At 35.8% G+C, this 57,671-nt stretch carries 60 protein-coding genes, 1 other RNA gene and 1 pseudogene (2 of these 62 running past the window's edge); 37 read left to right on the plus strand and 25 right to left on the minus strand.

What is annotated here, in order from left to right:
- The 4 genes from rpsA to pyrF form a co-directional block, all read left to right on the plus strand.
- Nucleotides 1-1,471, plus strand: partial view of a 30S ribosomal protein S1 gene (gene rpsA / locus HX005_RS08835; protein ID WP_107009704.1) — the 3' portion only. Its footprint begins 206 nt before the window's first position; only the last 1,471 of its 1,677 coding nucleotides appear in the window; its start codon lies off the left edge, out of view; it ends in the stop codon at nucleotides 1,469-1,471.
- A 162-nt stretch (nucleotides 1,472-1,633) separates the two neighbouring features.
- Nucleotides 1,634-1,939 carry an integration host factor subunit beta gene (locus HX005_RS08840; protein WP_107009705.1) on the plus strand — a complete coding sequence of 102 codons (306 nt, stop codon included), beginning with the start codon at nucleotides 1,634-1,636 and terminating at the stop codon, nucleotides 1,937-1,939.
- A 21-nt stretch (nucleotides 1,940-1,960) separates the two neighbouring features.
- A complete protein-coding gene (locus HX005_RS08845; RefSeq protein WP_107009706.1) occupies nucleotides 1,961-2,317 on the plus strand; it encodes a lipopolysaccharide assembly protein LapA domain-containing protein in 357 nt (118 codons plus the stop codon).
- A 165-nt stretch (nucleotides 2,318-2,482) separates the two neighbouring features.
- Nucleotides 2,483-3,163 (plus strand): orotidine-5'-phosphate decarboxylase, encoded by a 681-nt coding sequence (pyrF, locus tag HX005_RS08850; protein ID WP_286377072.1) that lies wholly within the window; start codon nucleotides 2,483-2,485, stop codon nucleotides 3,161-3,163.
- Nucleotides 3,164-3,220: 57 nt separating this feature from the next.
- Here the strand turns inward: pyrF and HX005_RS08855 are convergent, their stop codons facing one another.
- Entirely contained in the window at nucleotides 3,221-4,987 is a 1,767-nt protein-coding gene (locus tag HX005_RS08855) for a TerD family protein (protein WP_286377073.1), read from the minus strand.
- A gap of 160 nt (nucleotides 4,988-5,147) precedes the next feature.
- On the opposite strand from HX005_RS08855, the gene HX005_RS08860 reads away from it, so the two are divergent.
- Nucleotides 5,148-5,417 carry a hypothetical protein gene (locus HX005_RS08860; protein WP_286377074.1) on the plus strand — a complete coding sequence of 90 codons (270 nt, stop codon included), beginning with the start codon at nucleotides 5,148-5,150 and terminating at the stop codon, nucleotides 5,415-5,417.
- A 51-nt stretch (nucleotides 5,418-5,468) separates the two neighbouring features.
- Here the strand turns inward: HX005_RS08860 and HX005_RS08865 are convergent, their stop codons facing one another.
- Nucleotides 5,469-6,377, minus strand: a complete 909-nt coding sequence (locus HX005_RS08865) for a LysO family transporter (protein ID WP_107009710.1) — start codon at nucleotides 6,375-6,377, stop codon at nucleotides 5,469-5,471.
- A 44-nt stretch (nucleotides 6,378-6,421) separates the two neighbouring features.
- A complete protein-coding gene (locus HX005_RS08870; protein WP_286377075.1) occupies nucleotides 6,422-7,945 on the minus strand; it encodes a flavin-containing monooxygenase in 1,524 nt (507 codons plus the stop codon).
- 153 nt (nucleotides 7,946-8,098) lie between these two features.
- Here HX005_RS08870 and HX005_RS08875 point away from each other — a divergent pair, with 153 nt between their 5' ends.
- The 3 genes from HX005_RS08875 to HX005_RS08885 all read left to right on the plus strand — a co-directional run bounded on the left by HX005_RS08875 (nucleotide 8,099) and on the right by HX005_RS08885 (nucleotide 12,899).
- Nucleotides 8,099-9,109, plus strand: a complete 1,011-nt coding sequence (locus tag HX005_RS08875) for a helix-turn-helix domain-containing protein (protein ID WP_286377076.1) — start codon at nucleotides 8,099-8,101, stop codon at nucleotides 9,107-9,109.
- A 102-nt stretch (nucleotides 9,110-9,211) separates the two neighbouring features.
- Complete coding sequence (gene zapE, locus HX005_RS08880; RefSeq protein ID WP_286377077.1) at nucleotides 9,212-10,360, plus strand: cell division protein ZapE; 1,149 nt, start codon at nucleotides 9,212-9,214, stop codon at nucleotides 10,358-10,360.
- Between the two features lie 376 nt (nucleotides 10,361-10,736).
- Entirely contained in the window at nucleotides 10,737-12,899 is a 2,163-nt protein-coding gene (locus HX005_RS08885; RefSeq protein ID WP_286377078.1) for a malate synthase G, read from the plus strand.
- A gap of 116 nt (nucleotides 12,900-13,015) precedes the next feature.
- On the opposite strand, the gene HX005_RS08890 is transcribed toward HX005_RS08885, so the two are convergent.
- The 5 genes from HX005_RS08890 to HX005_RS08910 all read right to left on the minus strand — a co-directional run bounded on the left by HX005_RS08890 (nucleotide 13,016) and on the right by HX005_RS08910 (nucleotide 16,516).
- Nucleotides 13,016-13,264, minus strand: coding sequence for a putative periplasmic lipoprotein (locus HX005_RS08890; RefSeq protein WP_107009715.1), 249 nt, complete (start codon nucleotides 13,262-13,264; stop codon nucleotides 13,016-13,018).
- Between the two features lie 148 nt (nucleotides 13,265-13,412).
- Nucleotides 13,413-13,640 carry a hypothetical protein gene (locus HX005_RS08895; protein ID WP_107009716.1) on the minus strand — a complete coding sequence of 76 codons (228 nt, stop codon included), beginning with the start codon at nucleotides 13,638-13,640 and terminating at the stop codon, nucleotides 13,413-13,415.
- Nucleotides 13,641-13,883: 243 nt separating this feature from the next.
- Nucleotides 13,884-14,966, minus strand: a complete 1,083-nt coding sequence (gene trmA / locus HX005_RS08900; RefSeq protein ID WP_286377079.1) for a tRNA (uridine(54)-C5)-methyltransferase TrmA — start codon at nucleotides 14,964-14,966, stop codon at nucleotides 13,884-13,886.
- Nucleotides 14,967-15,057: 91 nt separating this feature from the next.
- A complete protein-coding gene (locus tag HX005_RS08905) occupies nucleotides 15,058-15,957 on the minus strand; it encodes a LysR family transcriptional regulator (protein WP_286377080.1) in 900 nt (299 codons plus the stop codon).
- Nucleotides 15,958-16,093: 136 nt separating this feature from the next.
- Nucleotides 16,094-16,516 (minus strand): guanosine-3',5'-bis(diphosphate) 3'-pyrophosphohydrolase, encoded by a 423-nt coding sequence (locus HX005_RS08910; RefSeq protein WP_107009719.1) that lies wholly within the window; start codon nucleotides 16,514-16,516, stop codon nucleotides 16,094-16,096.
- 100 nt (nucleotides 16,517-16,616) lie between these two features.
- On the opposite strand from HX005_RS08910, the gene HX005_RS08915 reads away from it, so the two are divergent.
- Entirely contained in the window at nucleotides 16,617-16,952 is a 336-nt protein-coding gene (locus HX005_RS08915; protein WP_107009720.1) for a hypothetical protein, read from the plus strand.
- A gap of 169 nt (nucleotides 16,953-17,121) precedes the next feature.
- A complete protein-coding gene (locus HX005_RS08920) occupies nucleotides 17,122-17,787 on the plus strand; it encodes an SOS response-associated peptidase (RefSeq protein ID WP_286377081.1) in 666 nt (221 codons plus the stop codon).
- 18 nt (nucleotides 17,788-17,805) lie between these two features.
- Here the strand turns inward: HX005_RS08920 and HX005_RS08925 are convergent, their stop codons facing one another.
- The gene (locus tag HX005_RS08925) at nucleotides 17,806-18,270 is read right to left on the minus strand and encodes a MarR family winged helix-turn-helix transcriptional regulator (RefSeq protein ID WP_107009239.1); all 465 of its coding nucleotides are present in this window, start codon (nucleotides 18,268-18,270) and stop codon (nucleotides 17,806-17,808) included.
- Nucleotides 18,271-19,218: 948 nt separating this feature from the next.
- Between HX005_RS08925 and HX005_RS08930 the strand changes: the two genes are divergently transcribed.
- A complete protein-coding gene (locus tag HX005_RS08930) occupies nucleotides 19,219-20,751 on the plus strand; it encodes a TerC family protein (protein WP_286377082.1) in 1,533 nt (510 codons plus the stop codon).
- 99 nt (nucleotides 20,752-20,850) lie between these two features.
- On the opposite strand, the gene HX005_RS08935 is transcribed toward HX005_RS08930, so the two are convergent.
- Complete coding sequence (locus HX005_RS08935; protein WP_286377083.1) at nucleotides 20,851-21,708, minus strand: alpha/beta hydrolase family protein; 858 nt, start codon at nucleotides 21,706-21,708, stop codon at nucleotides 20,851-20,853.
- Between the two features lie 145 nt (nucleotides 21,709-21,853).
- Between HX005_RS08935 and HX005_RS08940 the strand changes: the two genes are divergently transcribed.
- A complete protein-coding gene (locus HX005_RS08940) occupies nucleotides 21,854-22,315 on the plus strand; it encodes a hypothetical protein (RefSeq protein WP_286377084.1) in 462 nt (153 codons plus the stop codon).
- Between the two features lie 62 nt (nucleotides 22,316-22,377).
- Here the strand turns inward: HX005_RS08940 and HX005_RS08945 are convergent, their stop codons facing one another.
- Nucleotides 22,378-22,620, minus strand: coding sequence for a hypothetical protein (locus tag HX005_RS08945; protein WP_107009243.1), 243 nt, complete (start codon nucleotides 22,618-22,620; stop codon nucleotides 22,378-22,380).
- Nucleotides 22,621-23,075: 455 nt separating this feature from the next.
- Nucleotides 23,076-24,368, minus strand: a complete 1,293-nt coding sequence (gene brnQ / locus HX005_RS08950) for a branched-chain amino acid transport system II carrier protein (RefSeq protein WP_286377085.1) — start codon at nucleotides 24,366-24,368, stop codon at nucleotides 23,076-23,078.
- Nucleotides 24,369-24,706: 338 nt separating this feature from the next.
- Between brnQ and map the strand changes: the two genes are divergently transcribed.
- Nucleotides 24,707-25,501, plus strand: a complete 795-nt coding sequence (map, locus tag HX005_RS08955; RefSeq protein ID WP_286377086.1) for a type I methionyl aminopeptidase — start codon at nucleotides 24,707-24,709, stop codon at nucleotides 25,499-25,501.
- Between the two features lie 294 nt (nucleotides 25,502-25,795).
- Nucleotides 25,796-26,344 (plus strand): DUF4274 domain-containing protein, encoded by a 549-nt coding sequence (locus HX005_RS08960; protein WP_286377087.1) that lies wholly within the window; start codon nucleotides 25,796-25,798, stop codon nucleotides 26,342-26,344.
- 50 nt (nucleotides 26,345-26,394) lie between these two features.
- Here the strand turns inward: HX005_RS08960 and HX005_RS08965 are convergent, their stop codons facing one another.
- From HX005_RS08965 to aceR, 4 genes are all read right to left on the minus strand, one after another.
- Complete coding sequence (locus tag HX005_RS08965) at nucleotides 26,395-27,567, minus strand: benzoate/H(+) symporter BenE family transporter (RefSeq protein ID WP_107009247.1); 1,173 nt, start codon at nucleotides 27,565-27,567, stop codon at nucleotides 26,395-26,397.
- Between the two features lie 123 nt (nucleotides 27,568-27,690).
- Complete coding sequence (leuE, locus tag HX005_RS08970; protein WP_286377088.1) at nucleotides 27,691-28,341, minus strand: leucine efflux protein LeuE; 651 nt, start codon at nucleotides 28,339-28,341, stop codon at nucleotides 27,691-27,693.
- Nucleotides 28,342-28,439: 98 nt separating this feature from the next.
- Complete coding sequence (tal, locus tag HX005_RS08975; RefSeq protein ID WP_286377089.1) at nucleotides 28,440-29,429, minus strand: transaldolase; 990 nt, start codon at nucleotides 29,427-29,429, stop codon at nucleotides 28,440-28,442.
- An 89-nt stretch (nucleotides 29,430-29,518) separates the two neighbouring features.
- Nucleotides 29,519-30,409 (minus strand): HTH-type transcriptional regulator AceR, encoded by an 891-nt coding sequence (aceR, locus tag HX005_RS08980; protein WP_286377090.1) that lies wholly within the window; start codon nucleotides 30,407-30,409, stop codon nucleotides 29,519-29,521.
- A gap of 102 nt (nucleotides 30,410-30,511) precedes the next feature.
- On the opposite strand from aceR, the gene aceI reads away from it, so the two are divergent.
- From aceI to HX005_RS08995, 3 genes are all read left to right on the plus strand, one after another.
- Nucleotides 30,512-30,934 carry a chlorhexidine efflux PACE transporter AceI gene (gene aceI, locus HX005_RS08985; protein WP_130073841.1) on the plus strand — a complete coding sequence of 141 codons (423 nt, stop codon included), beginning with the start codon at nucleotides 30,512-30,514 and terminating at the stop codon, nucleotides 30,932-30,934.
- A gap of 76 nt (nucleotides 30,935-31,010) precedes the next feature.
- The gene (locus HX005_RS08990) at nucleotides 31,011-31,394 is read left to right on the plus strand and encodes an SMI1/KNR4 family protein (protein ID WP_286377091.1); all 384 of its coding nucleotides are present in this window, start codon (nucleotides 31,011-31,013) and stop codon (nucleotides 31,392-31,394) included.
- A gap of 2 nt (nucleotides 31,395-31,396) precedes the next feature.
- Nucleotides 31,397-31,930 (plus strand): SMI1/KNR4 family protein, encoded by a 534-nt coding sequence (locus HX005_RS08995; protein ID WP_286377092.1) that lies wholly within the window; start codon nucleotides 31,397-31,399, stop codon nucleotides 31,928-31,930.
- A 49-nt stretch (nucleotides 31,931-31,979) separates the two neighbouring features.
- Here HX005_RS08995 and glnG read toward each other — a convergent pair whose 3' ends face one another.
- Both glnG and glnL read right to left on the minus strand, forming a co-directional pair.
- The gene (gene glnG / locus HX005_RS09000) at nucleotides 31,980-33,467 is read right to left on the minus strand and encodes a nitrogen regulation protein NR(I) (RefSeq protein ID WP_286377093.1); all 1,488 of its coding nucleotides are present in this window, start codon (nucleotides 33,465-33,467) and stop codon (nucleotides 31,980-31,982) included.
- A complete protein-coding gene (gene glnL / locus HX005_RS09005; protein ID WP_107009255.1) occupies nucleotides 33,457-34,563 on the minus strand; it encodes a nitrogen regulation protein NR(II) in 1,107 nt (368 codons plus the stop codon). The genes glnG and glnL overlap by 11 nt, the downstream gene beginning before the upstream one ends.
- 363 nt (nucleotides 34,564-34,926) lie before the next feature.
- Between glnL and rimO the strand changes: the two genes are divergently transcribed.
- The 12 genes from rimO to lpxA all read left to right on the plus strand — a co-directional run bounded on the left by rimO (nucleotide 34,927) and on the right by lpxA (nucleotide 47,289).
- Nucleotides 34,927-36,270 (plus strand): 30S ribosomal protein S12 methylthiotransferase RimO, encoded by a 1,344-nt coding sequence (rimO, locus tag HX005_RS09010; RefSeq protein WP_286377094.1) that lies wholly within the window; start codon nucleotides 34,927-34,929, stop codon nucleotides 36,268-36,270.
- Between the two features lie 49 nt (nucleotides 36,271-36,319).
- The gene (gene pyrH / locus HX005_RS09015) at nucleotides 36,320-37,048 is read left to right on the plus strand and encodes a UMP kinase (RefSeq protein WP_004696558.1); all 729 of its coding nucleotides are present in this window, start codon (nucleotides 36,320-36,322) and stop codon (nucleotides 37,046-37,048) included.
- A gap of 74 nt (nucleotides 37,049-37,122) precedes the next feature.
- Nucleotides 37,123-37,677, plus strand: coding sequence for a ribosome recycling factor (gene frr, locus HX005_RS09020; RefSeq protein ID WP_107009257.1), 555 nt, complete (start codon nucleotides 37,123-37,125; stop codon nucleotides 37,675-37,677).
- Nucleotides 37,678-37,685: 8 nt separating this feature from the next.
- Complete coding sequence (uppS, locus tag HX005_RS09025) at nucleotides 37,686-38,438, plus strand: polyprenyl diphosphate synthase (protein WP_107009258.1); 753 nt, start codon at nucleotides 37,686-37,688, stop codon at nucleotides 38,436-38,438.
- Entirely contained in the window at nucleotides 38,438-39,262 is an 825-nt protein-coding gene (locus tag HX005_RS09030) for a phosphatidate cytidylyltransferase (protein WP_107009259.1), read from the plus strand. Before uppS ends, HX005_RS09030 begins: the two co-directional genes overlap by 1 nt.
- The gene (ispC, locus tag HX005_RS09035; protein ID WP_286377095.1) at nucleotides 39,263-40,459 is read left to right on the plus strand and encodes a 1-deoxy-D-xylulose-5-phosphate reductoisomerase; all 1,197 of its coding nucleotides are present in this window, start codon (nucleotides 39,263-39,265) and stop codon (nucleotides 40,457-40,459) included.
- A 3-nt stretch (nucleotides 40,460-40,462) separates the two neighbouring features.
- Nucleotides 40,463-41,818, plus strand: a complete 1,356-nt coding sequence (rseP, locus tag HX005_RS09040; protein WP_286377096.1) for an RIP metalloprotease RseP — start codon at nucleotides 40,463-40,465, stop codon at nucleotides 41,816-41,818.
- 40 nt (nucleotides 41,819-41,858) lie between these two features.
- A complete protein-coding gene (gene bamA, locus HX005_RS09045; protein WP_286377097.1) occupies nucleotides 41,859-44,411 on the plus strand; it encodes an outer membrane protein assembly factor BamA in 2,553 nt (850 codons plus the stop codon).
- A 51-nt stretch (nucleotides 44,412-44,462) separates the two neighbouring features.
- On the plus strand, nucleotides 44,463-44,942 hold the full coding sequence (locus tag HX005_RS09050; protein ID WP_286377098.1) for an OmpH/Skp family outer membrane protein: 480 nt from the start codon (nucleotides 44,463-44,465) through the stop codon (nucleotides 44,940-44,942).
- Between the two features lie 3 nt (nucleotides 44,943-44,945).
- Complete coding sequence (gene lpxD, locus HX005_RS09055; RefSeq protein ID WP_286377099.1) at nucleotides 44,946-46,016, plus strand: UDP-3-O-(3-hydroxymyristoyl)glucosamine N-acyltransferase; 1,071 nt, start codon at nucleotides 44,946-44,948, stop codon at nucleotides 46,014-46,016.
- A 2-nt stretch (nucleotides 46,017-46,018) separates the two neighbouring features.
- The gene (gene fabZ / locus HX005_RS09060) at nucleotides 46,019-46,504 is read left to right on the plus strand and encodes a 3-hydroxyacyl-ACP dehydratase FabZ (RefSeq protein WP_107009264.1); all 486 of its coding nucleotides are present in this window, start codon (nucleotides 46,019-46,021) and stop codon (nucleotides 46,502-46,504) included.
- Entirely contained in the window at nucleotides 46,501-47,289 is a 789-nt protein-coding gene (lpxA, locus tag HX005_RS09065) for an acyl-ACP--UDP-N-acetylglucosamine O-acyltransferase (protein ID WP_107009265.1), read from the plus strand. The genes fabZ and lpxA overlap by 4 nt, the downstream gene beginning before the upstream one ends.
- A gap of 77 nt (nucleotides 47,290-47,366) precedes the next feature.
- Here lpxA and HX005_RS09070 read toward each other — a convergent pair whose 3' ends face one another.
- Complete coding sequence (locus tag HX005_RS09070) at nucleotides 47,367-48,212, minus strand: YbgF trimerization domain-containing protein (RefSeq protein ID WP_228199053.1); 846 nt, start codon at nucleotides 48,210-48,212, stop codon at nucleotides 47,367-47,369.
- Nucleotides 48,213-48,526: 314 nt separating this feature from the next.
- Between HX005_RS09070 and ffs the strand changes: the two genes are divergently transcribed.
- An RNA gene (gene ffs, locus HX005_RS09075) (signal recognition particle sRNA small type) lies at nucleotides 48,527-48,623 on the plus strand.
- Nucleotides 48,624-48,693: 70 nt separating this feature from the next.
- Here the strand turns inward: ffs and HX005_RS09080 are convergent.
- From HX005_RS09080 to HX005_RS09095, 4 genes are all read right to left on the minus strand, one after another.
- Entirely contained in the window at nucleotides 48,694-49,284 is a 591-nt protein-coding gene (locus tag HX005_RS09080; protein ID WP_286377100.1) for a regulatory protein RecX, read from the minus strand.
- Between the two features lie 110 nt (nucleotides 49,285-49,394).
- On the minus strand, nucleotides 49,395-50,441 hold the full coding sequence (gene recA, locus HX005_RS09085) for a recombinase RecA (RefSeq protein WP_107009268.1): 1,047 nt from the start codon (nucleotides 50,439-50,441) through the stop codon (nucleotides 49,395-49,397).
- Nucleotides 50,442-50,600: 159 nt separating this feature from the next.
- Nucleotides 50,601-51,056, minus strand: coding sequence for an RNA-binding S4 domain-containing protein (locus HX005_RS09090; RefSeq protein ID WP_286377101.1), 456 nt, complete (start codon nucleotides 51,054-51,056; stop codon nucleotides 50,601-50,603).
- Nucleotides 51,040-51,738 (minus strand): HAD-IA family hydrolase, encoded by a 699-nt coding sequence (locus HX005_RS09095; RefSeq protein WP_286377102.1) that lies wholly within the window; start codon nucleotides 51,736-51,738, stop codon nucleotides 51,040-51,042. The genes HX005_RS09090 and HX005_RS09095 overlap by 17 nt, the downstream gene beginning before the upstream one ends.
- Before the next feature lie 17 nt (nucleotides 51,739-51,755).
- Between HX005_RS09095 and HX005_RS09100 the strand changes: the two genes are divergently transcribed.
- From HX005_RS09100 to HX005_RS09110, 3 genes are all read left to right on the plus strand, one after another.
- A complete protein-coding gene (locus HX005_RS09100) occupies nucleotides 51,756-52,607 on the plus strand; it encodes a 3'(2'),5'-bisphosphate nucleotidase CysQ family protein (RefSeq protein WP_286377103.1) in 852 nt (283 codons plus the stop codon).
- A 63-nt stretch (nucleotides 52,608-52,670) separates the two neighbouring features.
- On the plus strand, nucleotides 52,671-53,408 hold the full coding sequence (locus HX005_RS09105; protein ID WP_286377104.1) for a histidine phosphatase family protein: 738 nt from the start codon (nucleotides 52,671-52,673) through the stop codon (nucleotides 53,406-53,408).
- 194 nt (nucleotides 53,409-53,602) lie between these two features.
- Complete coding sequence (locus HX005_RS09110; protein WP_286377105.1) at nucleotides 53,603-54,058, plus strand: hypothetical protein; 456 nt, start codon at nucleotides 53,603-53,605, stop codon at nucleotides 54,056-54,058.
- Nucleotides 54,059-54,116: 58 nt separating this feature from the next.
- Here HX005_RS09110 and rpsT read toward each other — a convergent pair whose 3' ends face one another.
- Nucleotides 54,117-54,383 carry a 30S ribosomal protein S20 gene (gene rpsT, locus HX005_RS09115; protein ID WP_107009274.1) on the minus strand — a complete coding sequence of 89 codons (267 nt, stop codon included), beginning with the start codon at nucleotides 54,381-54,383 and terminating at the stop codon, nucleotides 54,117-54,119.
- Nucleotides 54,384-54,597: 214 nt separating this feature from the next.
- Here rpsT and HX005_RS09120 point away from each other — a divergent pair, with 214 nt between their 5' ends.
- From HX005_RS09120 to HX005_RS09130, 3 genes are read left to right on the plus strand one after another with little or no spacing between them, the layout of a single operon-like run.
- Nucleotides 54,598-55,263, plus strand: coding sequence for a Rossmann-fold NAD(P)-binding domain-containing protein (locus HX005_RS09120; protein WP_286377106.1), 666 nt, complete (start codon nucleotides 54,598-54,600; stop codon nucleotides 55,261-55,263).
- A gap of 12 nt (nucleotides 55,264-55,275) precedes the next feature.
- Complete coding sequence (gene rraA, locus HX005_RS09125; protein WP_107009276.1) at nucleotides 55,276-55,788, plus strand: ribonuclease E activity regulator RraA; 513 nt, start codon at nucleotides 55,276-55,278, stop codon at nucleotides 55,786-55,788.
- Nucleotides 55,789-55,815: 27 nt separating this feature from the next.
- Nucleotides 55,816-56,604: a glutathione S-transferase N-terminal domain-containing protein gene (locus HX005_RS09130; RefSeq protein WP_107009277.1), complete on the plus strand. Its 789-nt coding sequence runs from the start codon at nucleotides 55,816-55,818 to the stop codon at nucleotides 56,602-56,604.
- A 63-nt stretch (nucleotides 56,605-56,667) separates the two neighbouring features.
- On the opposite strand, the gene HX005_RS09135 is transcribed toward HX005_RS09130, so the two are convergent.
- A complete protein-coding gene (locus tag HX005_RS09135; RefSeq protein ID WP_286377107.1) occupies nucleotides 56,668-57,258 on the minus strand; it encodes a DUF4291 domain-containing protein in 591 nt (196 codons plus the stop codon).
- Between the two features lie 185 nt (nucleotides 57,259-57,443).
- Between HX005_RS09135 and HX005_RS09140 the strand changes: the two are divergent.
- Nucleotides 57,444-57,671: pseudogene (locus tag HX005_RS09140) on the plus strand (DinB family protein); it runs 284 nt beyond the window's last position.

The raw sequence follows: 57,671 nt of genomic DNA on the forward strand, positions 1-57,671 counted from the left end.
CGTTGTTGTTGAAGCGCTTGACAACGGTATGGGTCAAACAGTTTTATCACGTGAAAAAGCAAAACGTGCTGAAACTTGGACTAAACTTGAAAAAATCTTTGAAGACGGCGAAATCGTTACTGGTGTTATCTCTGGTAAGGTTAAAGGCGGTTTCACTGTTGACATCGGTCCAGTTCGTGCGTTCTTACCTGGTTCACTTGTAGACACGCGTCCTATCCGTGATACAACTCACCTTGAAGGTAAAGAGTTAGAATTCAAAGTCATCAAACTTGATGCTAAACGTAACAACGTTGTTGTATCTCGTCGTGCAGTAATGGAAGCTGAATCTTCAGCTGACCGTGAAGCGCTTCTTTCTCAATTGGAAGAAGGTCAAACAGTTACTGGTACAATCAAAAACCTTACTGACTACGGCGCATTCGTTGACCTTGGTGGTATTGATGGTCTTCTACATATCACAGATATGGCTTGGAAACGTATCAAACACCCTTCAGAAGTTGTTGAAGTGGGTCAAGAAGTTACTGTTAAAGTACTTAAATTTGACAAAGAACGTAACCGTGTTTCTCTAGGTCTTAAACAACTTGGCGAAGATCCATGGTTAGCGATCATGAACCGTTATCCTAAAGGTTCTATCGTTAAAGCGCGTGTAACTAACTTAACTGACTACGGTTGTTTCGCTGAAATCGCTGAAGGCGTTGAAGGTTTAGTACACGTTTCAGAAATGGACCACACTAACAAAAACATCCACCCATCTAAAGTTGTTCAGATTGGTGACGAAGTTGATGTTATGGTTCTTGAAGTTGATGAAGAACGTCGTCGTATTTCTCTTGGTATCAAACAAACTCGTGCTAACCCATGGGAAGAGTTTGCTAAAGCTCATGAGAAAGGCGAAAAAGTTTCTGGTACAATCAAATCAATCACTGATTTTGGTATCTTCATCGGTTTAGCTGGTGGTATCGACGGTCTTGTTCACTTATCTGATATTTCTTGGAACGAACAAGGCGAAGAAGCTATCCGTCGTTACAAGAAAGGTGACACAGTTGAAGCAGTTATCTTATCTGTAGATGCTGAAGGTAACCGTATCAGCCTTGGCGTTAAGCAATTGAATAGTGATCCATTCAATGACTTCTTAGCTGCTAACGAACGTGGTGCTTTGGTTAAAGGTACTGTAACAGCTGTTGACGCTAAAGGCGCAACTGTTAAGTTAGCTGACGAAGTTGAAGCTTCTTTGAAAGCATCTGAAATCAACCGCGATCGCGTTGAAGATGCAACTAAATTCTTAGAAGTTGGTCAAGAAGTTGAAGCGAAAATCATCAACGTTGACCGTAAATCTCGCTCTATCAACTTGTCTATCAAAGCGAAAGACGAAGCTGAAGAGAAAGAAGCTGTAGCAAGCTTAAAAACTGCTACAACTGCTCAAGACAACGGTCCTAAAACGATCGGTGATTTGATCAAAGCTCAAATGAATCACTAAGAGGTGTTGTTAAAAAGTATTATTAAATGTAATTAATTAATACTTTTTATACAAATACTGTAAAAGGTAGCGTAGTATACGATCACTGCGCTACCTTTTTGTATTTAAAAAGGATATTATTTAAAGCAAGCTAAATAGCATTCAAATTAATTGAGGTCGTAGATGACAACTGAAGCATTAAACAAATCTGACTTAATAGAAAGAATTGCACTTAAAAACCCACACTTGGCTGAGCCATTGGTTGAAGAAGCTGTTAAGATTATGATTGATCAAATGATTGCATCGCTTTCGTCTGATGATCGTATTGAAATTCGCGGATTTGGTAGTTTTGCTCTACATCACCGTGAGCCACGTGTAGGTCGTAATCCTAAGACAGGCAAATCAGTAGAAGTTGCAGCTAAAGCAGTACCACACTTCAAACCTGGTAAAGCATTACGCGACGCAGTAAACGAATCTGCAAATAAATAAAAATTCGAAAATGGGGTGATTATGCGCTATTTCTTAGTAGCATTACTGTTAGTAATATTTGGCTATGCGTTAGCATTGGTTTTACAAAATCCAGCTGAACTGCCTGTGGACTTATTGTTTACCCAAGTTCCTGCAATGCGTTTAGGCTTATTGTTATTACTAACCTTAGTACTCGGTGTTGTGCTTGGACTATTGGTTGGTGTGCAGATTTTCCGTGTATTTCAAAATGCTTGGGAAATTAAGAGATTGCGCAAAGACATTGACCATTTACGTAAAGAGCAAATTCAAAGTGCTCAATTGGCAGCCGCTGAGGCAGCAGCAAGTGTACGCCATGAAAAAACAGTGATGGATGTATACGCACAAGATAAAAAACTTTAAATCATTATAATGCTATAGATCCTCAATCATTTAAAATAATGAAAGATTGAGGGTCTCATTATTTTAACTAATCATACATTATATCTGCATTAAAGAAGATTAAGGCTTTGTGCAGCTCTTGATTATCCTTATAATAAGCCATCTTGTTGTGATGGAAAGAACCCCTTGAGTATTATTGTTGCCTTAGATGCTAAAAGCCAATATGACGCACTAAAAATTGCTGATCAATTGGATCCATCACTTTGTCGGGTAAAGGTGGGTAAAGAGCTATTTACTCATGAAGGATCAAGTATAGTCAAAGCTTTGCATGATCGTAAATTTGAAGTATTTTTAGATTTAAAATTTCATGATATTCCAAATACTACAGCACAAGCTGTATGTGCTGCTGGCGACATGGGCGTATGGATGGTGAATGTTCATGCTTCTGGTGGTCGCAAAATGATGGAAACTTGTGTAGAGCGTTTAAAGGCTGGTAATTATAATACACAGTTGATCGCGGTTACTGTTTTAACTTCTATGGGGCGTGAAGACTTACGTGATATTGGCTTAGATATTGAGCCTTTTGAGCAAGTTCAACGTTTAGCTCAATTGACTAAAGACAGTGGTTTGGATGGTGTAGTATGTTCTGCACAAGAAGCAAAAATGTTGCGTGAAACATTGGGGCAAAACTTTTCTTTAGTGACACCAGGCATTCGACCAGCAGGTTCTAATGCAGATGATCAAAAGCGTATTGTAACGCCTAAACAAGCGATGCTTGATGGCTCTACGCATTTAGTGATTGGTCGCCCAATTACTCAATCAGAAAATCCAAGCCAAACTTTAAAAGATATTTTGGCAACATTGTAATGTACTAAATATTTAAATCACGATTCAATGTGGATCGTGATTTAAAATCTATAAAAATTAAATTTGATTACTTTTTTCTAAATTACATTTTCGACATAAAATCTGTAAATTATTTTCTGAGTTAGAACCACCTTTAGAAAATGGAATAATATGATCAAATTCTAAATAAGCACTTGAACTACATTGTACACATTTACCTTGGCATTTTTGCCATACTGCATTTTTAATATTTTGTGGAATATGTCGGGTGTTACCTGAACTTTGTGAAAAGTCTAACTGTCGATGAAATCTTTTAATTGCGTATTCAATATAAGCTTCAACAATATTTGAATCTTTGCCAATATGATATTTACCTGAACCTTTTTTGGTTTTTGCTATAATTTCAATATATTCAGAAAGAATTTCAACAGCAATAATATTTGAAATAAGAAGCTCAAAAGCTGTACTTGCTTTAAATATAATCCGCTCACTCGTAATAAATAAGTCACCAACAACATATTCTTTTTTGGTTGCTTGAATACCTACTTTTTTTTGATGTAGATAAACAAACTCAGAATTTTTGACAATAATTTCGGTGGTTTGAATTGTATTTACTTGACCTTGTTTAATTTGTGTAATCTGTTTCGCTATGGAAATTGTACGATTAATTTGCTTGAGAAGTGTTGGTTCAGGATGTAGAAATTGGCATAATTTTTTAATCAATAATTCATTTTCATGTGAAATAGTGCCATCAAAAATAAGAGAAGCAAGTGTAAAATTAAAGAAATCTTCGATAGCATTTTTGGCACGTTGTACTAACTCTTTACTATTTAATTGGTGCAGTGTTGCAAATTGTGTCAATTTTTCTATTTCTTGATTGCTCAGTATGCCATCCGCTAAAGCAGTTTTGAGCATATTGACAAACTTAACTTCATTGGCTTGGCGTAGCATGATTAAGGCTTGTTCTAAAGTATTTTGTGGTACCTGTAGAAACTGTGCCCATTCTATGATTTGTTGTTTTGATTTATGTTGCGAGACTTGTAATAAAAAGCTTTTAATTTCTTGTTCAGAATAGTTCAAAGCATCAGCTAAAGTAATATTTTTATCTGTACAAAATTCAATAAGTTGTTGTTGGTTTTGTGGGCTGATATTGTGTGTTGCAAAAATTTGTAGGAGTTGTTTTTGAAACTCTTTTATATGTTTTCTTTTTTCTAAGGCTTTGAGTGGAGCACTAAAAATGTCTTTTAAAATATGACTTGTAGTTGCTTGCTCGGATGAAGTATTTGGTGGTTCTACATGTGCTGGGGGAGTCGGGTCAATATGAGTCAGTTGTTCATCTGCAATTTCAACACCAAAATGCTCAGCTAGAGGCTTCAGTCCACCATTAAAGCCTTGTGCGATCATTTTAAATTTCCAGAGTTCTTTATAACGGTAAAATTCTCCTAAAATAAGTGCAACTTCACGATGATTTTGTCCAATAATTTTAGCCTGTGCTAAAGTTTGTTGTTGATTTTTCACTTTTAAAAGGAGATGAGAGATATTTGAAAAATTTAATTGTTCATTTGCTAGTGTTGCACAAATTGCAATTCTATGGATTTGTGCATCAATTTTATGTAGCTGTAGATGAAATGAAATAATGGATTTTTGTTCTAAATAGATGGAATGATTTTGATTATTTAATTGCCCATAAAAAATCATATCATCATCGCCACGTACTTTGTTCGTTTGTGTAGCGAGGCTATAAGCGCTGAAATCTAAGGCTGTTGAGTCAATGCCGAAAACTTGAATTTCTAATGTTAATGCAGTCGTAGGAACTATCGTGTTAGCACCTGCAATTAAATCCACTTATTTTTCTCCTTTAAATGAAAATACTTATTTAATTTTTGTTTTGTGATTACACGCTACAAATAAGCAAATAATTTATAAAAAACTCATCAAAATCATAATGACATAAATATAATACGATTACTATCGAGATTATTTGTCAAAATAAAAAGGAAAAATAATGACTAAAAATAAATCTATTTTTATTGTTTTGCTGTTAATGTTAGTGCTTATACCTGTGTGCCAAGAATTGTATAAACAAAGAATTTATAATCAGGCGATGAAGGAATTTTGTGTGCAGTCACATTTGCGTCAATCGATGAATGAGATCTTAATAATCATTGCTCAACATGAGATGCTTAAAATTTATAAACACGCTGTGAACAAAATGATCATTTTTCCAAAAAAGCCTAGTTTAGATACTGCGCTTTGTCAGTTAGAGATTAAATAAAATCGAGTGATCAATATTCGTTATTCTCTAGCTGAATATGAGCGCGAAGACTTATAACGCTGCTAAAATACTCACAGCAATAGGCGCAAGTATAGATAACACGAAGCCACTTACCATTGCATGAGGAATAAATTCATTGCCACATGCCTGTTTAACCATAGGTAAAGTCACATCCATTGCTGTTGCCCCTGCGGTTGAGATTGCAGAGCGTGGATAGCGCCAGCCGATGATATACATCGCTAAAATAGCAAAAATTTCCCTAAATAAGTCATTCATTAGTGCAATGCTGCCAAGATGTGCATTTTTCAACTCAGTAACGACAATACCTGTCATGGAGTAAAAGCCATATCCTTGAGAAAGCATGATTAAGTCTTTGAGATTAATGTTGTTGATGAGTAATGAGCATACAACTGCACCAATAATTGAACCAATAATACAGCCAATAGGTACTAACATAATCTTCCAATTGAGCCATGAGCGATCAAGAGGAGAATAGGCTAAATCTAAACCAATCAGTATCATAAAAATTAATAACAAATACCATGAACTAATGTGTAATTGATAATCAAATGCTGAAAATAACTCAGATAATCCATAGCCAAATGCGATCGCAATAAAAGCATAACTAATATTAATTAGAGAACCAATGAGGAGTTCACTAGATACACGACCTTGAGTCGGTTGAAAGCCAATTAATTTAAATAAAATATAACAACAGATAAATGCACCAGCAGAAGTTGCTAAAGAAATGGTAATAGCATCACTGAGAATTTGTGCAGGTTGAGCAATAGTATGCAAGGTTTGAGCAAACTCAATTGCAATCGCAACCAGTAAGATATAAGTAAAATAAGGCAACACTTTGAAAGCTATTTTTTCGAGCCACTGAGGTAAGCGTCGTGCTAAAATAAAGCCTAAAAATAAGCAAAATAAAAGTTGAAAGATAAGCCAAAGAGATTGCATAAAAATGGGTAAATAATCAGTATTTACCCATTATAGCCAAAGTTTTATGCAGCACGTGAATTTTTGTTTGACATTTGTTTTTTACCTAAGAGTAAATAATCTGCTGGATTTGCAGTTCGAGTTTGCATCCAAAATTTCCATGTATACGTTGGCCAAAGTGAGAAGTTTTTCCCACCATCTTGTTGATACCAACTAACACAGCCTGACTGCCAAACGGTACCTTTGAGCTGCGCTTGTACTTGATCATTAAATTGGTCTTGCACTTCTGGTTTAATGACAATCGCTTGGGTCTTGGTTTTGTTGACAAGGTGAATAAGCTGTAAAATATAATTGACCTGAGATTCAATCATAAAAATAACAGAATTATGCCCAAGTACCGTATTTGGTCCTAACAACTGAAATAAGTTAGGAAAGTTTTTAGTGGTCACACCATAATAGCTTTCTGCACCATCTTTCCATGCATCTTTGAGTTCAATGCCATTTAAACCGTAACATTCAAATGATTTTAGATAAATACGTGGGTCAGTAATAAAGCCTGTGCCATAAATTAAACAATCAATTTGGCGTTCTTGACCATTTTTCATGATGATACTGTTTTCAGTAAGCTCTTGAATGGCATCAGTCATTAATTCCACGTTTTCACGATTAAAAGTTGGAAAATATTTATTGGAAATCAAGATGCGTTTACATCCCATCACATAGTTAGGAGTCAATTTTTTAGCAATAGATTTATCTTTCACTTGGAATTTAATAAAAGCTTCCGCTAGTTTTTGACCATATTTCATAATCTTAGGTTGTACAATAGGAACAACACGAGACTCATTTGACCAATACAAACGTGCACGATGTAGTTTTCTAAACCATTCGAAGCGTTTAAATAAATGTTTATCTAATGCATTATAAGCGCGTTCGTCGCGTGGAATAACCCATGCAGCAGTACGTTGTAAAACGTAAAGATTTTTAACTTTTGCAGCAATTTCTGGAATGTATTGAATGGCACTGCCACCTGTTCCAATAGATGCAACATTCTTTTGATTAAGGTTATATTTGTGGTTCCATTGTGAGGAGTGAAAAACTTCACCTTTAAACTTTTCAATACCTTTAATTTTTGGAATTTGTGGTACATGTAAAGGACCCGAGGCAAAAATAACAAATTGTGCTTCTATTTTTTGCCCATTGTTTAATACTAAATGCCAATGACCTTGTTGTTCATTATATGTGGTTGAAATAACTTCTTGCTTAAACTGAATATATTTTTTAAGTTCATATTCTTTAATAAGATCCTGAATATAATCAAAAATTTCAGGTGCTTCAGCATAGCGTTTAGACCAATCTTTTTTAGGTGCAAAAGAGAGCGAGTACATATGAGATTGGACATCACAGGCAGCACCAGGATATTGATTTTCACGCCATGTGCCACCAACATCATCGGCTTTTTCTAAAATAATAAAGTCATGGATATTGGCTTGTAATAGACGAATAGCCATAGCTAAGCCGCCAAAACCTGCACCAATAATCGCAATTTGAGTTTTTTGAGTGGGTTTATGATTCGCGTTTGCTGCACACATATTTTAAAACCTATTCTTTTGATTTTAGTTGAGCTTAACTGAATTTTTAAAAAACAGACATGATTCAACAAACAAAAAAATTGATCAAATCGGCAATTTAAAAAAGTTCAAGAATATAGTAAAAAACAAACAGTGAAAAATATTGTAGATATGATGAAAAGATCAATACTCGGCTTAATGTATTTAATTCAAGGTATGCGTAATGCAGGTATTGATGTGGATGAACGCCTTGCGAGTATTGGAATTCAATCCGATGCTCTAGATCCAAGTTCAATTATTCATCCGAGCTTAGAGTGGGATATTCAAAAAATTATTGGTCAAGGTGTACAGCCTGAAACAGGATTGTTTATTGGGCAGCATTATGCTCTTGCAGGTTATGGTCCATTATTAATGTTATTAGTAACGTGTAATAGTATTGGTGATGCAATCAAAAATGGTATTCGATTTCAGGGCTTAACGCATTTATATGGAGTTTTAGATACCATTGAAAATGAACATCAGGTCGCTTTAAGTTATCAGCCCGTTGATCTAAAATCTGAAATGGGGCTTTTACGTGCCCAATGTGAAATTTCAGGAACTTATAAATTTTTGCAAGATATTTATAAAATGATGGGTTTAATTGTTCCTGATTTACGTGTTGAGTTACCATTTAAACAACCAGAAGATCCTGACACATTACAAGAGTTTTATCATTACTATGGATCAAATTTGCATTTTGATTGTCCATCGGCTGCATTTTGGTTGGATAAATATGTTATAGATGTCAAAATTTCATCTGCTGACCCAATAACGCATCGTGTTTATGAGGTGAAGTGTATAGAGGAGATTCAACGTTTAAGTGCAGTTGAACATCAGGTTCCAGTGTTAATTCAACGTGTAAATGATTATTTAGAGTTACAGCAAGGTGTTATGCCAACGATGGCAGAAACTGCACAGGCTTTAAATTTACCAGAGCGTACTTTACGTCATCAACTGCAACAATTAAACACCAGTTACAAAATGATTCGTGAGCAATTAATCAAACATAAAGCATTGCGTCTGATTGAATATAAAGAATATTCAATAGAAATGATTGCTGAATTGTTGGGATATTCTGAGCCTGCGGCATTTAATCATGCATTTAAACGTTGGTTTGGGCAAAGTCCACGCCAATATGGCAAATAGCCTAAGTTTACGTATAGCAAGAATGAATTAATGACAAAGTCTTATTTATCAAATTCTAATTTTCGCTATACTTCCATTAGCCCCTAAAAGTATTAAAGTAATATGTTAGACAAAAAAACAGCACACAGCACCGCATTTACGCCTTTATCTCCTGCGGAACGTTACGCTCAGGCTTTATCATCTGGGCAGTTTTTACCCGATGAAGCACAGGCGCAAGCAGTGCATGAGCTAGATCGTGTTTGGCAAGAGTTACTAAGCCGTTATAAAGCTTCTAAAAAGGCTTTTCGTCGCTTTCGTCGTCAAACAGCACCAAAAGGGGTGTATATGTGGGGCGGTGTGGGACGTGGTAAAACATGGCTAATGGATCAGTTTTTTGAATCAATTCCATTTCGTCGAAAAACACGTATGCATTTTCATCACTTTATGCAGTTTGTACATAAAGAGTTAAATAAACTTTCTGGTCAGCGTAATCCACTCGATTTAGTTGCAGATCAAATTTACAAAGATGCAGTGGTGATTTGTTTTGATGAGTTTTTTGTGTCAAATGTAACAGATGCAATGATTCTCAGTGATTTATTTCAAAAGCTATTTACACGTGGCATCACATTGATTGCAACATCAAATATTGCACCTGATGGTTTATATAAAAATGGTATTCATCGTGATCGTTTTATTCCAACGATTGAAATGGTGAAGAAAAATTGTGTCATTTTAAATGTTGATGCAGGGGTAGATTATCGTTTACGTGTATTAAAACAAGCGCAATTGTTTAAGTCACCTTTAAATAATGAAAATAAAACATGGATGGCTGAACGCTTTAATGCTTTAGTATTGTCACAAACCATCTCTAAAGATTCGATCATCATTAATAATCGTGAAGTCGAAACGCTTGGACATACAGAAGATGTTTTGTGGTGTGAATTCCGTGAACTTTGTATGAAACCACGTAGTCCATCTGACTTTATTGAAATTGCCAATATTTATAATACAGTTTTGGTTAGTAATGTGCCGCATTTGGATGATAATTTATCGGAAGGTACGCGCCGTTTCATTTATCTGGTCGATGAATTTTATGATCGTGGAGTGAAATTATTATTGACTTCTACGGACTCTATTATTGAGATTTATGAAGGCGAAAAGCTTGCTTTTGAAATAGAACGTACCCGTTCACGTTTGTTAGAAATGCAGTCAGATGAGTACTTGCAGTCTGCACATCGACAGATTCAGGCAAAAGAATTACAAGTTGAATAAGATTAAAAAGAGCACTCGAAAGAGTGCTTTTTTATGGAAATGTGAAATGATTATTTACAGGCTTTTGTCGACATTCTTTGTTTTTCATGGCTTAATCAAAGACGAGAAAAAGTATATAGATATTAAAATGATCAAATAAATGACCTTTTGGCACTTAAGTCTAATTTCGACATTTTAAAAACTTTATACACTGTGGAAAGGGTATTCAAATTGTTGATGTTATTTGCATCTTAAAACTGTATTTAATTGAATGATGTTGGTATGTATTCAAATTAAAATGCTTACTATTTAGGAATGTGATATTACTATTCAGCAAAGTATAAATAGGTATACTAAGAATCTCTTGTTATAAAAAGTAGCAATATCAGGAAAGACAATGACTGCACGTATTCAAAAAGGCAAGTTAGCGATTGCTAAAGAACTCTACGATTTTATCGAAAATGAAGCTTTACCAGGCTCTGGTTTAGACAGTGAAAAATACTGGAAAGATTTTGAGCAAGTTGTTGTCGATCTTAGTCCAAAAAATAAAGCACTATTGGCTAAGCGTGACGATATTCAAGCTAAAATTGATCAATGGCACCGCGACAATAAATTTGAACTCGAAGCTTACAAAGCTTTCCTTACAGAAATTGGCTACTTATTACCAGAAGTAGAAGATTTCCAAATCACGACAGAAAATGTCGATGAAGAAATTGCCTTACTCGCAGGTGCACAATTGGTTGTACCAGTACGTAATGCACGTTACTGCTTAAACGCTGCCAATGCGCGTTGGGGTTCTTTATACGATGCACTTTACGGTTTTGACGTGATCTCAGAAGAAGATGGCGCAGAAAAAGGTAAAGGCTATAACCCAGTTCGTGGCGACAAAGTTATTGCATTTGCAAAAAACTTCTTAAATGAAACTTTCCCACTCGCAACGGGTTCACATACAGATGTGACTAAATATGCAGTGGACGGCAATAAACTTGTTGTGAGCCTAAAAGATGGTACTACAACAACTTTAGCAAAAGAATCACAATTTGTTGGTTTCAATGGTGAGCCATCTGCTCCAAATGAAATTGTACTTTTAAATAATGGCTTACACGTTATTATTGAAGTTGATGCAACAAGCCCGATTGGTAAAACTGATGCGGCAGGTGTCAAAGATCTGGTACTCGAAGCTGCTGTTACAACCATTCAAGATTTAGAAGACTCAATCGCTGCGGTTGATGCTGAAGAAAAAGTAGAAGGCTACCGTAACTGGCTAGGCTTGATGAAAGGTACTTTAGAAGAATCAATCGAGAAAAATGGCAAAACGGTTACTCGTACATTAAATAAAGACCGTACGCATAAAAACTTGATTGGCGGTGAAACTAAGCTTCACGGTCGTTCTTTAATGCTTCTTCGTAACGTAGGTCATTTAATGACGAATCCTGCGATCCTTGTAGATGGTGCTGAAATCTACGAAGGAATCATGGATGCATTAATTACACCATTATTGACTTTCGCTGACATTAAAGGTGAAAATGAGAACAAGAATTCACGTAAAGGTTCTATGTATATCGTAAAACCAAAAATGCATGGTCCTGAAGAAGTTGCTTTTGCGGTTGAGTTATTTGAACGTGCTGAACAAGCATTGGGTTTACCTGCAAAAACGTTAAAAATCGGAATTATGGACGAAGAACGCCGTACTTCTGTAAACTTGAAAAATTGTATCGCGCAAGCAAAAGATCGTACGATCTTTATTAATACAGGTTTCATGGATCGTACAGGTGACGAAATCCATACATTTATGGAAGCAGGTCCATTCGTTCGTAAAGGCGAAGTGAAAGGTCAAATCTGGTTCCCTGCTTATGAAAACCGTAACGTGATGATCGGTCTTCAAGCTGGTTTACGTGGTAAAGCACAGATTGGTAAAGGTATGTGGCCTAAGCCAGATATGCTTTTAGACATGTACAAAACTAAAATTGAGCATCCTGAAGCTGGCGCAAGCTGTGCATGGGTTCCATCACCATCTGGTGCAGTCATTCATGCAATTCATTATCACCAATGTAATGTTTCAGCTCGTCAACAAGAGTTATTGAAAACTGAGCCATTATCTCTAGATGATTTGTTAACTCCTCCTCTAGCGACAGATACAAATTGGACTGATGAAGAGAAAACCAAAGAACTTGAAAATAACTTACAAGGTATTTTGGGTTATGTTGTTCGTTGGGTTGACTTAGGTGTAGGTTGTTCAAAAGTTCTCGATATTAACAACGTTGGTTTGATGGAAGACCGTGCGACACTTCGTATTTCTTCTCAACACGTTGCTAACTGGTTACGTCATGGTATTGTGACTAAAGAACAAGTTGAAGAAGTATTTAAGCGTATGGCGAAGATCGTGGATGAGCAAAATGCAAACGATCCGCTTTATACACCAATGGCACCAAGCTTCGATGGTTTTGCTTATCAAGCAGCTTATGACTTAGTGTTTAAAGGTGCTGAGCAGCCATCAGGCTATACAGAGCCATTGCTTCATGCTTACCGCTTGAAATTGAAAGGTTATACAGGTGACTAATCTGTAAGCGATAAAAAAACCCTGACTTGTCAGGGTTTTTTATTTGAGCGCAATAACATATTTAGGGTTTAGACTTAGATAAAGTACAAATTTGCACTTATAGAAATCTTAAAAATTTATTTCACCATACCCAAAATAGCTGTTTGTGTTTTACATACTTCAGTCGCTTCTTCTTTACTCATTTTATTGACTTCATCTTCAAAAGCCTTTTTCTGATTTTTGATTGCTTCTTCAGAGATACCACTGGTTTTTGCCATTTTTTCAATGTGTTGCCATGATTCTTCACATTCTTTTGGCATTTTATTGCTGCTGCATCCACTTAGAATAATACTAATCGCTGTCAGTGCTAAAAAGATTTTTTTCATTGTTAATTCTCGATTTAAGCTTCAAATACATGAATATTTTGTTATGCGTTTATGATGTTAACAGCACTTTTAGAAGATGTCTTGTTATAAAATGCAGCGAAATATTAAAAAAGGCATTCATGAGAATGCCTTTTTGTATCATCCATGACTATTGAATAGGTGGATGTTGAAGTTCGTTTAGCTCTTTACGACTGAAGCCTCGAGATATGAGAACTTTTTTAATACCCAAAATAGTATCTTCATCTTTCGCTTTAGATAAAGCCAAAAGAAGCTGATCATTGGATTTACAAGAGCAATCATTTTCCACGCAAGCAATTTGATTTTTATGCTCATTTTGCTGCGCATCTTTTGTAAACAGCTTTTGCCAAAAACTCATAGAGCCTTCTAATGCAACCAAACATAGCTTGAAATATAGAGGGTTTAAAATAAAATACAAGCTATGCTAAGGTCTAGCTTGAATAAAAAGCACGAATTTTAACGATTATAAATTAGAAATTTAACGGAATGATGACAGCTTTTTTAGGATTAAAAAATTAAGCCATTGATAAGCAATGTGAATATTGTTGTTTGGAAAATAGGCTACATCAATGTAGCCTAGCTTAACTTTGAAATAAATTGTTTAAATCTTTTCGAGCAAGACCCCAGATTCGACATGATGTGTATATGGAAATTGGTCAAATAATGCAAATTTTTGAATTTTATGTGTTTGTGTTAAAACTTCTAAATTTTCAAATAATGTATCTGGATTACATGAAATATAAAGAATACGTTTAAACCCTTGCAGTAGTTTTAACGTCTCTAAATCAATGCCTGCGCGTGGAGGATCAACAAATACAGTTTCAAATTGATAACTCGAAATATCGATTTCAGCTTCTTGTAAACGACGGAATTCACGTTCACCTTGATAAGCTTGGGTAAACTCTTCAGCAGAAAGGCGAGCGACTTGAATATTATCAATTTGGTTCTGCTCAATATTCCACTGTGCAGCATAAACGGATGATTTTGCTAATTCTGTTGCAAGTACACGATTAAAATGTAGCGATAATGGAAGTGTGAAGTTACCATTGCCACAATAGAGTTCTAATAAGTCTTGTTGCGAGTTTTCTACAGCATTACAAGCCCATTGCAACATTTTTTGGCAGACTTGGGCATTGGGCTGAGTGAAACTACTTTCAATTTGTTTGTATTTAAATTTTCGGTCAAATACTTGTAATTCTTCTACAACAAACTCATCACTTAAAATAACCTTTTGACCACGACTACGCCCAACAATTTTGATTTTAAGCTTGTCAGCAAGTTGCTTGGCTAAAGTTTCCCATTCTTCATGAAGTGGGACACGATAAACCAATGACACCAGCATTTCACCATTGAGCGTTGCAAGAAAATGAACCTCGAAAAGGCGTTTTGATAAAAGCTCATGCGCTTTAAGTTCTGCCAATAAAATCGGCATTAAATCATTAATACTTTGATCGGCGATTGGAAATTCATCAATTCTGACAACAACTTTTTGCTGGTCTGCATCACGTTCAAACATGGCATAGAACATATCATCTTCAGTATGCCAAATTCTAAACTCTGCACGCATACGGAAATTTTTTTCAGGAGAAGCAAAAACTTCCAATTCAGGTGGATTAAATTTGCTAAATTGATTGTGAATACGCTCAATTTTAGCATCGAGCTGAAGCTGATAAGTTGAAGTCATAAAAGTAAAGGATACAAGTTTAAAGCAGATAGAATGGTAACAAAGATTAGCCAAATTAGCTGCAATAAACTGAGTTTAGCTGAATGAAAAGCTATCTTTTTGTTAAATGTTCAACTAAATAATCAATAAAGACACGCACCGCAGGTAATAAACCACGTCTAGAAGGATAAACAGCATGAAAAATTCCTTGAGGAACTTTCCAATTTGGTAATACTCTGACCAATTCGCCAGAACGAACATAATCTTGAACAACTGAGTCAGGCAATAAAACTACACCACAGTTTTGACTCGCAAGTTTAGCTAACATCATGAGGTCTGAACCCATGACAATAGGCGTAACTTTCACTTTTTTCTGATGATTATTCTCATCATATAAAACAATTTGCTGTTCTGAATGTTCATCAATCATGCTTAAAATACGATGCTCTGATAAATCTTCTGGACTTTTTAAGGAACCAAATTCATTTAAATAAGCTTGACTTGCAAATAAATGTTGCTCAATACGTTCAAATTTTCTCAATACAAGATTTGGATCATCATCAAGGTTGTCGCGTACACGTAAAGCAAGATCAATCCCTTCATTGATGATATCTACGCGACGATTGCTGACCAATAATTGAATTTTGATTTCAGGATATTCTTTTAAAAACTGCGGTAAAATACGAGAAATTTCATTCTGTGCAATTGAAACAGGCACACTGACTTTGATTAAGCCACGTGGTTGTGCACTTAAGTGGTCAACCAGATCATGCGCAGATTGGGCAGCATTCATCATGACTTGAGCATAACGATAAATATTCATCCCGATTTCAGTGACAGCAAAATGTCGGGAACTACGTTGAATCAGTCTAACTTTTAAATTTTCTTCTAAATTATAAACACGACGACTTAGTTTTGATTTTGGAATATCAGTTGCACGTTCTGCTGCACTAAATCCGCCATGCTCAACAACTAAAGCAAAACAATAAAAATCATCTAAATCGGTGAGCATGTATTTTCCAAAATTGCAGTAATTATATATTCTAAAAGAATTTAGCTGATGAATGTCAACAACTAAACTGTTTGTGATTGATTGGGTAGATTAAGTGCTTTTTTTAATAAAGCTTCAATATTTTTCACATTAAAATTTAGCTATTTTGCAGTATTTCATAGACTTTTTTATATTCCTCTAAACGTTGCAGGTCTCGTTGAGTGGGCTGAGGAATACGTGTTAAGTCCATATTGTCCATCACATCGGCAAGTTTAACAATTTTTGCAATTGGGTTTTTCGCTGCACGATAAGCAGCTTGGATACGTGTTTCTCCAGATTTTTTAGTTAATGCTAGAATAGCATCGATTGTATCTTGGTTGAACCCGAGTGAAATTAAATCGACAATGGTTGTATCAGTATCTTCTAAAATATCATGTAAAACAGCAACGATTTGCTGCTGAGGATGATGGACTTTGAGCATTAAACGGAGTGGATGAAAAATATAAGGTTGACCACCTTTATCAAGTTGACCTGTATGCTTTTTTGCAGCAAGCGCAATAGCTTTCTCAATTGTTGACATAACATCCTTATGTATTGATTTAAATTAAGTAAAAGTCCGTAGACTATTCGAAATTTTTTTGAACTCGTTTAAACTATAATTTTATTGTGTGCTTTTAAAAATGACTTTTCAATTGATTGACGTAAATAATTCTGGACAAAATGTAACATGCCCTCATTGTCAGCATGCTGTATTAGACTGGTCGCAAGAGCAATATATTCAGCCTTGTGAGCATACTTTATTTATTGCAATGGATTTAGGTTTTGAATTTATCTCTGATGCTTTTGAACAGACGATGCCTCGTAGTGTAGATGAAATTCATGCACATGATGAGCAGGGACTTCATATATTGAATGAATTAACACAAGCTACATTTAAAGATTATCAAATTTATAAAATGGATTTAGGTGTTGAAGGTTTATATCGCTACATTGGTTTTAGTCAGGTTGCCTTGTAAGGTTATTTTTACTGAATTATTTTTAAATAAAACTAAATAATCATATAAAAGGTCAATTAATTTTTTTACATTTTTATGATGGAAAATTATTATTTTTGTGCAAATGAGACAAAATGACCTAATACATGATTGATGAAGACAGCTTGTTCAATGGAGTTCTGCTTAAAATATGTGTGCAAATTATAAGCCTGCAACCTTACAACAAATTCATGATTTAGGATTACCAAAAATTCCGTTTGAATATCAGGAGGAGGTCTATCCAAGTTTTCAGACCCCTTTATTATTTAAGTCAGATACAGGTTTAGAATGGCGTCTAGTCAATTTCGGATTGATTCCTAAATGGGCAGAAAACCGTGATATTGCAAAGCACACTTATAATGCACGCAATGAAACATTGCTTGAAAAAGCAAGTTTTCGTGATGCCTTACTAAAATCAAAATTAGGTCTAATTGCTGTGACCGAATTTTATGAAGCTAAATATATTCATGGAAAAGCACAGCGTTGGGGTGTGCGACGTAAAGATGGTCAGGCATTTTTTATTGCAGCATTGTATGAAATTACCAAGCTAAATGAAGAAGTTATCCGTTCAACTTGTATGATTACAATGGATGCTATAGATCATGCAATGATGAAAGAGTTTCATGAACCAGGTAATATTAAGCGTTCAGTCGTTGTCATTCCGCATGAAAGAATCGAGCAATGGCTTGCATGGAAAAACCCAAATATTATGACATTTATGCAGGGTTTTCCTGTGGAGGAGTTTGAGTGCTTTTATTGTCCCCAACAACGTCAAGCAAAAAACTCTCCACAGTTAAACATGTTTGATGATTTATAAAGCAGAGCGCTTTATAAATTAACGTGATAAATTTTTAAAAATATGTTTCAAACTTTCCATCATTTTTTCAATTTGAAGTGGGGTTAAACCTTCAAAAGATTGCTCTAAAACAACACTCATTAAATCATTGATTTTAATTGTCATTTGTCGACCAGAGTCGGTTAAGTTTACTCGTGTAATACGTGCATCTTGACTGCAAGAATAGGTATTAACTAAGCCTTCATCTTTTAATCGATAGACAATTTTAGTTGTGGTCGACATTTTTGAAACAATCATGTCTGATAGTTCAGAAACACTTGCGTCTGGTTTAGACTCAAGTGCTAATAATAAACGACGTCTAGAATTATCTACACCATACTTTTTTAAGGCATGGTCAACATTAAGTACATACTGAGAATGAACTTGTGTAATCCAGTAATATGGAAAATTTTCCAAATTAAAATTATCAGTTGTTGGTAAAAATTTTGAATATTTTTTGGTCATCAAAAAGATTCCTTGTTTTTTCTAATTATTAACCAGATGTAATAACAATTGTAATAGTATTGTAAATTGACACCTAAAATCAATACAAAAATAAACAAATAATGCTAAAAATAAAGAAATACTATGAAGTTTTACTTTATAATTGTTTAAACTCTGTTACTTAGTGTAAGTATAAATTTATCATTTTTGAGTTTAATCATTTGTCATTTGAACTTAATTTTAAGTAGCATATTGCATGATGCTTACTTTCTGGACTAAATAACTCAGCACAAGAATTTCAATAGTTTTGCTATTGTTTGATCTTTCAAGTCCAGTTTTTAGTGTACTGTTCTTGTTTTGCTTTTTGGCTATTTATCTAATTTTAATGAGGGGTATGTATTAAAATTAATCCCATTCATAAGCTATTTTAATATTTCTATATAGGGTTTAGGTTTGTTTCAGCCTAGATACCGTACACTTACGCTATTTAAAAAATTATTCATATAATAGAGTGATTTACTTCACTTATACATGAATACTTCATTAAAATAATGTGGGTGAAATATCAATCATGTTCGTGTGATATTTTAATTAAAAAAAGGTACTCTTAGACTTGGCTTTACAAACAAAAATTTCTGTCTAAAATGTCATAAAAAATAAAAACACATATATTTATTAAATTTATAGAATTAGAATACAAGGGCTTGAAATAAAATATTAGATCATTCTAAATCAATTTTACTTATTTAATTAAATGAAACTATTTATTTTTTTGAATTTTAATTTGGTGATAAAACACGAAATTTATTTTTATTTGTAAAATAATAAAAAAAATAATTACAAAATATCTAGATTGTGCATAATTAAGAGCAATATAGTTGAAAAGGTCTCATTCATGGATCCGTCGCCGTGTAGGTTAAAATTTAAGTTTTGTATAATGAATAAGAATAAAGAGCAGGAGATCTAATAATGGAATTTTTATTAGATCCTGGTATTTGGGTAGGTCTACTCACTCTAATTGTTTTAGAAATTGTTTTAGGTATTGATAACCTCGTATTTATTGCCATTCTAGCTGAAAAATTACCGCCTGAAAAACGTGATAAAGCACGTGTTATTGGTCTTTCTCTCGCTTTAATCATGCGTTTAGGATTGTTATTTGCAATCTCATGGTTAGTTACGTTAACTCAACCTCTTATTACGGTTTTCGATAAGACCTTCTCAGGTCGTGATTTAATTCTTTTATTTGGCGGACTTTTCTTAGTCTATAAAGCCGTGACAGAATTACATGAAAAAATGGAAGGCAAGCCAGAAGTTCATGTCACCAGTAATGTTGTCTATGCAAGTTTTACAGCTGTTGTTGCTCAAATCGTCATTTTAGATGCAGTGTTCTCTTTAGACTCTGTAATTACTGCCATTGGTATGGTGGATAATATTTATGTGATGATGGTTGCTATGGTTGTTGCTATGGCTGTGATGTTGTTGGCTTCAAAGTCATTAACTGCATTTGTAAATAGACATCCAACTGTTGTCATTCTATGTTTAAGTTTCTTATTGTTAATTGGTATTAGTCTAATTGCAGAAGGTTTTGGTTTCCATATTCCAAAAGGGTATATCTATTCAGGTATTGGTGTTGCGATTTTAATCGAAGCATTTAACCAATTTAGTAACCGAAATGCTGAAAAACATAAAGCAAAAATTCCTTTACGTCACCGTACAGCAGATTCTATTTTAAAGCTTATGGGAAGTAAGTTAGATACAGATGTGTCAGCATCGCCTGAAACCATAGAAGCGAAAAAAGCCTTTGTAGATGAAGAACGTTATATGGTGGGAGGGGTTTTAACACTTGCTGAACGTAGTGTTGCCTCTATTATGACACCTCGAAATCAAATTTCTTGGGTAAATTTAGAGGATGATGCTGAGAGTATTCGAAATCAAATTTTGTCTGTGCCACATAGTTTATTTCCTGTATGTCGTGGTCAGTTAGATAAAGTCGTAACGATTGTACGTGCAAAAGAGCTAATAGATGCTTTGGATGAACCTGAACAATTGCAAGCGTTATTGAAGCGTCAGCGCCCAATTTTTATTTTTGAAAAAATGAAGGTGATTGATGCAATTCATACTTTGCGTACTTCAAAAGGTTCACTGGTTTTAGTCACGAATGAGTTTGGTAATATTCAAGGTTTGATTTCACCATTAGATGTGTTTGAAGCCATTGCGGGTGAGTTTCCTGATGCAGATGAACAGCTTGAACTGGTGAAAGTTGATGACACAACATGGAGAGCATCGGGAATGCTTGACTTGTATCAACTTGAATTAGAGCTAGAAACAGTCGATTTAGTTCAAGAAGATTCAGACTATTTTAGTGTGGCTGGTTTAATTTTTGATAAAACTCAGGGTAATGTCAAAGTTGGAACGCATATTGTCCAAGAAGGTGTTGATTTTGAGGTTTTAGAAATGGATGAAAATCGCATTAAAACCGTTAAAATTACTCGACCTGATTGATTAGGTTAAATAAAATAAAAATGCCTCAATAATGAGGCATTTTTTGTAAGAATAAAAAGACACTGAACGAGGATTACAGCATTCAGTGTTGAAACTGGTTTAAGCGGCTATTTCTTTTTCAATCATTGACCAAATATTTTGATGTGATTTTTTGAACATCAGCATATGTCCGATAGATTTATGCCCTAAATCTTGTGGAACGAGTTCATGCATTGTTGTTTTAGCATTTGGATAAAGGCGTAGGAGATCTTTAACATTGGCTTCAGTTGCGATTTCATCATCTGATGACCAATAGACCGAAATAGGGCAGGTAATATTTTGATGATAATCTTCAAAAATTGTTTTACCTAAAGCATTCTCTACATAACCTGGACGGCTACAAAATTGAGCCCATTGTTTTGCAACATTTTTCGGTAAATTTTCACCCATTCCCATCATTTTTGTTGCGCCGTAGCCTTTAAAAAAACTCGAAATTGGAAAAATAATATTAAACATAACAGGTGCAAGTTGTTTGGTGCGACCTTTCAAGCCTTTGACATGTCCAGTTGAGCCTGAAATTGCAATGACTTTTGCGACTTTTGCATAATTAGGGGCGATTCCAAGGAGTTGACCACCTGCACTATGCCCAACAAGAATGACTTGTTTTTTTTGTGTTTTGACCAAAAGTGCATCAATGGCAGCAGGAATATCAAGCTGTCCCCAATCTTGAATACTTGCTTGAGATTTTTTTAATGGACCATGTAATGAAGCACCAATACCACGAAAATCAAAGACCATAACTTGATAGCCTTGTTCTGCTAACCATTCAGCAAAAGAGCGATAAAAGCTTTGCACAATCCCTGTAGCGGGGCAAATTAAAATAGGTAAGTTTTGATTTTTTTGCGTATTTTCGTAAAAGGTTGCACTTAAAGTATAACCATCTTTACAAGTAATATTGAGTTTTTCAGAGTTTTGCATGATTGATTCAAAAATAATTATGAACTTGTTTCTACAATATACAAGTTCTAAAAAGAAACTTGATTAAATTATGACTAGAGAGTCAAAAAATAAATGAGAACATGGGTACACTACAAGAAAATGGAATAGGGTAGTTAAGTCAATAATGGATGTAATGCAATTTTCAAATGCGGTTAAGTTCGCAATTATTTTTAGTGGTTTATATCTTTGGGTGGGCATGCTGACAGGCGTATGGAAGTATGCACAAATCCGTAATTCTGAACAATCACGTGCGCACTATTATGTGGATATTGCACATCGAAGTAGCTTGCTTTATGCACCAGCAACGTTGATTTTAGCTGTGCTTGCATACTTTTCGATTTGGTCAGCATTGATTAATTTACTTTGTGTACTGATTAATTTGATTTTTTTTACTTTTTCGATTGCAAGTTATGTCGTACATGGTTGGTTAAAAGATACGACAAACCAATTTAAACAGCCACATAAAATGGGGAAAAAAAGTTTACCTAACTGGTTGATGACAAGTGCGATGATACTTTTGGTTTTGGGGGAGGTATTGGCAACTGGTATTTTAGTTTTGGGTGTGATCTTCAGTTTTTATTTTTAAAATTAGATGCAATTTGTAGAATACTTTTACTTCAAAAAAGATGGATGCTGAGCATCCATCTTTTATTTAATACTTGCTGCTTTGGCTGATTTACGGGTTTTGTGGTCGATCAATTCCCATAGACAAAATGCGGCAGAAACGAATAAAGCATATACAAAAAACTCAGGTTTTAAGTTGCCTTGAACGAGACCATGTAAAAATAGAATAGTCATCAAAGCTAAAGTTGTGCTTAAGTAAATGACCAGTTTTTTGTTAGCCTTCAAAGAATTAATGAAGACTTGCTTATTTGAATGTAATGATAACATCCTCATCCCTCCTGTCTGCTCGACAAAAACCCCATTGTTTTAGTCTGAATTGCTTGGTTGATCCTTACCATAGCAAATTATTATTTCGAATGCAAATATCTCTATTATCCTAAATAAATGTGACATATTTATGACAATATTACATTAGGTCATTTATTTTTAAAATAGGTTAAATTTTAACCATAAATATCATTTCTGAGATAAATAGTCTGCTGAACTTATATAAAACTTATATAAAAGTACAACATAATAAAGAGAATGAAAAGTGCTAATTAGACAAAAGACGAATGTTGTATTATTAGGTAATATTTATAAAAATCATGATATTGTATTGCATTTTTTGTTTGATCTTGTTGCAAACAATAAAAGCTCATTGGGTAAATGTAACGTTTATTGTGTACTGTTAAAATCTCTATTTGGGTAAAATAAGATTTTAATAACAAACATTAAAAGATCTATTTTTTAAGTCTGTCGATTGCAACAAAGATAATTAAAATGGCACAAGAAGGCAGTAACCAAGCCAGATTTTGCTGATTTAAAGGTAGATGTTGAATTGCATCAGGTAAAATATTGGCAAAAGAAGTCACTTTGATTCCTTCAATAATACCAAAGACAAAAGCAACAGCAGTTACGGGCGCAATCACTAAACTTGGACGATTAAAATATTTCCAAAAAAAGCTCAACATGATCACCACAATTGCAGGTGGATAAATTGCACTGAGTACAGGGACAGACACAGCGATCAGTTTTGTTAAACCAAGATTAGAGATAATTAAAGAGAATAAAACGAGGATAAATACTAAAACTTTATAAGGAATTTTAGTAAGTTGGGCGAAATATTCAGCACATGCACAAGTCAAGCCAATTGCAGTCACCATACAAGCCAGAAAAATCAAAGCTGTCAGGAATAAAGCACCAAGATCGCCAAAAGCATGTTGTACATAAGCATGTAAAATAACGGCACCATTGGTTGCATTTGGTGCAACTTCATGGCTTCCTAAGCCTAGCTTAAATAAACTTAAGTAAACTAATGTAAGCCCTACGCCTGAAATTAAACTTGCAATGATTGCATATTTAGTCACCAGTTTTTTATCAGTCACACCACGTGAATGAATGGCATGAATAATGACAATACCAAAAACCAAAGCGCCTAATGTATCCATCGTGAGATAACCATTCACAAAGCCTTCAGAAACAGGACTTGTAATATAGCCATCAATAGCAGGGGGGGTAAAGCCCGCAGGAATCATTACTGCTGCAATCCCTAAGATTGCTAAAGAAATAATTTTTAACGGTGCGAGGACGTGACCTACTGTATCTAGCAGTTTATTGGGATATAGTGAAACTAAAGTCACAACTGCAAAATAGATGATACTGTAAATCATCAAACTATAGCTTGAGTTACCAAAATAGGATGAAAATCCGATTTCATAGGAAACTGTTGCAGTACGTGGTGTTGCAAAGAGTGGTCCAACAGATAAATAGCAAACTACAGTTAAAATTAAACTTGCAACTTTTCCTAAAGGTGAACTTAAAAGTGCAATTGAACCTTCAGTTTTAGAAAGTGCCATGATAGTAATCACGGGTAAACCAACAGCAGTGATTAAGAAACCAAATGCTGCTAACCAAACATGTTCACCCGCTTGTTGCGCAACAATAGGTGGAAAGATAATATTGCCCGCCCCAATAAATAAGGCGAAAGTCATAAACCCTAAAGCAATAATATCCTTAGTACGAAGACTTGTCATAGGAGAGTTAGGATTACAAAAACCGTAGATTTTAGGGGAAAAGTCGAGCTTTTTGTATTTTATTTTATGAACCTTATTAAAAAAAATTATATAAGGGCGGGAAATTCAGGAAAAAGGTTAAGTTATCTTAATGAAAACAATGTGCTTTTTAATAAAATTCAAAAAAAATAAGATTTTAAATATTTGAATTATTTTGTTTTTAATGGCAATTCACTTCGATATTTTAAGTGATTTATTTGCATAATTGACTCAATACAATGATTTAATTTCATCGTTCTATTTGTCCATTTTTTTTCTATAGCGCCTATAATGGTGGCTTACATTTGAGGGCGGATGACATGAAAGCTTCTACTATCACGATTAAAACCGAACAGGACATTGAAAAACTAAGAGTGTCTGGACGTTTGGCTGCTCAGGTTTTAGAAATGATAGGTCAATATGTTAAACCAGGTGTAAGTACCGAATATTTAGATAATATTTGCAATGATTTTATTGTGAATACTTTGAAGGTCATTCCTGCGAATGTTGGCTACTATGGTTATACAAAAACCACATGCATTTCTCCAAATGAAGTGGTTTGTCATGGGATTCCATCCGCAACAACCATTTTAAATGATGGTGATATTATCAATATTGATGTTGCGATTATTAAAGATGGTTATTTTGGTGATACCAGTCGTATGTACTACGTCGGAAATGTCAGTCCTGCTGCGAAAAAGCTAGTCGAAACGACTTATGAGGCGATGGTAGCGGGTATTCATGCTGTAAAACCAGGGGCAACTTTAGGTGATGTTGGCTATGCAATCCAAAGCGTTGCACATCGTGAAGGTTATAGTATTGTTCGTGAATATTGCGGTCATGGGATTGGTAAAGTTTATCATGAGCAACCAAACGTGCTGCATTATGGTCAACCAGGACAAGGTTTAAAGCTGAAAACTGGAATGGTTTTTACCATTGAACCTATGGTTAATGCAGGTAAAGCGCGCGTAAAAGAGTTAAAAGATGGTTGGACTGTGATCACAATGGATCGTTCATTATCCGCGCAATGGGAACATATGGTTTATGTGACAGAGACAGGTTTTGAGCTACTTTCACCGTGGCCAGAAGGTACAGGTCAATATCCTGAAATTTAAAACTAAAGTCGAATATAAGCCATCAAATGACTGAAAAATGAATTTTATGTCTTAGTCTTTATTGCTTTTTAAGATTCGACATCGTGCTACTCTACATTGTCACAATAATTTAAGAAAACTGAGGTTTTTTATTATTGTTTTAATGTATTTGTTTAAATCATGTTCGAAAATTAAAATAGTGATCAGTTTCTCGTTGTTGTTTCTTTGTTCAATTTTTCCAGCTTATCCATCCTAGGATAAGCTTTTTTTTTGTTTATAATCTTGCTGAGAATTTTTAAATAAACTTAGAAAGCGATGAAAAAAATATCAAATGCAGTTTTTACTGATCTAATAGATCAGATTTGGCTTAACTTTTTACAACAGGCGACACCTGAAGATATTTATCAATCTGTGATTAGTTCTAATTGGGATGGAAACCAATATTTACTGAACTGGATTTTAGATCATGCTGAAGTTGATCAAGCGGTAATTTTAGCGATCTATTGGATGAGCGGAGTACGTTATTTAAAGCAATATAAAAATCGTGAAGAAGTATTAGAAAAAGCAAGCTGGTCAATTGAAAGTTATGATTATTTACAGCAGTTAGAACAAAAATATCTGAACGGTTTTTGGAAAAATCAAAACTTTGCTTATGACCCAAGTCATGATCATGATGAATATAATTGGGTCACTGAATATGCTGAGATTGAAATACAACAGGAAATACCTGAAAAAATGTTGCAAGTGTTAGAAGGAAAGCATTTAACACGCAGTTCAAAATTTGAGGATGGTTTGCCAGAACCTTTTTTATCACAAGTTTGGGCTTTATTTGACGAATATGAAATTGAAGATGAGCTAGGTTAAACATAAAACATTCAGGTGTTGTATTGATGTAATATAACACCTTGATAAAATTATGCTTTAGTTCTAAATTTTAAAATCATAGAAACAGCTAAGCCAAACAGTAAGCCCCAAAATGCTGAGCCTATACCAAAGAATTGTACACCTGAGGCACTAAATAAAAAGGTGAGTAATGCTGCTTCACGGTCTTCAATATTGGTAAAAGCAATTGAAATGTTATGTCCGATAGTACCAAATAATGCAATACCTGCTAGAGCTGTAATAAATAGGTGAGGAAAGGACATTAAAATACTGGTGAGTGTGGCTGCAAATAAGCCCATAATGATATAGAAAATACCACAACTCATGCCTGCGATATAACGTTTTTTAGGGTCGGGATGTACTTGATCATCTAAACTAATCGCAGCACTAATCGCAGCAATATTGACACTAAAACAGCCAAAAGGTGCAAGAATGGTTTGGACGAAACCTGTCCAACCAATTAAGTGTTTTACGTGGGGTTCATAGCCGTAACTTTTAATCATGGCAAGCCCTGGAAGATATTGCGATGCCATGTTAATGACAAACAAAGGTAAGGCTAAACCAAATAAAGCAGACCAAGTAAACTCAGGTTTCATCCAAATTGGTTGTGCTAAAGCGAGGTGAATATTTGCGCTTTTAAACTGCATAAACAATGGGCAAATCATGACACCTAAAATAACGGTAATAACGATACAGTAGCGTGGAAATAGACGTTTACTGATGATGTAAATCGCTAAAATGGAAAGAATAAATCCCCAATTTGCTTCCATACTGGCAAATATTTCTATACCAAATTTAAGTAATACACCTGCAAGCATAGCGCTGGTTAAGCTTTGAGGAATATAAGTCAGTACTTTTTCAAAAATGCCTAAAAAACCTAAAATTGCAGTCAGTAGCCCACACACTAAAAAAGCGCCAATGGCTTCATAGAGTGTATAGCCACTGCCTGAAGCAAGAATAAGTGCTAAACCCGCAGTAGACCATGACGTAGCAACAGGATATTTAAATTTCCAAGATAAAAATAATCCACATGAACCAATTGCTAAGCCTAAAGCCCAAAACCATGAAGTGATTTGTGCTTGTGTTGCACCAAGTAGTTGAGCAGCTTGAATAACCAAGACTGAAGAAACACTAATACCAACCAGAAAGGTAATAAAGCCTGCGAAGACAGCGGGGATCGAGAAATCTTGAAGAAGTTTTTGCATAATCCGTTGCGAAGATTTGAGTTGAGCGAAAAAGTGTGTAAATCATACACCTTTGGGAGAGTTGCAAAAACAGGCTTTACATGAAAAATTCTCACATTGTGAATATTTATTATTTTTAGGCACTTACATTGTTGAAAAAGCCAGTTTTAAGCCAAAGCCACAAAACAGTAATCCAACTGCGGCAACGCCAATGGCTGCAATTTTATAACGACGGTTAAAAAAATGTGCCAATTTAACGCCAGAAAAAATGAGAATACTTAAATATGCCATACTGGTGATTTGCACCACAATCGAAAGAATCGAAAAACTAAGTGCAGGATGAGTATAGTCAGGGTCTACAAACTGAATAAAAAAAGACAAATAAAAGAAAATTGCTTTAGGATTCAGTAAGCTAATGGTCAATGCACTTCTAAAGGGATGAATATTCTTTTGTGTTGTAGAGGTTGAAGCTTCAATATTTTGAGCGTGAGTATTTAACCAAGTATGATAACTCGCAATAATTAAGCGAATACCTAAATAAGATAAATAAGCTGCACCAATGATTTTTAATAAAATAAATAGCCAAGGGAAATTATGTAGTAAAGATGCTGCGCCTAGAACAGTACATAAAATTAAAATTAAATCGCCAGTAAAAACACCTAGTGCTGCCAAATAACCAATTTTAATTCCAAAGCGCGATGCAATAGACATAACATAAAGTGAATTTGGACCAGGTAAAATCACAATAAAAATTGTGCCGATAATAAACGTTACAATATCTGTAATACCAAACACCAGATGCTCACTTTATATCTAAAGGTAAAAAACCGAGTCAGATTATAAGCCTAAACTCGGTTTTGAGCATAAAAATGCAGAAATTAATTTAGCTTTATTTAAGCCTGAATTTCAGCATCTAAACCAAAAGACTGACGCAATAAACTTTGTAATTGTTCACGTGCTTTGATAAAACCATCAATTCCAGATTGTAATAATTGAAATGCCATAAGGTCATTTTCAAGTTCTTGTTTAAATTGTGCTTTTTCTAGCGCAATATAAGTATGCTCTTGGTGTGCATGTGCATGATTTTCAGAAATTTGTGCTACAACAGTACGCGTATCCTGTTCAAGTTGCTGTAATAAACTCGGTGCAACAGTTAATAAGTCACAACCTGCTAACCCGAGTACTTGATCAATACTACGGAAACTTGCTCCCATGACTTCTGTTTGAATATCATGCTGTTTATAGAAATGATAAATTTGTTTCACTGACAATACGCCAGGATCTTTATCAATAGTGTAGTGATCCACATTTTCAGCTTTTTTATACCAATCTAAAATACGACCCACAAATGGTGAAATAAGGGTGACATTTGCATCAGCACATGCTTTTGCTTGGTGTAAACCAAAGAGTAAAGTCAAATTACAATGGATTCCTTCAGCTTCAAGTACTTTGGCTGCTTGAATACCTTCCCAAGTCGAAGCGATTTTGATCAAAATACGATTTTGATCTACGCCATAGTCTTTGTACAATGCTAACAATTCTTTGGCTTTAGCAATCGTTGCTTCTGTGTCATAAGAAAGAACAGCATCAACTTCGGTAGACACGCGACCTTCCACAATTTTTAAAATTTCAACACCTAATTTGACTGTTAAAATATCAATCGTGCGCTCAATGAGTAAATCTGCTTGATAACCTTCTTGTTTTGCCTGTAGATAAGCCGACTCGATTAATTCTTTACTTTCAGGCTGTTGTGCTGCTGCTGTAATTAAAGATGGATTGGTCGTTGCATCTAAAGGGCGAAATTGTTGAATGGCAGTTAAATCACCTGTGTCGGCAACAATAGTGGTGAGTTGTTTTAATTGCTCTAATGCAGATTGTGTCATTGCTGTTTAATTCTTAGAAAAAATACATGTAACTTTATTTATAACACAATGAGATTTCATCGAAAGTGGTTTTGGTGTTTTAGTATGCATTATTTTGTATGAATTCGTTGATTTCTGATGTGATTAATCAAAAAACGAGCAGCTTGTCCTAAATGACTTTCACGATTCCAAACCAAATCGACGTAATATTCAAACTTGGGCGTAAAATCTGCCAAATTTAAAATTTTGAGATTTTTTTTGTACTGACTATTTTCCTCAAAAATTTGTAAAGGTAAAACGCCCCAACCTAAGCCTTGTAAAATCATTGAACATGCCAAATGATGATTATCGGTTCGCCAGTAATTTTTCGAATACAGGAGTTCGGGTTTAATGGTTTTATCTCGGCTTGCCACCACGATTTGCCGACTTTGTAAAATTTCCTCGAAAGTCACCACGTCATTTTGTGCAAGTGGGAAATGCTGTGCAGCAACAGGCACTAAAGCTTCACGTTTAACTTCAACAAATTGTTCACGACGTTCTAAGATTTCACGTTCAAACATTAGAGCGAGTTGTGCGGTTTGGTTAATCAGCATTTTTAAAGCATCTTCTTGCGGTGCAGAAAAAATATTGATTTGTAAGGTTGGGAAATGCTTAGCGAGTAAAGAGATATATTCTGTCCAATCGGTATGTAAAAGCTCGGTGACAACGACAATATTCAATGATGTTTCTAAGCCATTGGCTAGAGCCAAAGCTTGCTGTTTCCATTGATTTATTTCAATCAGAAGTTGTTCTGTTTTTTCATATAAAACATGTGCTTGAGGGGTTGGGATAGGTTCACGCCCAATGCGCTCAAAAAGTTTTAAATTTAAATCTATTTCTAAATTTGCAATGGACATGCTGATGGCAGAGGGAACTTTTGCAAGTTTACGTGCAGCCGCAGAAAAAGAGCCACATTCCATAACAGTTTTAAAAACTATCAGCTGTTCTTGGTTGATATTCATACTTTAGGGTCTATCTATCAATTTTATTGAAAGAATCTAACTTTATTATTCACTATTATAAAAATAAAATTGCATTTGTCGAATAAATTTGAGTATTGAAAAATGTTGATTTCCAAAAGAAGGATTATTCATGCGCTCAGCTATGAAATCATCTTATTGGTGATCATTGCGATTGCATTGAGTTTTATTTTTGAAGTTCCTATGGAAGTGACGGGAACTTTAGGGGTGGCGATGGCAGTTACATCTGTGGTCTGGAATATGATTTTCAACCATTTTTTTGAAAAATTGGAAAAGAAACATCAGTTTAAAAGAACAATTGGTGTGCGTGTTTTGCATGCAATTGGCTTTGAAGGTGGTTTGATGTTGGCGACCATTCCAATGGTGGCATATGCGATGGATATGAGTATCTGGCAAGCGATTTTGCTTGATTTGGGCATGACCTCGTGTATTTTGGTGTATACCTTTATTTTCCAATGGTGTTATGACACGATTGAAGCACGTTTAGGTTTTCAGCCTGCGCATTGATGATGTGTTATAGCGTGAAGAGAAGGTATGCGTATTGCATGCCTTTTTTATTTAAAAAAAATAATAGGATATAAAAATGATTCAAGAATTTTTAAATATTGAAGAAAAGTATAAAGTTAAATTCCCAACGCGCTATTTACAGATTTTAACGCAGTTTGAGTACTATTGTTTATATATTAAAAATGCGCATGATATTGATTTGTATCCTATTCATAAATTATTTTCTAAAGTAAAACAAGAGCTATGTACTTATGAGTATTTACAAATTTGGCAGAGTGCTCAATCAGATCAATTTATAAAAACTTTTGTATTTGCTCGTTCAGGAGAGGGTACTCGGCTTTATTTTAATTTAGTGGATATGAGTATTTGGGAATATTGGTTGGATGAAGGGAGTATCAGACAATTGTACAAAAATTTTGAAGATCTGATGTTAAATGCAGAATTGATTGATCAAGAGTGATCATGATTGTGTTAGAAATAAAACGCTTAGCAGTAGATGATGAAGAGTTGGCTTATTTAAAATCTCATCCAACGAAGAAAAATAACAAGTTTTTAAAATACCAACTTTATTTGTTAGCGCATGCTCAGGTAACAGATGAAGAAATTCAAACATTTCAAACAGAGTATGCAATTGATTTGCCTATAGAATATCAGTTGTTTCTAAAGCAACATAATGGTGGTCGACCGACACTAGATTGTTTTGGTGATGAGGTCATTAATTATTTTTATGGTTTGTTAGATTGGAAGGATTCATTTGATAGCATACAACATGCAATGAGTGATCGTTATCCTAAAAGTATGTTGCCAATCGCTTCAACAGGTGGAGGTGATCATTTGCTATTGGGTTGGAGAGATGAATTTAAATCTAAAATTTACTATTGGGATCATGAGTTAGAGCATGAGGAAAGTGGTGAAAATTATTTTGAAAATATCAAGTTTGTTGCGAATGGATTGCATGAGTTTTTAGAAATGCTCTATGATCTTGATGAAGAATAGAAAACCCGAAAGCTTTCTATTCTTAAATTTAACGGTCTAAAGCTAAAAATTATTCATTTACTGCTTTATTGCTTTCATCTTCTTCATCATCGTCAGCAGAGTCCATGCCTAACTCTTTGAGTTTACGAGTTAAGGTATTACGTCCCCAACCCAATAATTCTGCTGCATGACGCTTACGACCACGTGTTTGTTGCAGTGCAGCATTAATCAGCGTGCGTTCAAACATCGGTGTGGCAATATCAAGTAATTTCATCTCGCCATTTTTTAACTTTTGTACCGCCCATTGCCCAAGTAATTCATCCCAATGATGGACTGCAATTCGATCAATACCACCTTGCGCTTTGTTTTGCTCATCGGCTTTATTAAGAGGGATTTGTTTTAACTCAGAAGGCAAGTCCTCAGGATAAACTTCCCGTCCCGTGATCATCACTGTGAGCCAACGGCAGGTATTTTCTAGTTGACGGACATTTCCCGGCCAAGGTAACTGTTTAATATAATCTTGAGTTTCTTGGCGTAAGATTTTTGGGCTAACACCGAGTTCTTTGCCTGCGCTTGCCAAGAAATGTTGGGCAAGCATTGGAATATCTTCAGAGCGATGAGAGAGTTTTGGAATGTGAATGCGAATAACATTGAGGCGATGATATAAGTCTTCACGGAAACGTCCATCATGGACAAGTTTTTCTAGATCTTGATGTGTTGCTGCAACAATACGTACATCCACACGCACAGGAATATGTCCACCAACTCGATAAAACTCACCATCTGCTAAAACACGAAGTAAGCGTGTTTGAGTTTCAAATGGCATATCGCCGATTTCATCTAAAAATAATGTACCGCCATTGGCTTGTTCAAAACGTCCTTGACGTTGAGTATTTGCCCCTGTAAAAGCACCTTTTTCGTGACCAAATAACTCAGTTTCAATCAAGTCTTTAGGAATTGCTGCCATATTGAGCGCAATAAATGGTTTACTACTGCGCGGTGAATGACGATGTAGCGCATGCGCAACTAATTCTTTACCTGTGCCAGATTCACCATTGATTAATACTGTAATATGCGATTGAGATAAACGTCCAATGGCACGGAAAACTTCCTGCATGGCAGGAGATTCACCAATAATTTCAGTCGATTGGATCGGTGTTGCTTTTGCTGATTCTTGTTGTTGTAGTTTATTAATATGTAAAATAGCACGATTTACCAATGCTAAGGCTTCATCAATATCAAAAGGTTTAGGTAAGTACTCAAAAGCACCTGTTTGATAACTTGATACAGCAGACTCTAAATCTGAATGTGCTGTCATGATGATAACAGGTAAGTCAGGATAGCTACCTTTAACTTTGCCAAGAAAAGTGAGCCCATCAATACCCGGCATGCGAATATCTGTCAGAATCACATCAGGTGCATTTGTTGGAAGTTGCTCTAAAGCAGATTGAGCTTCCTCAAAACTCGTCACATCAAAACCTTCTTCTTTGAAGGTTTTCTCTAAGACCCAACGCATTGCGCGGTCATCATCAATCACCCAGATTTTATTATGTGACATGGTTAGACTCCCAAGGTAAATATAAGCTAAAGACTGTTTTTTTAGGAATCGATTGACATTCAATCATTCCATTATGTTGGTGCATGATATTTTGGGCAATGCTGAGTCCTAAACCTGTTCCTTTCGCACGTGTGGTCACTAAAGGATAGAAAATTGACTCAACAACTTCTTGTGGAATACCTATACCATTGTCTTCAATATCAATGCGAATCGTTGAGCGATGAAGTACACCATTGATTGTGACAAGACGTTGAATACGAGTACGTAAAATGAGTTCAGGTTGATGATCTACAAAAAATTCTTTATTTTCAGTAATTGCTTGTACTGCATTAACACAAATATTAAGCATGACTTGAATAAGCTGATCACGATCTGCTTTCACTTCGGGCAGAGAAAGATCATAGTCACGAATAATTTTAATTTTTTTCTTGGTTTGGTTGGCAACCAATGAACGCACGCGTTCCAAAGGTTCATGAACATTCACCAACTCATAACTTGGAAGTTGACGAGAACCTAACATCGTATCTGCAAGATTTCTTAAACGATCTACTTCACTGATAATAATATCCGTAAACTCGGTGTATTGCGGGTCGTTTAAACTACGAGCAAGAAGTTGAGTCGCACCACGAATACCGCCCAAAGGGTTTTTAATTTCATGTGCAACGCCCCGAATCAGTTGGCGGGTGATTTGATGCTGCTGCGTTAAACTTTCTTCTTTAGAAATTTTTAACATGCGATCAATCGGATTGAGTTCAATGAGCAATAAAGGGTGATAAGGTTTGTCAGTATTAATTTGTGAAACTGAATAATCTACATGAATATCTTTAAAGTTGACATTAATAGTCGCTTCACGGCGAGTATAAGCTTGACCTGTTTTGAGTGAGTTGGTTAAAGCGTCTAAAGTGTTAAAACCATCATTGGGTGCATGTAAAATATTCATGACAGGTTGACCTGCCGCCCGCAGTAAACTGATGTCAAAAAGTGCTTCGCAAGATGAGTTTAAATAAAAAATATTTAAATCTGAGTCGATCAAAAGAATTGCGGTGGTTAAATTATCCACAAGTAGTCGATAGTCAATGCTTGGGTATTGATCCATTAGCTGAACTTTCCTGTTTTAAAATAGCGCAATGGCATCTGCACCTCATTTTATTTTCCCATAAATTGGGTGACTAATTTAAGATAAATCGTCCTGATATAAAGCAAAATGCACGCCAACTTTATTGAGTTGCACAATTTTTTTACATGGGTCTTGAAAATTGTGCAAAAACTCACTTTTATTTTCTATTCTGTTCGTCATAAAGTGATAAATAATTATATCAGTGTTCCAAAATGGTGCATTGTAAAAAAATGATAAAAAGTTTGGTTATATTTTGGTGCAAGTTGTAAAGAGTGTGGTTTTCACCTGTTTTTATGCTCGGAAAAGACATACAATACGCGGATTCTAGTGGAGCGCAGATTCATGAAGTCCCCCAAAGTCGGTTTTGTTTCTTTAGGTTGTCCTAAGGCATTGGTAGATTCCGAACGAATTCTAACTCAGTTAAAGACTGAAGGTTATGATGTTGCATCAGATTATGATGGTGCAGATTTAGTTGTTGTAAATACCTGTGGTTTTATTGAATCTGCAGTACAAGAGTCTTTAGACGCGATTGGCGAAGCCATGAGCGCAAATGGTCGTGTCATTGTGACAGGCTGTTTGGGTAAAGATGAAGACAAAATTCGTGCGATGCATCCAAATGTCTTGAAAGTGACAGGTGCAGCGGCATATCAGGAAGTGATGGAAGCGGTACATCAGTACGTTCCTGAGCCACCAAAACATAATCCATTTATTGACCTTGTTCCAGAGCAAGGGATTCGTTTAACACCAAAACATTATGCTTATTTGAAAATATCAGAAGGTTGTAACCACCGTTGCACATTCTGCATTATTCCAAGCATGCGTGGTGATTTAGTTTCACGTCCAGTGGGTTCAGTGTTAAATGAAGCACAGGCGTTGAAAAAAGCAGGTGTGAAAGAAGTTTTAGTCATTTCCCAAGATACTTCAGCTTATGGTTTAGACACCAAATACAAGTTGGACTTCTGGAATGGTCAGCCAGTAAAAACTAAATTTTATGACATGTGCGAAGCATTAGGTCAATTGGGTATTTGGGTGCGTTTGCATTATGTATATCCATACCCACATGTGGATGCTGTTATTGATTTGATGGCTCAAGGAAAAATCCTGCCGTATTTGGATATTCCATTTCAGCATGCAAGTCCACGTATCTTAAAGTTAATGAAGCGTCCAGCGCACAGTGAAAATACACTAGAGCGTTTAAAATTATGGCGTGAAAAATGCCCTGATTTGGTGATTCGTTCAACTTTTGTGGTAGGTTTTCCAGGTGAAACTGAAGAAGACTTTGTGATGTTGCTTGACTGGTTGAAAGAAGCACAACTTGATCGTGTAGGTTGCTTCACTTACTCACCAGTTGAGGGTGCAACAGCAAATGACTTACCAGATCATGTACCAGAAGAGATTAAACAAGAGCGTTATGAACGCTTTATGGAAGTACAGCAAGCAATTTCTGCAGCAAAACTGCAAAAACGTATTGGTCAAACCATGACAGTGCTTGTTGATGATTTGGAAGAAGAGTTTCCTGTTGCAGTAGCACGCTCTTATGCTGATGCGCCTGAAATTGATGGTAATGTTTTTGTTGAAGATATTGATAAGTCTCTAATTAAAGCAGGTGACTTACTTGAAGTCGAAATTACGGATGCAGATGAATATGATTTATTTGCAAAACTAATTCGCATTCAAACTGCTTAAAAATTTGAAACTTAAAAAGAATTGAAAGTATAGAGGTTGGAGTTTTACGATGTTAGATTCAAAAAAACCACGTTTTGAACGTATTTTGTTGAAATTATCAGGCGAAGCACTTGCTGGCAACAAAGACATGGGAATTGATGCTCAAGTCTTAGATCAAATGTCTTTAGCAATTGCACATTTAGTTGGTCTAGGTGTGCAAGTTGGTATCGTTGTAGGTGGTGGTAACTTATATCGTGGTAGCCAATTGCAAAAAGATGGTTTAGTTGGACGTGTAACTGGCGACCAAATGGGGATGTTAGCGACTGTAATGAACGGTTTAGCATTACGTGATGCATTAGTACGTCGTAATATTAAAACACGTTTAATGTCTGCTTTACCAATTGGTGCAGTAGTTGAGTCTTATTCAAGTCGTGATGCGATTCGTCATCTTACTCAAGGCGAAGTTTGTGTGTTTGTTGCGGGTACAGGTAATCCATTCTTTACTACAGATACGGCAGCATGTTTACGTGGTATTGAAATCGAAGCAAACTTAATTTTAAAAGCAACGAAAGTAGATGGCGTTTATAACAAAGATCCAAGTAAATATGACGATGCAGTTAAATACGATACTTTAACATTTGATCAAGTTTTAGATGAAAAGTTAGGTGTAATGGATTTAACAGCAATTTGTTTATGTCGTGATCATAATGTGCCACTTCAAGTTTTTGATATGAATAAAGCAGGCTCATTGCTTTCAGTTGTTATGGGTGAAAAAGAAGGAACTCACGTTACAAACTAATGTACGTGAGTGAATAAGCTCTTTATACTACTGCAATTTTACGTTATAGATATTTGATAAATAAGGAAGATCATATGATTAACGATCTTAAGAAAGATGCTGAAGACCGTATGAACAAGTCACTTGACTCGTTAGAACACGGTTTTGCAAAAGTTCGTACGGGGCGTGCGCATCCATCAATCCTCAATGGTGTTATGGTTCCTTATTATGGTTCTGATGTTCCATTAAACCAAGTTGCAAACATTGGTGTGGAAGATTCACGTACTTTATTGGTACAACCATTTGAACGTACAATGGTCAATGCAATTGATAAAGCGATTCGTGAGTCAGACTTAGGTTTGAACCCTGTAACTGCTGATGCAATTCGTGTTCCAATGGCAGCATTGACAGAAGAAACACGTAAAGACATGTTGAAAGTTGCACGTAATGAAGCTGAAAACGCTAAAGTTGCGATTCGTAACATTCGCCGTGACGTCTTAGGTGATATTAAATCATTATTAAAAGATAAAGAAATTTCTGAAGATGATGAGCGTCGTGCAGGTGATGACATTCAAAAAATTACTGATAAATATGTTGCTGAAGTTGATAAACGCTTAGCTGCAAAAGAAGCAGATTTGATGAAGGTCTAAGACGTATAATGACCACATCTGAAGACAACCATCTTCCAAAACATGTTGCCATCATCATGGATGGCAACAATCGTTTTGCAAAAAAGAAACAATTGCAAAAAGGCGATGGGCATCGTGAAGGCAAAAGTGTCCTAGATCCGATTGTTGAGCATTGTCGCAAAGTGGGTGTGCAAGCACTGACTGTCTTTGCTTTTTCAAGTGAAAACTGGAATCGTCCACAATATGAAGTGGATTTATTAATGAAATTGTTAGAAGAGACAATTCATGAGCAGATTCCACGCATGGAAAAGTTTGAAATTGCTTTAAGATTTATTGGTGACCGTAGTCGGCTTTCTCCAGAATTATGTGAATTAATGTTGCATGCTGAACAAAGGACTGCTAAGTTCGCTCACATGACTTTAACAATTGCAGTGAGTTATGGTGGAATGTGGGATATCGCACATACAGCCCAACAAATTGCACAATTGGTAAAAGATGAAAAAATTGATGTGAATCAAATTAATGCTGATTTATTTGGTCAAATGATCAGTTTGGGAGATTTAGCTCCTGTTGATTTGTTGATCAGAACAGGTGGTGATTTCCGCTTATCCAATTTTTTACTTTGGCAGGCTGCTTATGCTGAGTTGTATTTTACTCAAACTTTATGGCCTGAATTTACCGTCCAAGAATTAGAAGATGCGTTTAATGTTTTTTCAGGTCGTGAACGACGTTTTGGAAAAACCTCTGAACAAATTGAACAAGAGCATATAGAGAATTTATAATGTTAGAGCGGATAATTACCGCATTGGTTTTGGTTGCAGTTGTACTTATTTGTATGTTTGCCACAACTTCTCAATACCCAATGTTAGTGTTAATGATTATCGCAGCAGGAGCAGCAGGTTATGAGTGGTTTAAACTTATGCCTCATCAATCTGAGACTGTGCGTAAATTAAAGGCAGCTGCTTTTGGGGTATTTACCGCTTTAATTTCTGGTTTGGCTTTATATTTTAATGATTTAGCACTCATTTTATGGAGTGCATCAGTTTTAACATGGCTATGCAGTTTATTTTGGGTTAAATCTTATCCTGAATATGATGGTTGGTATAACACCACGCTCAATATTGTTGGTTTGGTCTTGATCAGTGCTGCGGTTACAGCCATTTTTAGTGTGTGGAATAGCTCGCCTTGGTGGCTCATGTATTTGTTCCTCTTGGTTTGGGGGGCAGACAGTGGTGCCTATTTCGTAGGGCGTAAGTTTGGTAAACATAAACTTGCTCCTGATGTGAGTCCAAACAAGTCTATTGAAGGCTTGGTAGGTGGTATCGTTACCGTCGCTATCATTATCATTTTTGTGCAATATCGATACTTAGAACTCACGCTTCCTCAACATATTCTTTTCCTTATTCTCTCTATTATTACTGTATTTAGTTCAGTGCTTGGCGATTTATTTGAGTCTATGATTAAACGTCGTGCTGGAATTAAAGATTCGGGACGTATTTTGCCTGGACATGGTGGTGTACTAGATCGAATAGACTCCTTGCTTGCCGCGGCGCCGATTTTTGCAGCAGGGTTGTATGTATTAAAACTTATTGGTGTAAATTTGTAGATGTCACAATCTGTTAGTATCTTGGGTGTTACGGGGTCTATTGGTCGTAGCACTTTAAAAGTTATAGAACAACATCCTGAAAATTATTCAGTTTTTGCAGTATCAGCACATAGCCGTATTCAAGAATTGAGTGAAATTTGTAAACTATATCGACCAAAAATTGTTGTTGTACCTTCAGGGCGTGTAGATGAGTTACAGCAGCTTTTAAAGCAGGCTGATTTACCAGAAATTGAAATACTAACGGATGAAGCAGGTTTAATCGCTATTTCAGCACATGCTGAGGTAGATGTTGTTATGGCTGCAATCGTTGGGGCTGCGGGTTTGATGCCAACCTTAGCAGCAGTAAAAGCAGGTAAGCGTGTTTTATTGGCAAATAAAGAAGCTTTGGTGATGTCGGGTGATCTGATGTTACAAGCTGCTCATGAAAATCAAGCTTTATTATTGCCTGTAGACTCAGAACATAATGCAATTTTTCAATGTCTGCCTCAACATTATTTACAAATAGAGCGTAATGGTGAGCCGAAGTTAGGTGTAAAGCAAATTCTCCTTACTGCTTCAGGTGGTCCATTTTTAAATCATAGTTTTGAGCAACTTCAGCATGTTACCCCTGCTCAAGCGGTTAAACATCCCAACTGGTCTATGGGGCAAAAAATTTCGGTAGATTCAGCAACTTTAATGAATAAAGGGCTAGAGCTTATCGAAGCGTGTCATTTATTTTCAATTCAAGAACAATTTGTTACAGTTGTCGTCCATCCACAAAGTATTATTCATTCAATGGTTCAATATGTAGATGGTTCAACTTTGGCTCAAATGGGTAATCCTGATATGTGTACACCAATCGCTCATGCGCTTGCATGGCCTGAGCGTATTCAAACACATGTTCCTCCTTTAGATCTATTTGTACATTCGCAATTGAATTTTCAAGAGCCTGACTTAGAAAGATTTCCTGCGTTAAAATTGGCACGTCAAGCCATGAAAGCGGGTGGTTTGGCACCTGCGATTTTAAATGCTGCGAATGAAATTGCGGTTGCAGCATTTTTGTCTGAAAAAATTCAATTTTTACAGATCGCACAAGTTGTTGAGCAGACATTGAATGCTATGGAAAATAGTTCAGCAGAATCAATCGAAAAGATTTTACTGACCGACCAAGTTGCTCGAAATATTGCAACTGAATATATTTCGAAATTGGAAAGCTAATTTATGAATGTCCTTTTTATCATTGTTGCTGCCATTTTTCTTTTAGGTCCGCTTATTGCAATACATGAGTTTGGGCATTATTGGGTTGCACGAAAACTGGGTGTAAAAGTTTTAGTGTACTCAATTGGTTTTGGTCCAACATTGTTTAAATGGACATCAAAAAAGTCAGGCATTCAGTATCAACTTTCGGCATTACCATTAGGTGGTTATGTCAAAATGTTGGATGAGCGTGAAGGTAATGTTAGTGCAGAAGATTTACCCTATGCATTTAATCGTCAGTCGCCTTGGAAACGTATTGCCATTGTCGCTGCTGGTCCTTTGATTAATTTGATTTTTGCAATCTTATTGTTTTGGATTTTATTTTTACCTGCACAAGAGCAGTTAAGTACACGTGTAGGTAAAATTTTACCCAATACACCTGCTGCAATGGCTCAAATGCAACAAGGTGATAAAATTTTAGCAATTGATGGAACTGCAACAACAACATGGGAAAAGCTAAATTATGCTTTGGTTGATCGTGTTGGAGAAACAGGTCATATAGAGGTTCAGGCTGAGCGCCAAGGTCAAATAAAAACTTTTGAGTTGCCAATCCAAGGTTTTTTAAAAGATCAAAGTCAGTCACCTTTTGATGTTTTAGGCTTTACACCTTATCGTCCTCAAATTCCTGCAACGATCTATAAGCTAAGTGAAGATGGCGCTGCAATTCGCCAAGGAATGAAAGAGGGTGATCAGATCATCGCAATTAATCAAGTCAAAATGAAAGATTGGTTTGATGTGGTTGATGTGGTGCAAAAGTCGCCTGAAAAGTTACTTAAGGTTGATGTATTACGCCAAGGTCAAGTGGTTCATTTAGAAGTGATGCCACAAGGCAAGCGTGATAATATGGGAAATGTCACAGGAATGCTTGGTGTACAAGCTCAATCTGGTCAGGCAAATATTCCTGCTGAATATAAACAAACCATACAATATAATCCTGCTGAAGCTTTTATTGTTGCTGTTGAAAAAACAGGTCAGATTTCTGGCATGATTTTAAATTCGATGGTGAAAATGGTGCGTGGTTTAATTGGTTTAGATAATCTATCTGGTCCAATTACAATTGCTAAAGTTGCAGGTCAAAGTGCAGAAATGGGATGGCAGACTTTTATCTCGTTTATGGCGCTGATGAGTGTGAGTTTGGGGGTTTTAAATCTCTTACCTATTCCTATGTTAGATGGCGGTCATTTGGTGTATTACTTTATTGAAGTTTTACGCGGAAAACCTGTTTCTGAACAAATACAATTGGTTGGGTTGAAAATTGGTATGGTACTGCTTGGAAGCATGATGCTTTTAGCAATATTTAATGATTTTATGCGTTTGTAAACGCGATAGTGAAAAATTAACTTACTGGAAAATAATAGGCATGCAGCACTCACATTTATTTATGCCCTTGGCACTCGTTAGTGCGATGGCAGCAGTACAGCAAGTACATGCAGCAGATGAATTCATTGCGCGTGACATTCGTGTAGATGGTTTAGTTCGTTTAACCCAAAGTAATGTGCTTGCTTTGTTGCCCATCAATAGTGGGGATCGTATTAATGATCCTGCAATTGCGGACGCAATTCGTGCATTGTATGCCTCAAATTCCTTTGATGATATTCAAGCGACTAAGGAAAATGATGTTTTAGTTTTCAAAGTGGTTGAACGTCCAATTATTTCTAAAATTGAATTAAAAGGCAATAAACTCATTCCAAAAGAAGCTTTAGAAGAAGGCTTAAAAAAGATGGGATTGTCTGAAGGTGAAGTGCTTAAAAAGTCATCTTTGCAAACTTTAGAAACCGAGCTAGAACAGCAGTATTCACAGCAAGGTCGTTATGACTCTGATATTACGGTTGAAACAGTTGCACGTCCAAATAACCGTGTTGATTTAAATATTAATTTCAACGAAGGTAAACCTGCAAAAGTTTTTGATATTAATATTATAGGTAATACCATATTTAAAGATGATGATATTAAGCGTGCTTTCGCTGTAAAAGAAAGTGGCTGGGCATCTGTTCTTACACGTAATGATCGCTATGCACGTGAAAAAATGTCAGCAAGTTTGGAAGCTTTGCGTGCATTGTACTTAAATAAAGGCTATATCAATTTTGATATTAATAGCTCAAATTTAAATATTAGTGAAGATAAGAAAAACATTTTCATTGAAGTTTCTGTTGATGAAGGTGAGCAGTATAAATTTGGTCAGTCAAAATTTTTAGGTGATGCTTTATATAAGCCAGATGAATTAAAGGCATTACAAATTTATAAAGACGGTACAACATATTCACAAGAAAAAGTAAATGCTGTAAAACAGTTGCTGCTGCGTAAATATGGTAATGCTGGTTATTATTATACTGAAGTGAATGTTGTACCTGAAATTAATAGTGAAACACATACTGTTGACTTGAACTATTATGTTAATCCAGGTCAACAAGTAACCGTACGTCGTATTAATTTTACAGGTAATACTAAAACAGCAGATGAAGTTTTACGTCGTGAAATGCGTCAAATGGAAGGTGCTTTAGCAAGTAATGAAAAAATTGAATTGTCTAAAGTACGTTTAGAGCGCACAGGCTTTTTCAGTAAAGTTGATGTAAAACCTGTACGTTTGCCTAACCAACCAGACCAAGTTGACTTAAATATTGAAGTGGAAGAGCAGCATTCAGGTACAAGTACTTTAGCTGTGGGTTACTCACAAAATGGTGGTATGACATTCCAAGCAGGTTTAAGCCAAACCAACTTCTTGGGTACAGGTAATCGTGTTTCTATCGATTTATCTCGTTCTGAAACTCAAGACTATTATAACTTAAGTGTGACTGACCCATACTTTACGATTGATGGTGTCAGTCGTGGTTATAATATGTACTACCGCAAGACAAAGTTAGATAATGACTACAACGTTAATAACTATGTCACAGACAGTTTTGGTGGTGGTATTAACTTTGGCTATCCAATTGATGAAAATCAGAATATTAGTGCTGGTTTAAATATTGATAGTACCAAAGTCACAACAGGTCCATATGTTTCTACCTATGTACGTGATTATTTATTATCAAATGGTGGTAAGGCAACAGGTAGTTCAAGCTATTGTCCTTTGGATGAAAAGGGTGATTCTCAAATGGAAGACATTACTGAGAAAGATCCTGAAACAGGTAAAGATGTTATTACAGGGATGAAATGTAAGGTTGAGGAAATCACTTATAATAATGCCTTTGAGGGTGATTTTTTAACGTATAGTCTTAACGTTGGTTGGTCTTATAACACATTAAACCGTCCGATTTTCCCAACTAGTGGTATGTCACATCGTATTAACGCAGAAGTTGCTTTACCGGGCAGTGATGTTGAATATCAAAAAATTGTTTATGACGCGCAAGCTTTCTTACCTTTAGGTAAAGACTTTGTACTGCGTGGTTATGGTAAGTTAGGTTATGGTAATGATCTACCATTCTATAAAAACTTCTATGCGGGTGGTTATGGCTCGGTACGTGGTTATGATAATAGTACTCTAGGTCCTAATTATCCTGGTGTTGCTTATAACGAAACCAAGACCAAAGATTATGACTATGAAGAAGTCGGCGGTAATGCTTTAGTACAATTTGGTACTGAATTGGCTTTACCTTTACCATTTAAAGGGGATTGGGCACGTCAGGTTCGTCCTGTAATCTTTGCTGAAGGTGCGCAAGTTTTTGACACCCAATGTAATATTAAATCAGATTCAACTTTGTACTTTGGTTCAAATAGTACAGGTGTGAATGCTAAAAAATATTGTGAAGACAATTTTGGTTTTGAGCCAGACAATATGCGTTATAGCGTCGGTGTAGGCTTTACTTGGATCACAATGATTGGACCATTATCATTGAGTTATGCATTCCCATTGAATGATAAACCAGGTGATGAAACTAAAGAGCTTCAATTTGAAATTGGTCGAACTTTCTAAGTTCGATCTGTTCTTGATATGATGAAATCAGAAATTTATGAAGGGAACATTATGAAAAAAATAGTCGGTGCTATTGTTGGTTTAGGTTTTGCTAGTTTAGTAAATGCAGCAGGTTACGGTGTTGTTGATATTGAAAAAGTTGTTGAAGGTAGTACATATTTAAAACAACAAAATGCCAGTTTAGAGCAAACAATTAAGCCACAAACAGCAAAACTTGAGCAGATTTCTAAAGATATTCAGTCTTTACAGCAGCAAGCACAAGCAAAAGGTGCGAACCCAGAGCAAATTCAGAAACAATATCAAGCAAAAGTGACTGAGTATCAAACGATTCAGCAAAGTGTGCAAAGTAAAGCGCAAGCAACAATACAGGCAACGAATACTGTTTTTGAAGCACGTGTGAAGCAAGCTGCTGAACAATTGCGCCAAGAGAACGGTTTAGATATGGTTTTGAATAAAAACTCTGCTTTGGCTTATGACGCAAAGAATGATTTAACTGCTAAAATGATCCAAAAGGTTAATGCAATTAAATAATCAATGACATCTCATCAATTTTATCTCGATGAATTAGCTCAACTTGTTCAAGGTGAGCTAATTGGTCAATCTAAATTCAAAGTCGCTGCTTTAGCAAGTTTAGAGCAAGCTCAGGCTCAAGATATTTCCTTTGTAAATGGCGAGAAATACTTGCAAGAAGCACAAGCTTCGAAAGCTGGAGTATTAATTGTCACTGCTGCATTAAAAGACCAGCTCAGCCATCATCAAAACTTCATTGTTGTCGATCATCCTTATTTAGCCTTTGCAATTTTAACGCATCATTTTGAAGATAAGGTGTTAAAACGCGGTATTGAAGTGACTGCGCAGATAGCTGATTCAGCTATTATTGCTGAAAATGCTTATATTGGTCATTATGTGGTGATTGGTGAGAATTGCGTGGTTGGCGATAATACCGTCATTCAATCACATGTTCATTTGGATCATGATGTTGAAGTAGGAGCAGACTGCTTTATTGATTCTCATGTGATGATTACAGGTAAATCTAAACTTGCAAATCGTGTGCGTATTCACTCGAACACCGTGATTGGTGGCGAAGGTTTTGGTTTTGCACCTTATCAAGGAAAATGGAATCGAATTGTTCAATTGGGTTCTGTTTGCATTGGTAATGATGTTCGTATTGGTTCAAATTGTAGTATAGACCGTGGTGCTTTGGACGATACGATCATCCATGATGGTGTTATTATTGATAACCTTGTGCAAATCGCACATAACGTGCAAATTGGCGAAAATACAGCTATTGCTGCGAAGTGTGGTATTGCGGGAAGTACGGTGATTGGCAAAAACTGTGTATTTGCAGGGGCAGTAGGTGTTGTAGGTCACATAAATATCACTGATAATGTGACAATTACAGGAATGTCAATGGTCTCAAAGAGTATTTCTGAAGCTGGTTCTTATTCTTCAGGGACTGGGCAATTTGAAACAAATAAGTGGAAAAGAACAGTTGTACGTTTAAGACAATTAGCAGATGTGCCATTGACCAAGTTAGTTAAACAAATAGATCATATGCAGGCTCAAATTGAGTCCATTGAATCAACTTTAAAGTCGCGTAAATAATTATGACTGAGTCTAAACCTCTACCTTTTACGGTTCCTGAATTACCTATGCAAACCCAAACGATTCGTGAGTATTTACCACATCGTTATCCGTTTTTGCTTGTAGACCGTGTAACTGAAGTAACGGAAAATGGCATTGTTGGGTACAAAAATGTATCGATCAATGAGGAATTTATGCAAGGTCACTTCCCTGGTTATCCAATTATGCCAGGTGTTCTGATCGTGGAAGCGATGGCACAAGTGTCTGGTGTTCTTGGTTTTATTATGAATAATGAGAAGCCAAAACCTGGTTCATTATTTTTGTTTGCTGGAGCAGAGAAAGTACGTTTCAAAAAACAAGTCGTTCCAGGCGACCAACTCGTGTTAAAATCTGAATTACTTATGCAAAAACGTGGCATTTACAAATATTTATGTACTGCTAGTGTAGACGGCATGGTAGCAGCAACCGCTGAAATTATCATCTCTCATCAAAAATTAGAGCAGGCATGAGCAACACAGATCTAATCCATTCTACCGCTATTATTGATTCTTCTGCACAGATTGCATCTGATGTGGAAATAGGACCATATTGTATTATTGGACCCAATGTAACCATTGATGCAGGAACTAAACTGCATTCTCATGTGGTGGTAGGAGGGTTCACTCGTATTGGTAAAGACAATGAAATCTTTCAATTTGCGAGTGTTGGTGAAGCTTGCCAAGATCTTAAGTATCAAGGTGAAGAAACTTGGTTAGAGATCGGTGACTCAAATAAAATTCGAGAACACTGTAGTTTGCATCGAGGAACTGTTCAAGATCATGGGCTTACTAAAATAGGTAGCCATAATCTCTTGATGGTTAATACCCATGTTGCACATGACTGCCAAATTGGTGATCACAATATTTTTGCGAATAATGTCGGTATCGCAGGACATGTTCATATTGGTAATTATGTGATTGTTGGTGGTAACTCAGGTATTCATCAATTTTGTAAAATTGACTCGTATAGCATGATTGGCGGTGCCTCACTCATTTTAAAAGATGTGCCTGCTTATGTGATGGTTTCAGGCAATCCAGCACATGCCTTTGGAATGAATGTCGAAGGTATGCGTCGTAAAGGTTGGTCGAAAAATGTGATTCAGGGTTTACGTGAATCATTTAAATTGATTTATAAAGAAAATTTAACGACTGAACAAGCGATTGCTAAAATTACAGAAGAAATTCTTCCTGAAGTACCCGAAGCTCAGCTTTTATTAGATTCTTTAATTCAATCGAAACGTGGTATTGTGCGTTGAGTTATTGATAATTTGAAATGCTATAAAAAAGACATCTTAGGATGTCTTTTTTATTTTTAGAGATTTATGCCCATTTTTTAACTATTTTTTAAAAAATTAGCTTCTTCTGAATCAGGGAAAGCAGAGAGTAATTTGTTTTTATAGACATTTGCTGTTTGTGGGTTTTTATTTACTTCTGTTGCAATACTATAAAGACGATAGAGGGCACGTGGGGCTTTTGATGAATTCCCATATTTTGCTGCTACAACTTCATAATTTTTTTTAGCTTCTTCATAATTAGGTGGGTCAATCGCAAGATTGAATTCGGCTAACCAAAAATAAGCATTTCCTGTGTAAATACTGTTTGGGTTGTTTTTAATAAAACTTTGCATCGGTTCAATTGCTTTTTTTGCTCCCCCTTGCTTATAAGCTTCTAATGCAATGGAGTAAGCTGCTTTTTCTAAATCCTGAGCACTGCTAGTATTTGTTCCATTTTGTACGGGAGGCTCTGTCGGGGTTTGAGTCTTGGGCGTGGTTGCTATAGGTGCGGCTTCATTGGATTGGTTTTCTGTAGGCTTTTGCTCTTCTGGAGTGGTCTCATCAGAAGGGGTTTCATCCGTTGACTCTGTATCCGCTTCTAGTTTCTGTGCCATTAACTCAAGACGTTGGTCTAAGTCTGTATAACGATTGGAAAGTTCTTTATTGAGTTGTTCAATGGCATTGTCTTGTTCTTCAAGTTTGCCACGTAATTCTCGAATTTGATTTTCTAATTGTTGGTTCTTTTGCATCAAATCCCAATTCATATTGCCTGTAATTGGGGCTGCTGGACCAATTACATCACTTGCATTTTGACCACTTAACCCTCTGGATTCGATTGGGACGGCATATAAAGTCGCAGAAGTTAAAAGTGCGATAGAAAAGAGAGCCTGCTTTTTTAGCATAATGTAGAATCCATAAAAGTCACTTTATTGACTTTATTTCTAGTGTAGAAATAGTCATATCATTAGAGAATGGGTTTTATTTAAAACGGCTCAGCGGGGAAAAGCAAGATACTTTTACAATGTTCTAGCATTTCTTTGAAAAAGGGCTTTATTTTGCTGAAATATGAAGAAAATACTGCAAAAACTAAATTTATAATACTGTTTTTATTCATATTGCTGATGAATTAATCAAACAGTCATAAAAAATAAGAAAAATAGAAATGTTCACTTGCAAGATGTTAAAAAATCTCTATACTCTGTTCTTGCAATGGTAGCCCTGCTGGTGGCTTCGCAATTGTACTCTGAAAACCCCGCCAGGACCGGAAGGTAGCAACGGTATCAGAAATACGATGTGCCGAGGTTTTGCTAGTAGGGCTGCCACCATATTCTAAAATAATTATTACTTCATTTATCATTTTTTAATTTCAAATTTATCATTTTATTTTTAATCTTCTGATGCCTTTCTGCGAATTGCCTTCATAATCGCATCCATTTCAAAGCCTCGATATTGCAAAAAACGAATTTGTTTTGCTTTGATTTTGGCATCCTGTGCAACTTCAGTTCCATATTTTTTAACTTTGAGCTGATAGGCTTGTTCGTACCAGTCAATTTCAGTTAAGTCCTCTGTCACTAAGTCTTTATCTAATTGTTTATGACGTAAAGCCATTTTAATGCGATTTGGACCTTTGCCTTGTCGTACTTGACTGCGTACCGTCATTTCTGCAACACGTTGATCACTCTGATAATTTTCTTGAGCTAACTCATCGACTAATTCAATCACTTCATCTCTGTTTGCTGCATATAAACATAATTTTTCAATGAGATCAGCTTTGGAATATTCTTTACGTGTGAGTGTTGCAAAAGCATAAGAACGTAGTCGAGTTCCTGTTAAGCCTTCTTGTGTTTTCGTTTGCTTTTCTGCAGAAAAATTTAAATGTGTTTCTGATGGAGGGGAGAGAACAAGATTTTCTTCTTCAGAAAACTGCTGTTTTAATGCGGTGTAATTGAGCATTTTTGGAAATTTAGGTGCAGTCATAATAAAAAATAAAATCCTCAGATTAGGAACATAAATGGTAGTGCAATTACTGCTTAAGAAAAAACGCCCGTTGTGGGCGTTTCATCTTTTTTTTATTTCATGAATCAGCATTAAGCATCTAAAAACTCAGCTTCTTCGTCTAGCTCTTCTGTTACAGGTGCTGCATTCGAAGTGGTGAGTAGTTTTTCACGGATGAGCTTCTCGATCTCATTTGCCATTTCTGGATTTTCTTCCATATGGCGAATCGCGTTATTTTTACCTTGACCGATTTTATTGCCATTATAAGAATACCAAGCACCTGCTTTATTGATGATATCTTGTGCAACAGCAAGGTCAATCAGCTCACCTAGATGGTTCACACCTTTACCATATAGAATTTGGAACAGTGCTTCACGGAAAGGAGGCGCCATTTTGTTTTTCACCACTTTCACACGCGTTTCTGAACCAATGATTTCATCACCTTCTTTGACTTGACCAATACGGCGAATATCAAGGCGTACAGAAGCGTAGAATTTTAGTGCATTACCACCAGTTGTTGTTTCTGGGCTACCAAACATTACACCAATTTTCATACGAATTTGGTTAATGAAAATCACCATACAGTTTGAACGTTTTGCATTACCTGTGATTTTACGTAATGCTTGACTCATTAAACGTGCTTGTAAGCCCATATGTGAGTCACCCATTTCACCTTCAATTTCGGCTTTAGGTGTTAATGCAGCAACTGAGTCGACTACGATCATATCAATTGCACCTGAGCGTACAAGCATATCCGCAATTTCAAGTGCTTGCTCACCGTTATCAGGCTGAGACACAAGTAAATTGTCAATATCTACGCCAAGTTTACGTGCATATTGTGGATCAAGTGCATGTTCAGCATCAATAAAAGCACAAGTTCCACCTGCTTTTTGGCATTGGGCAATCGCTTGTAAAGTCATGGTTGTTTTACCTGAAGATTCAGGACCATAAATCTCAACGATACGACCTTTTGGCAAGCCGCCAATACCTAATGCAATATCAAGCGTTAATGAGCCTGTAGAAACAGATTCAACGGCTTGTACGGTATTTTCGCCTAAGCGCATGACTGTGTTTTTACCAAATTGTTTTTCAATTTGACTTAATGCAGCATTTAGCGCTTTACTTTTGTTATCATCCATCTTGAAACCTCAAAACTATGTCTATATCACTACTATCTTAAGTGGATGTCTTTAAATTTGATCTTCGTCCACAGAAGCAATAGTGACAGAAAATTATCTATGAATCTATGCAAAATCGCTTATCTACGACATAAGGTGTCGCGCAGGCAATTTTAGATTTTATTCATCATGATATGACCAAGATTGCTCATAACCTGAATCATTTTCTTGTTTAAATTTGCTGATTTCTCGGCGGTCTTTTTTACTTGGTCGATGCTCAGGTCGAGCAAGATTATGCAATTTTCTTTGGGTTGAAATCAATTCCCGACGTGCAATACTCAGCTCAGTTTCTTCATAAAGTTGTTGAGCAATGGGGGCAGCACCACGTACATTCGATAATGCTTTGACAAGAACCGTTTTTTTATCAAAACCTTGTTGAATGGTCAGTTCCATACCAACTCGAATTTCTTTGGATACTTTGATACGTTCACCATTATGATGAACTTTGCCACCTTCTATTGCATCTTTTGCGATAGAACGAGTTTTGAAAAAGCGCGCAGCCCAAAGCCATTTATCTGCACGAGTTGTTTCATTTTGATTATTTTCAGTTTGCTGATTTTTAGGCTGTTTTGACATCGACATCCTTCAATTGGTCTTGCGTTAATAAAGGTAAAAGTTCAGTTAAGTCATTAATAGATGGATATTCAAGTTCTAAGACATGGCGTGCTGCTTTTAAACTTGAGGGCTGACGAATCGTGACGAGCTGTTGAATGCCAAATTTTTCAGCACCCTGTAATACAGGCGTAGTATCATCAATCAACATCGCATGTTGAGGGTCAAAAGGATGTTGCTGTTGTAAAATTTGCCAAAATTCGACAAATTCTTTGGCATAACCAATCTCTTCACTACTCACCATCACTTCAAAATAAGGGCTTAAATCAACATTTTCAAGTTTTAACTGAAGCCCTGCACGGTCTGCATTGGTCACTAGCCAACAACGGTAGCCTTGTGCTTTTAATTGTTTAAGTAATTCAAAGCAACCTTGACGAGGTGCGATTTTATGTTGAAAGTCAGCTTGTAGTTGAAGTACATCAACACCAACTTTTGCAGTCCAATACTTTGAGGAATACCATAATAAGGTATGCTTATGCTGCTGATAAAATTCGTGTAAAGTGTGATGGCTTTGTTCGAGTGAGCATTGATGCGTGGCTGCGTGACGTTCTGGAAGTTGATGATTCCAGATCAGATCATCAAAAGCCAAATCAAGAAGCGTACCGTCCATATCAAACATGATAATCGGTTTTATACAATCAGACATAAAAATAGGTTTAATCCATGTTTATTAAAACTCAAGCACCGCAAGATGAGCAAATTTTAAAATTAGTCCCAATCTTGGCACAGGCAACTCAAATACTGTTAGAAGAATACCAAAATTATTGTGCAGGGCGCGAGTTTAATATTCATGAAAAAGATGATCATTCACCTGTGACACAAGCAGATTTAAGAGTAAATGCATTTTTACTACAACAATTGGCGATTTTAACACCTCATATTCCTGTACTCTCAGAAGAAAATGATCATTCTGAACGTCATCATTGGACAGAATGCTGGTTGCTTGATCCATTAGATGGAACCAAAGAATTTATTCATGAACGAGATGAATTTACGATTAACCTGAGTCTTATTCAAAATCATCAAACGGTTTTCTCTTTGATTGCTGTGCCAACTGAGCAAGTCATGTACGTTGGCTATTTGACTGAACCTCCTTATAAATATTCATTTTCACAACAGACATGGTTGCGTTATAGCAAATTTAAAGATATCGCGAATGATGCAATTCAAGTGGGTTTAAGCCATAGCAGTAAAAATCCTAAATATCAACAATATATTGATTATATTGAGCAAGAAACGCCAGTCATTAAGCGTGAAGCGGGTAGTGCTTATAAATTTTGTATGATGCTTGAAGGTGAAATCGATATTTACCCACGTTTTCATCCAACCTCAGAATGGGATACAAGTGCAGGACAGGGCTTGTTAGAAAGTATCGGTGGAGGATTGGTAAGTCTAAAAGCTCAGGCATTTACCTATAATCAACGAGCAACAGTGCTTAATGATGGTTTTATTGCATACCGAGATCAGGAAAACCAAAAAATTGCATTAGCGGCGCTTACAAACGTGACAGGCTAAGATTGAGTGTTTTGTATCTCATGGTATAGTGAGGCATGATGAAAAGATAAATATTGAGTCTGTATGGCACTTGAGCTATTGCCTAAAAGCATGTTGAAAGCGATTGATTTATTGCCTGATACAAAAACACCTGTCACTTTATTTACACGACATTCGATTCGTGAAATTGTAGATGGGCAGGGCTTAGCAGGCTATGATTTGCAATTGACTACCCAAGGGAGAGATCTGGCGCAATCATGGGGTGCTTATTTGACAGAGCAGACAGATCGTATTATTCAGCATTGTATTTCAAGCCCAATTCAACGTTGTGTTGATACAGCAGCACTGATGATAGAAGGTGCTGATTTAATTAACCAACCCCATAATACACATCGTATCGAGATTGTGGAGCAAGGCTTACTTGTAGAGCCAGGAAGTTTTGTTTTAGATATTAAGCAAGCAGCCCCTTATTTTCAAAAGCAAGGCGCTTTAGGTTTTATTAATAGCTTTGTGAATAATGCTTTACCGGGCATGAAGCATCCTATCTCAGGGGTGGTTGATGTTTTAGAGTTGATTTATAACACGCATCCACAAAATGCGCAGGGTTTAAGCCTTGCTGTGAGCCATGATACGATTTTAGCGGCTATTATTGCGGTAATTTCAGGTCGGCATCATGTTACTAAAGTCGATTGGCCGCAAATGATGGAAGGTCTATTTGTCTGGTTTGAGGGTGATACATTTGAGGATTGCCTTTTAAAATGGATTTGGCGTGGTGAGGTCAATCAATTGTCTATTCGAGATTTTCAAAAATTGGAAAATTAGATCATTTTTTAAGAGAGTGTTGTAATTTATCTATTTATATCTTTATGAAAGATTCATTCTATAAGTTGTTATTTTAGATATTGAAAATTTTATAAATGTAAATAATTTATATAGAATTACTATGCAATGTATTGAGTGGATAACAAGATTTGCTCATTTTTGAAAAGTGCTAACGGATATGATTTAAAAATGAGATGAAAATATTTAAAAATAAAACCATACAATATTTAGGCTGTTTTCTTTTGTTTATTGTTGGATGGCAGGTTTGGCGAGTTTATCCTCAGTCTGTTATTCGATTACAACAAGTGCAACAGGATCCACAGAAAATAATCATTCATCTACAATCTTCCAAGGATTTTGGAACACGTGGTTTTTTTGAAATAAATAGCCGTTTATTTTGTACAAATGATAAAAAATTAAATTTAACAGCATGGTCATATACGCCAACAGGAGCAGAATATATCGGGTTGATTGAAAAAACACCTGCACTATTTGATGCAAAACAGCAAAAGTATATTTATCAAATAGAGCTTGAGCTAGATCATCGGCAAAATAAAGAACGATTAAATCAAATACTACAATGCCGTGTAATGACGGGACATTATTTAAGGGGTTTTATACGTTCAAATGTCATTCAAGTTCAATGGTAAATCAGTAAATTTCAGACACAAAAAAAGCCCTAAAAAGGGCTCTTTTCTATGCAACAACTTAGTTAGCTAACGCTTTAACTTGTGCATTCAAACGGCTCTTATGACGAGCTGCTTTGTTTTTATGGATGATGCCTTTATCAGCCATACGGTCGATTACTGGAACTGCAGCTTTATAAGCTTCAGTTGCAGCAGCATATTCACCAGCTGAGATAGCTGCGATAGTACGCTTGATGTAAGTACGAACCATAGAACGTAAGCTTGCGTTGTGTTTACGCGCTTTTACGTTTTGCTTAGCACGTTTTTTTGCTTGAGCAGAGTTTGCCACTCGTGCACTCCTTGAATTAGATTGGTCTGGGCGGGCTGAAACCACATCTGAAAACCAACATCAGAGGATTATCACCAGCCCGTAAACAAGTGCCATATTGTGATTAAAGCACAGCCTAAAGTCAAGTCTTGACTTGCTTTGGCAACATTATAGATGCAGAAACTTTTTAAATAAAACGTTAGATTAGTAATAAATTCAGGAGATTGATTAAAAAATGGCTTATTCGATTAAAAATGCAATTATTATTGGTGCAACAGGTTTAGTTGGACGTTGTCTGGTTGAGCAACTCAACCAAGTAACTTGTTGTGAAAAAATAACAGTTGTTGTGCGCCGAAAAGATGATGCCTTTGCAAAACACCCTAAAGTAGATCAGTTACTTTTAGATGACTTTTTATTGCTGAATGATCAAGATGTAAATGGTTATAGTCATGCATTTAGTTGTTTAGGTACAACCATTAAAAAAGCAGGATCAAAACAAGCATTTTATAATATTGATTTTGAGATCAATGCACATTTTGCTGATTTATTGGAAAGCACCGAAACTCATTTGCTGCTCGTGAGTGCTTTGGGTGCAAATCCATCTTCTTCAATTTTTTATAATCGTGTTAAAGGAGAATTGGAACAATATATTGAGAAACTTGGTTTAATGCGTGTTTCGATTATTCGTCCATCATTATTATTGGGCGAGCGCAACGAAAAACGGTTTTTGGAGGATCTCTCTCAAAAGACCTATCAAAAATTTTCACATTTAATACCAAATACGTTTAAATATAAACCTGTGACAGCCGAGCAAGTGGCTCATACTATGGTCGAGGCTGCACAAAATCAAACTCATCAATTTGAAATATATGATAATTTAAGCATACAAAATGCCAAATAATGGAGAATTAAAGTGACTTCAGTACCCTTTGTAACTTGTGATTTATTAGATGATAACCCTGAAAAAGCCATTCAAACTTTAATTCCATCTTTAGATGGAAAGTTCTTTAAAAGTTATGGCGCACGTAAAACATTTGGTGGTCAGATTGTGACTGTAAAATGTTTTGAAGATAATTCACGTGTTAAGGAATTATTGGCTACAGATGGAACTGGAAAAGTTTTGGTGGTTGATGGAGGCGCTTCTATGCGCTGTGCATTGATGGGCGATATGATTGCAGAGTCTGCTGTTAAAAATCACTGGAATGGTGTTGTAATTTATGGCTGTGTGCGTGATGTTGATGCTTTAGCAGAGCTTGACTTAGGCGTACATGCATTGGCTTCAATTCCACAAAAAAGTAATCGTAAAGGCATTGGAGAGGTTGATATTACGCTGTATTTTGGTAATGTAAGCTTTAATTCTGAAGAATATATCTATGTAGATAACAACGGAATTATTGTTTCAAAAGAAAAATTAGTTGATTTATAAAATAGGGTCATCCCAAAGGATCGCAAAATGGTACATCATCAAATTAAAGTTGTACAAGCTTTAGCTTCAGCCATTACAGAAGGTGGTCGTGGTGCAAATGGAACAGCATTTCCAAATCAGCCAGAAAAGGCATTAAAGCTCTATGAATTTGAAGGTTCACCATTTTGTCGTCGGGTTCGTGAAGTGATGACACTATTGAATCTAGACTATGAAGTTTATCCTTGTCCTAAGGGCGGCACAAAATATCGTAAAATTGTAAAAGAATTGGGTGGAAAAGCACAATTTCCATTTTTTGTAGATGAAAATACAGGTGAAAAACTGTATGAATCACAAGATATTATCCAATATTTGTTTAAAAATTACGGTAAATCAGGAAAAACACCAAAAAAATATACACATTATCCAAAACTTCCATTGGTTGCATTTGCAGGTACTTTGATTAATGGCGCGCGTGGGGTTTGGATCAATAAAAAAATTATTAATCGTAGTGCACCTGAGCAGTTGGTTCAGCTCTGGGGATTTGAAGCAAGCCCATATACACGTGTAGTACGTGGTGTTTTAACAGAGCTTGAGATTCCATTTGTATTTCATAATGTGGCAAAAGAGCGCTGGCAAGATCAAGGTCCTTCGATTTTACGTTTGAAACCTGGTAAATACGAAGCACTAAAAGGCGGAAAGCGTGAAAAGATTGTCTCTGTTATGGGGCGTGTGAAAAAAGATATTCAAGTGCCTTATTTTGAAGATCCAAATACAGGGGCAAAAATATTTGAATCTGAAGCAATTATAAATTATTTACAACGAAAATATGGTGCTTAATCATATTGATATTATAGTTGAAAATGGGAGTAAATTTACTCCCATTTTTCATAGAATATAATTTTAAGAAATACTTAAATGCCTTTTGAGTGAGGCACTCACAGGATAAATCCGCTCTTTTGGCAATAATTTTTCCGCATGTTTATATTGACCTTCACGACGAAATTGAGCCATTTTTTGCACCTTTGGACTGATATCCTCTATGCTTAGGATTGCATTATTAAATGAATGGATTAAAAAACGACTGATGCCAATCTGAATACTGCGATGCTCTAATTTTGCACCTTTCAAATTACGTTCAGGATCCCATTGGATATGCACTTGCGCTTGCTCAAATAGGTCTAGCCAGGGTTGATCGTGTTGGGGATGAAATAAACTTGGATCGGTATGTACACTTTGACTCAACAATATTTCCCAAAAATCACGTGGGATACGAATCGCAAGAATATGTTCCTGACCTGATTTATTTGCCCAATTGCTGCGTCCCATCAACCATAAAAATGACGGTTTAATCCATGTCATTCTTTGAAATGAAAATGGAGAAACAAATTTTTGCTGTTGAATGGCAAATTGCGCGATCTGTTTGTTATAGGCTTGATAGACCGTAATGCTGTCACGGTCATATACTGCACGAATTTCATGATATGCAGGCATAATGAATCTCACTTAAAAATTTAATCAAGTTTTTGAAAATTAAAAAACTGATTTAAACAAGTGGAAAATGATTTACCGCTTGGCAAACAATTAGATTCATCATGATAAAAATGTGAAATAGAGAAATTTTGTGTGTATTTTATTCAGATATAAAATTTTAGCAAGTATGAATAGACGGGATGTTGATGATAAATTCTAAAGAAAATTTACTTTTACTTGCCCAATATAATGTATGGCAACACAACGTTTGGTGGAAGCCTTAGAACCTGTTTCAGATCAGCATTTTTATCAGGATACAGGATTATTTTTTAACAGTATTTTTGGCACGCTCAATCATTTGCTTTTGGGTGAACATCGCTTGTGGTACGCAAGATTTGCCTTGAACCAATCTCCAGTTTCAGCGCTGAATCAAA

It is taken from the genome of Acinetobacter sp. R933-2, from assembly GCF_030325485.1.
Classification (GTDB): Bacteria; Pseudomonadota; Gammaproteobacteria; order Pseudomonadales; family Moraxellaceae; genus Acinetobacter; species Acinetobacter sichuanensis.

Coding starts and splice junctions, on each gene's coding strand:
- HX005_RS08840 (WP_107009705.1), top strand. CDS start 1,634: ATGACAACTGAAGCATTAAACAAATCTGACTTAATAGAAAGAATTGCA.
- HX005_RS08845 (WP_107009706.1), top strand. CDS start 1,961: ATGCGCTATTTCTTAGTAGCATTACTGTTAGTAATATTTGGCTATGCG.
- HX005_RS08860 (WP_286377074.1), top strand. CDS start 5,148: ATGACTAAAAATAAATCTATTTTTATTGTTTTGCTGTTAATGTTAGTG.
- HX005_RS08865 (WP_107009710.1), bottom strand. CDS start 6,377: ATGCAATCTCTTTGGCTTATCTTTCAACTTTTATTTTGCTTATTTTTA.
- HX005_RS08870 (WP_286377075.1), bottom strand. CDS start 7,945: ATGTGTGCAGCAAACGCGAATCATAAACCCACTCAAAAAACTCAAATT.
- HX005_RS08875 (WP_286377076.1), top strand. CDS start 8,099: ATGAAAAGATCAATACTCGGCTTAATGTATTTAATTCAAGGTATGCGT.
- zapE (WP_286377077.1), top strand. CDS start 9,212: ATGTTAGACAAAAAAACAGCACACAGCACCGCATTTACGCCTTTATCT.
- HX005_RS08885 (WP_286377078.1), top strand. CDS start 10,737: ATGACTGCACGTATTCAAAAAGGCAAGTTAGCGATTGCTAAAGAACTC.
- HX005_RS08890 (WP_107009715.1), bottom strand. CDS start 13,264: ATGAAAAAAATCTTTTTAGCACTGACAGCGATTAGTATTATTCTAAGT.
- HX005_RS08895 (WP_107009716.1), bottom strand. CDS start 13,640: ATGAGTTTTTGGCAAAAGCTGTTTACAAAAGATGCGCAGCAAAATGAG.
- trmA (WP_286377079.1), bottom strand. CDS start 14,966: ATGACTTCAACTTATCAGCTTCAGCTCGATGCTAAAATTGAGCGTATT.
- HX005_RS08905 (WP_286377080.1), bottom strand. CDS start 15,957: ATGCTCACCGATTTAGATGATTTTTATTGTTTTGCTTTAGTTGTTGAG.
- HX005_RS08910 (WP_107009719.1), bottom strand. CDS start 16,516: ATGTCAACAATTGAGAAAGCTATTGCGCTTGCTGCAAAAAAGCATACA.
- HX005_RS08915 (WP_107009720.1), top strand. CDS start 16,617: ATGACTTTTCAATTGATTGACGTAAATAATTCTGGACAAAATGTAACA.
- HX005_RS08920 (WP_286377081.1), top strand. CDS start 17,122: ATGTGTGCAAATTATAAGCCTGCAACCTTACAACAAATTCATGATTTA.
- HX005_RS08925 (WP_107009239.1), bottom strand. CDS start 18,270: ATGACCAAAAAATATTCAAAATTTTTACCAACAACTGATAATTTTAAT.
- HX005_RS08930 (WP_286377082.1), top strand. CDS start 19,219: ATGGAATTTTTATTAGATCCTGGTATTTGGGTAGGTCTACTCACTCTA.
- HX005_RS08935 (WP_286377083.1), bottom strand. CDS start 21,708: ATGCAAAACTCTGAAAAACTCAATATTACTTGTAAAGATGGTTATACT.
- HX005_RS08940 (WP_286377084.1), top strand. CDS start 21,854: ATGGATGTAATGCAATTTTCAAATGCGGTTAAGTTCGCAATTATTTTT.
- HX005_RS08945 (WP_107009243.1), bottom strand. CDS start 22,620: ATGTTATCATTACATTCAAATAAGCAAGTCTTCATTAATTCTTTGAAG.
- brnQ (WP_286377085.1), bottom strand. CDS start 24,368: ATGACAAGTCTTCGTACTAAGGATATTATTGCTTTAGGGTTTATGACT.
- map (WP_286377086.1), top strand. CDS start 24,707: ATGAAAGCTTCTACTATCACGATTAAAACCGAACAGGACATTGAAAAA.
- HX005_RS08960 (WP_286377087.1), top strand. CDS start 25,796: ATGAAAAAAATATCAAATGCAGTTTTTACTGATCTAATAGATCAGATT.
- HX005_RS08965 (WP_107009247.1), bottom strand. CDS start 27,567: ATGCAAAAACTTCTTCAAGATTTCTCGATCCCCGCTGTCTTCGCAGGC.
- tal (WP_286377089.1), bottom strand. CDS start 29,429: ATGACACAATCTGCATTAGAGCAATTAAAACAACTCACCACTATTGTT.
- aceR (WP_286377090.1), bottom strand. CDS start 30,409: ATGAATATCAACCAAGAACAGCTGATAGTTTTTAAAACTGTTATGGAA.
- aceI (WP_130073841.1), top strand. CDS start 30,512: ATGTTGATTTCCAAAAGAAGGATTATTCATGCGCTCAGCTATGAAATC.
- HX005_RS08990 (WP_286377091.1), top strand. CDS start 31,011: ATGATTCAAGAATTTTTAAATATTGAAGAAAAGTATAAAGTTAAATTC.
- HX005_RS08995 (WP_286377092.1), top strand. CDS start 31,397: ATGATTGTGTTAGAAATAAAACGCTTAGCAGTAGATGATGAAGAGTTG.
- glnG (WP_286377093.1), bottom strand. CDS start 33,467: ATGTCACATAATAAAATCTGGGTGATTGATGATGACCGCGCAATGCGT.
- glnL (WP_107009255.1), bottom strand. CDS start 34,563: ATGGATCAATACCCAAGCATTGACTATCGACTACTTGTGGATAATTTA.
- rimO (WP_286377094.1), top strand. CDS start 34,927: ATGAAGTCCCCCAAAGTCGGTTTTGTTTCTTTAGGTTGTCCTAAGGCA.
- pyrH (WP_004696558.1), top strand. CDS start 36,320: ATGTTAGATTCAAAAAAACCACGTTTTGAACGTATTTTGTTGAAATTA.
- frr (WP_107009257.1), top strand. CDS start 37,123: ATGATTAACGATCTTAAGAAAGATGCTGAAGACCGTATGAACAAGTCA.
- uppS (WP_107009258.1), top strand. CDS start 37,686: ATGACCACATCTGAAGACAACCATCTTCCAAAACATGTTGCCATCATC.
- HX005_RS09030 (WP_107009259.1), top strand. CDS start 38,438: ATGTTAGAGCGGATAATTACCGCATTGGTTTTGGTTGCAGTTGTACTT.
- ispC (WP_286377095.1), top strand. CDS start 39,263: ATGTCACAATCTGTTAGTATCTTGGGTGTTACGGGGTCTATTGGTCGT.
- rseP (WP_286377096.1), top strand. CDS start 40,463: ATGAATGTCCTTTTTATCATTGTTGCTGCCATTTTTCTTTTAGGTCCG.
- bamA (WP_286377097.1), top strand. CDS start 41,859: ATGCAGCACTCACATTTATTTATGCCCTTGGCACTCGTTAGTGCGATG.
- HX005_RS09050 (WP_286377098.1), top strand. CDS start 44,463: ATGAAAAAAATAGTCGGTGCTATTGTTGGTTTAGGTTTTGCTAGTTTA.
- lpxD (WP_286377099.1), top strand. CDS start 44,946: ATGACATCTCATCAATTTTATCTCGATGAATTAGCTCAACTTGTTCAA.
- fabZ (WP_107009264.1), top strand. CDS start 46,019: ATGACTGAGTCTAAACCTCTACCTTTTACGGTTCCTGAATTACCTATG.
- lpxA (WP_107009265.1), top strand. CDS start 46,501: ATGAGCAACACAGATCTAATCCATTCTACCGCTATTATTGATTCTTCT.
- HX005_RS09080 (WP_286377100.1), bottom strand. CDS start 49,284: ATGACTGCACCTAAATTTCCAAAAATGCTCAATTACACCGCATTAAAA.
- recA (WP_107009268.1), bottom strand. CDS start 50,441: ATGGATGATAACAAAAGTAAAGCGCTAAATGCTGCATTAAGTCAAATT.
- HX005_RS09090 (WP_286377101.1), bottom strand. CDS start 51,056: ATGTCAAAACAGCCTAAAAATCAGCAAACTGAAAATAATCAAAATGAA.
- HX005_RS09095 (WP_286377102.1), bottom strand. CDS start 51,738: ATGTCTGATTGTATAAAACCGATTATCATGTTTGATATGGACGGTACG.
- HX005_RS09100 (WP_286377103.1), top strand. CDS start 51,756: ATGTTTATTAAAACTCAAGCACCGCAAGATGAGCAAATTTTAAAATTA.
- HX005_RS09105 (WP_286377104.1), top strand. CDS start 52,671: ATGGCACTTGAGCTATTGCCTAAAAGCATGTTGAAAGCGATTGATTTA.
- HX005_RS09110 (WP_286377105.1), top strand. CDS start 53,603: ATGAAAATATTTAAAAATAAAACCATACAATATTTAGGCTGTTTTCTT.
- HX005_RS09120 (WP_286377106.1), top strand. CDS start 54,598: ATGGCTTATTCGATTAAAAATGCAATTATTATTGGTGCAACAGGTTTA.
- HX005_RS09130 (WP_107009277.1), top strand. CDS start 55,816: ATGGTACATCATCAAATTAAAGTTGTACAAGCTTTAGCTTCAGCCATT.
- HX005_RS09135 (WP_286377107.1), bottom strand. CDS start 57,258: ATGCCTGCATATCATGAAATTCGTGCAGTATATGACCGTGACAGCATT.